The organism is Microbacterium sp. NPDC055910 (genome assembly GCF_042271185.1).
Lineage (GTDB): Bacteria > Actinomycetota > Actinomycetes > Actinomycetales > Microbacteriaceae > Microbacterium.
The window spans coordinates 1-57,671 of sequence record NZ_JBHJZS010000009.1 but is presented as its reverse complement, the minus strand read 5'-3'; the positions used below and the strand labels follow the sequence as shown (position 1 = coordinate 57,671).

46 protein-coding genes, 1 tRNA gene and 1 pseudogene (1 of these 48 running past the window's edge) are annotated in these 57,671 nt (G+C 69.6%); 20 read left to right on the top strand and 28 right to left on the bottom strand.

Annotated features, from left to right (window positions below; translation table 11 throughout):
* The 4 genes from ACFC3F_RS06340 to serS all read right to left on the bottom strand — a co-directional run.
* Positions 1-985 carry the 5' portion of an LCP family protein gene (locus tag ACFC3F_RS06340; protein ID WP_376127724.1) on the bottom strand. The gene continues 308 nt to the left of window position 1, outside the view, so the window shows 985 of its 1,293 coding nt (coding positions 1-985); its start codon is at positions 983-985; its stop codon lies beyond the left edge, outside the window.
* A gap of 48 nt (positions 986-1,033) precedes the next feature.
* Positions 1,034-1,118: transfer RNA gene (locus ACFC3F_RS06335), tRNA-Ser, on the bottom strand.
* A 256-nt stretch (positions 1,119-1,374) separates the two neighbouring features.
* Positions 1,375-2,292, bottom strand: a complete 918-nt coding sequence (locus ACFC3F_RS06330) for an HAD hydrolase family protein (RefSeq protein ID WP_376127723.1) — start codon at positions 2,290-2,292, stop codon at positions 1,375-1,377.
* A complete protein-coding gene (serS, locus tag ACFC3F_RS06325; protein ID WP_376127722.1) occupies positions 2,289-3,563 on the bottom strand; it encodes a serine--tRNA ligase in 1,275 nt (424 codons plus the stop codon). Before serS ends, ACFC3F_RS06330 begins: the two co-directional genes overlap by 4 nt.
* A 53-nt stretch (positions 3,564-3,616) precedes the next feature.
* Between serS and ACFC3F_RS06320 the strand changes: the two genes are divergently transcribed.
* Both ACFC3F_RS06320 and ACFC3F_RS06315 read left to right on the top strand, forming a co-directional pair.
* Entirely contained in the window at positions 3,617-4,786 is a 1,170-nt protein-coding gene (locus ACFC3F_RS06320; RefSeq protein ID WP_376127720.1) for a diacylglycerol/lipid kinase family protein, read from the top strand.
* Between the two features lie 3 nt (positions 4,787-4,789).
* On the top strand, positions 4,790-6,124 hold the full coding sequence (locus ACFC3F_RS06315; RefSeq protein ID WP_376127718.1) for a cryptochrome/photolyase family protein: 1,335 nt from the start codon (positions 4,790-4,792) through the stop codon (positions 6,122-6,124).
* Positions 6,125-6,127: 3 nt separating this feature from the next.
* Here the strand turns inward: ACFC3F_RS06315 and ACFC3F_RS06310 are convergent, their stop codons facing one another.
* Positions 6,128-6,628, bottom strand: a complete 501-nt coding sequence (locus tag ACFC3F_RS06310; protein ID WP_376127716.1) for a hypothetical protein — start codon at positions 6,626-6,628, stop codon at positions 6,128-6,130.
* Between the two features lie 198 nt (positions 6,629-6,826).
* On the opposite strand from ACFC3F_RS06310, the gene ACFC3F_RS06305 reads away from it, so the two are divergent.
* Positions 6,827-7,891: an LLM class flavin-dependent oxidoreductase gene (locus ACFC3F_RS06305; protein ID WP_376127715.1), complete on the top strand. Its 1,065-nt coding sequence runs from the start codon at positions 6,827-6,829 to the stop codon at positions 7,889-7,891.
* Positions 7,892-7,894: 3 nt separating this feature from the next.
* Here the strand turns inward: ACFC3F_RS06305 and pheA are convergent, their stop codons facing one another.
* The gene (gene pheA / locus ACFC3F_RS06300; RefSeq protein ID WP_376127713.1) at positions 7,895-8,845 is read right to left on the bottom strand and encodes a prephenate dehydratase; all 951 of its coding nucleotides are present in this window, start codon (positions 8,843-8,845) and stop codon (positions 7,895-7,897) included.
* Between the two features lie 145 nt (positions 8,846-8,990).
* Here pheA and pgm point away from each other — a divergent pair, with 145 nt between their 5' ends.
* Entirely contained in the window at positions 8,991-10,631 is a 1,641-nt protein-coding gene (pgm, locus tag ACFC3F_RS06295; protein ID WP_376127712.1) for a phosphoglucomutase (alpha-D-glucose-1,6-bisphosphate-dependent), read from the top strand.
* A 3-nt stretch (positions 10,632-10,634) separates the two neighbouring features.
* On the opposite strand, the gene ACFC3F_RS06290 is transcribed toward pgm, so the two are convergent.
* Positions 10,635-10,772, bottom strand: coding sequence for a hypothetical protein (locus tag ACFC3F_RS06290; RefSeq protein WP_376127710.1), 138 nt, complete (start codon positions 10,770-10,772; stop codon positions 10,635-10,637).
* Between ACFC3F_RS06290 and galT the strand changes: the two genes are divergently transcribed.
* The 3 genes from galT (at position 10,771) to ACFC3F_RS06275 (ending at position 14,492) form a co-directional block, all read left to right on the top strand.
* Positions 10,771-11,952 (top strand): galactose-1-phosphate uridylyltransferase, encoded by a 1,182-nt coding sequence (gene galT, locus ACFC3F_RS06285; protein WP_376127776.1) that lies wholly within the window; start codon positions 10,771-10,773, stop codon positions 11,950-11,952. The two genes, ACFC3F_RS06290 and galT, sit on opposite strands and share 2 nt — an antisense overlap.
* A complete protein-coding gene (gene galK, locus ACFC3F_RS06280; RefSeq protein WP_376127709.1) occupies positions 11,949-13,130 on the top strand; it encodes a galactokinase in 1,182 nt (393 codons plus the stop codon). Before galT ends, galK begins: the two co-directional genes overlap by 4 nt.
* 525 nt (positions 13,131-13,655) lie before the next feature.
* Positions 13,656-14,492 (top strand): alpha/beta fold hydrolase, encoded by an 837-nt coding sequence (locus ACFC3F_RS06275; protein ID WP_376127707.1) that lies wholly within the window; start codon positions 13,656-13,658, stop codon positions 14,490-14,492.
* A gap of 54 nt (positions 14,493-14,546) precedes the next feature.
* On the opposite strand, the gene ACFC3F_RS06270 is transcribed toward ACFC3F_RS06275, so the two are convergent.
* The 4 genes from ACFC3F_RS06270 to ACFC3F_RS06255 form a co-directional block, all read right to left on the bottom strand.
* The gene (locus ACFC3F_RS06270; protein WP_376127705.1) at positions 14,547-18,077 is read right to left on the bottom strand and encodes a S8 family serine peptidase; all 3,531 of its coding nucleotides are present in this window, start codon (positions 18,075-18,077) and stop codon (positions 14,547-14,549) included.
* Positions 18,078-18,222: 145 nt separating this feature from the next.
* Positions 18,223-19,212, bottom strand: a complete 990-nt coding sequence (locus ACFC3F_RS06265) for an LLM class F420-dependent oxidoreductase (RefSeq protein ID WP_376127704.1) — start codon at positions 19,210-19,212, stop codon at positions 18,223-18,225.
* Between the two features lie 84 nt (positions 19,213-19,296).
* A complete protein-coding gene (locus tag ACFC3F_RS06260; RefSeq protein WP_376127702.1) occupies positions 19,297-20,277 on the bottom strand; it encodes a DNA-methyltransferase in 981 nt (326 codons plus the stop codon).
* Between the two features lie 185 nt (positions 20,278-20,462).
* Entirely contained in the window at positions 20,463-21,512 is a 1,050-nt protein-coding gene (locus tag ACFC3F_RS06255) for a biotin/lipoate A/B protein ligase family protein (protein ID WP_376127701.1), read from the bottom strand.
* Between the two features lie 225 nt (positions 21,513-21,737).
* Between ACFC3F_RS06255 and ACFC3F_RS06250 the strand changes: the two genes are divergently transcribed.
* On the top strand, positions 21,738-23,246 hold the full coding sequence (locus ACFC3F_RS06250; protein WP_376127699.1) for a DEAD/DEAH box helicase: 1,509 nt from the start codon (positions 21,738-21,740) through the stop codon (positions 23,244-23,246).
* A gap of 215 nt (positions 23,247-23,461) precedes the next feature.
* Here ACFC3F_RS06250 and ACFC3F_RS06245 read toward each other — a convergent pair whose 3' ends face one another.
* Complete coding sequence (locus ACFC3F_RS06245) at positions 23,462-24,313, bottom strand: alpha/beta hydrolase (RefSeq protein ID WP_376127697.1); 852 nt, start codon at positions 24,311-24,313, stop codon at positions 23,462-23,464.
* A gap of 69 nt (positions 24,314-24,382) precedes the next feature.
* Between ACFC3F_RS06245 and ACFC3F_RS06240 the strand changes: the two genes are divergently transcribed.
* A complete protein-coding gene (locus tag ACFC3F_RS06240; RefSeq protein ID WP_376127696.1) occupies positions 24,383-24,811 on the top strand; it encodes a MarR family winged helix-turn-helix transcriptional regulator in 429 nt (142 codons plus the stop codon).
* Positions 24,808-26,172, top strand: a complete 1,365-nt coding sequence (locus ACFC3F_RS06235) for an MFS transporter (RefSeq protein ID WP_376127694.1) — start codon at positions 24,808-24,810, stop codon at positions 26,170-26,172. Before ACFC3F_RS06240 ends, ACFC3F_RS06235 begins: the two co-directional genes overlap by 4 nt.
* Before the next feature lie 155 nt (positions 26,173-26,327).
* On the opposite strand, the gene ACFC3F_RS06230 is transcribed toward ACFC3F_RS06235, so the two are convergent.
* Positions 26,328-27,341, bottom strand: coding sequence for a LacI family DNA-binding transcriptional regulator (locus tag ACFC3F_RS06230; RefSeq protein WP_376127692.1), 1,014 nt, complete (start codon positions 27,339-27,341; stop codon positions 26,328-26,330).
* A gap of 165 nt (positions 27,342-27,506) precedes the next feature.
* Here ACFC3F_RS06230 and ACFC3F_RS06225 point away from each other — a divergent pair, with 165 nt between their 5' ends.
* The 3 genes from ACFC3F_RS06225 (at position 27,507) to ACFC3F_RS06215 (ending at position 30,122) form a co-directional block, all read left to right on the top strand.
* Positions 27,507-27,884, top strand: coding sequence for an L-rhamnose mutarotase (locus ACFC3F_RS06225; protein ID WP_376127691.1), 378 nt, complete (start codon positions 27,507-27,509; stop codon positions 27,882-27,884).
* Positions 27,881-29,047 carry an L-rhamnose isomerase gene (rhaI, locus tag ACFC3F_RS06220; RefSeq protein WP_376127689.1) on the top strand — a complete coding sequence of 389 codons (1,167 nt, stop codon included), beginning with the start codon at positions 27,881-27,883 and terminating at the stop codon, positions 29,045-29,047. Before ACFC3F_RS06225 ends, rhaI begins: the two co-directional genes overlap by 4 nt.
* Positions 29,048-29,120: 73 nt before the next feature.
* Positions 29,121-30,122 (top strand): LacI family DNA-binding transcriptional regulator, encoded by a 1,002-nt coding sequence (locus ACFC3F_RS06215; RefSeq protein ID WP_376127687.1) that lies wholly within the window; start codon positions 29,121-29,123, stop codon positions 30,120-30,122.
* Positions 30,123-30,179: 57 nt separating this feature from the next.
* On the opposite strand, the gene ACFC3F_RS06210 is transcribed toward ACFC3F_RS06215, so the two are convergent.
* From ACFC3F_RS06210 to ACFC3F_RS06185, 6 genes are read right to left on the bottom strand one after another with little or no spacing between them, the layout of a single operon-like run.
* Complete coding sequence (locus ACFC3F_RS06210) at positions 30,180-31,166, bottom strand: sugar ABC transporter substrate-binding protein (protein ID WP_376127685.1); 987 nt, start codon at positions 31,164-31,166, stop codon at positions 30,180-30,182.
* Positions 31,163-32,227 carry an ABC transporter permease gene (locus ACFC3F_RS06205; protein WP_376127683.1) on the bottom strand — a complete coding sequence of 355 codons (1,065 nt, stop codon included), beginning with the start codon at positions 32,225-32,227 and terminating at the stop codon, positions 31,163-31,165. The genes ACFC3F_RS06210 and ACFC3F_RS06205 overlap by 4 nt, the downstream gene beginning before the upstream one ends.
* Positions 32,224-33,237 carry an ABC transporter permease gene (locus ACFC3F_RS06200; RefSeq protein WP_376127681.1) on the bottom strand — a complete coding sequence of 338 codons (1,014 nt, stop codon included), beginning with the start codon at positions 33,235-33,237 and terminating at the stop codon, positions 32,224-32,226. The genes ACFC3F_RS06205 and ACFC3F_RS06200 overlap by 4 nt, the downstream gene beginning before the upstream one ends.
* The gene (locus tag ACFC3F_RS06195; protein ID WP_376127679.1) at positions 33,234-34,727 is read right to left on the bottom strand and encodes a sugar ABC transporter ATP-binding protein; all 1,494 of its coding nucleotides are present in this window, start codon (positions 34,725-34,727) and stop codon (positions 33,234-33,236) included. Before ACFC3F_RS06195 ends, ACFC3F_RS06200 begins: the two co-directional genes overlap by 4 nt.
* Positions 34,724-35,773, bottom strand: coding sequence for an aldose 1-epimerase family protein (locus ACFC3F_RS06190; protein ID WP_376127678.1), 1,050 nt, complete (start codon positions 35,771-35,773; stop codon positions 34,724-34,726). Before ACFC3F_RS06190 ends, ACFC3F_RS06195 begins: the two co-directional genes overlap by 4 nt.
* Positions 35,774-37,030, bottom strand: a complete 1,257-nt coding sequence (locus tag ACFC3F_RS06185) for a hypothetical protein (RefSeq protein ID WP_376127676.1) — start codon at positions 37,028-37,030, stop codon at positions 35,774-35,776.
* A gap of 175 nt (positions 37,031-37,205) precedes the next feature.
* Between ACFC3F_RS06185 and ACFC3F_RS06180 the strand changes: the two genes are divergently transcribed.
* From ACFC3F_RS06180 to ACFC3F_RS06170, 3 genes are all read left to right on the top strand, one after another.
* Entirely contained in the window at positions 37,206-37,967 is a 762-nt protein-coding gene (locus ACFC3F_RS06180) for a DeoR/GlpR family DNA-binding transcription regulator (RefSeq protein WP_376127674.1), read from the top strand.
* A 74-nt stretch (positions 37,968-38,041) separates the two neighbouring features.
* Positions 38,042-40,078, top strand: coding sequence for a bifunctional aldolase/short-chain dehydrogenase (locus ACFC3F_RS06175; protein WP_376127672.1), 2,037 nt, complete (start codon positions 38,042-38,044; stop codon positions 40,076-40,078).
* A 91-nt stretch (positions 40,079-40,169) separates the two neighbouring features.
* Positions 40,170-41,582 (top strand): rhamnulokinase family protein, encoded by a 1,413-nt coding sequence (locus ACFC3F_RS06170; protein WP_376127670.1) that lies wholly within the window; start codon positions 40,170-40,172, stop codon positions 41,580-41,582.
* Here ACFC3F_RS06170 and ACFC3F_RS06165 read toward each other — a convergent pair whose 3' ends face one another.
* Positions 41,583-42,257, bottom strand: a complete 675-nt coding sequence (locus ACFC3F_RS06165; protein ID WP_376127668.1) for a hypothetical protein — start codon at positions 42,255-42,257, stop codon at positions 41,583-41,585.
* Between the two features lie 481 nt (positions 42,258-42,738).
* On the opposite strand from ACFC3F_RS06165, the gene ACFC3F_RS06160 reads away from it, so the two are divergent.
* Complete coding sequence (locus ACFC3F_RS06160; RefSeq protein WP_376127666.1) at positions 42,739-42,867, top strand: hypothetical protein; 129 nt, start codon at positions 42,739-42,741, stop codon at positions 42,865-42,867.
* A 29-nt stretch (positions 42,868-42,896) separates the two neighbouring features.
* Here the strand turns inward: ACFC3F_RS06160 and ACFC3F_RS06155 are convergent, their stop codons facing one another.
* The 7 genes and pseudogenes from ACFC3F_RS06155 to ACFC3F_RS06125 form a co-directional block, all read right to left on the bottom strand.
* A complete protein-coding gene (locus ACFC3F_RS06155; RefSeq protein ID WP_376127774.1) occupies positions 42,897-43,160 on the bottom strand; it encodes an HNH endonuclease signature motif containing protein in 264 nt (87 codons plus the stop codon).
* Positions 43,161-43,184: 24 nt separating this feature from the next.
* Positions 43,185-43,760 (bottom strand): annotated as a pseudogene (locus tag ACFC3F_RS06150) (DUF222 domain-containing protein); the annotation flags it as partial.
* Positions 43,761-43,919: 159 nt separating this feature from the next.
* Entirely contained in the window at positions 43,920-44,324 is a 405-nt protein-coding gene (locus tag ACFC3F_RS06145) for a hypothetical protein (protein ID WP_376127665.1), read from the bottom strand.
* Positions 44,325-44,786: 462 nt separating this feature from the next.
* Positions 44,787-45,836, bottom strand: coding sequence for a rhamnose ABC transporter substrate-binding protein (gene rhaS, locus ACFC3F_RS06140; protein WP_376127772.1), 1,050 nt, complete (start codon positions 45,834-45,836; stop codon positions 44,787-44,789).
* A gap of 45 nt (positions 45,837-45,881) precedes the next feature.
* On the bottom strand, positions 45,882-46,961 hold the full coding sequence (locus ACFC3F_RS06135) for an ABC transporter permease (protein ID WP_376127663.1): 1,080 nt from the start codon (positions 46,959-46,961) through the stop codon (positions 45,882-45,884).
* Positions 46,958-48,004: an ABC transporter permease gene (locus ACFC3F_RS06130; protein WP_376127661.1), complete on the bottom strand. Its 1,047-nt coding sequence runs from the start codon at positions 48,002-48,004 to the stop codon at positions 46,958-46,960. Before ACFC3F_RS06130 ends, ACFC3F_RS06135 begins: the two co-directional genes overlap by 4 nt.
* On the bottom strand, positions 48,001-49,521 hold the full coding sequence (locus ACFC3F_RS06125) for a sugar ABC transporter ATP-binding protein (RefSeq protein ID WP_376127659.1): 1,521 nt from the start codon (positions 49,519-49,521) through the stop codon (positions 48,001-48,003). The genes ACFC3F_RS06130 and ACFC3F_RS06125 overlap by 4 nt, the downstream gene beginning before the upstream one ends.
* A 147-nt stretch (positions 49,522-49,668) precedes the next feature.
* Between ACFC3F_RS06125 and ACFC3F_RS06120 the strand changes: the two genes are divergently transcribed.
* On the top strand, positions 49,669-50,676 hold the full coding sequence (locus tag ACFC3F_RS06120) for a LacI family DNA-binding transcriptional regulator (RefSeq protein WP_376127657.1): 1,008 nt from the start codon (positions 49,669-49,671) through the stop codon (positions 50,674-50,676).
* Positions 50,677-50,877: 201 nt separating this feature from the next.
* Here ACFC3F_RS06120 and ACFC3F_RS06115 read toward each other — a convergent pair whose 3' ends face one another.
* On the bottom strand, positions 50,878-54,918 hold the full coding sequence (locus ACFC3F_RS06115; protein WP_376127655.1) for a family 78 glycoside hydrolase catalytic domain: 4,041 nt from the start codon (positions 54,916-54,918) through the stop codon (positions 50,878-50,880).
* A gap of 228 nt (positions 54,919-55,146) precedes the next feature.
* Here ACFC3F_RS06115 and ACFC3F_RS06110 point away from each other — a divergent pair, with 228 nt between their 5' ends.
* Both ACFC3F_RS06110 and ACFC3F_RS06105 read left to right on the top strand, forming a co-directional pair.
* Entirely contained in the window at positions 55,147-57,288 is a 2,142-nt protein-coding gene (locus ACFC3F_RS06110) for a CocE/NonD family hydrolase (protein WP_376127654.1), read from the top strand.
* Between the two features lie 115 nt (positions 57,289-57,403).
* A complete protein-coding gene (locus tag ACFC3F_RS06105) occupies positions 57,404-57,553 on the top strand; it encodes a hypothetical protein (RefSeq protein ID WP_376127652.1) in 150 nt (49 codons plus the stop codon).
* The last annotated feature ends 118 nt before the right edge of the window (positions 57,554-57,671 follow it).

The following is a 57,671-nucleotide window of genomic DNA, read 5'->3' as shown; positions in this document are numbered from 1 at the left end:
TGACCGGGTACTGCACGAACACGATCTGGTCGAACGGCACATCCTTCACGGCGAGACCGATCTGGGCGAGCGTGACGGGGTTGGCGAGGCTCTTGCTGAGAGTGATGTTGTCGACGGCGGTCGTGGCGAGCCGGTACAGGGTGCCGAAGTCGGACAGCACCTCTTCGCTGACGAGCTTGCGCGCGAGTCGCGACATGTACTGCTGCTGGTTCGAGATGCGGGCGAGGTCGCTGCCGTTCTCGAGGCCGTGACGCGTGCGCAGGAACTGCAGGGCCTCCACGCCCTGCACGTTGCGCATGCCGGCAGGCCAGTCGATGCTCGTGTACCGGTCGCGGATGCCGCCGTTGCCGATGCACACGTCGACTCCGCCGATCGCGTCGGTGATGTTGATGACGTTCCCGAAGCTGACCTTCGCCGCCATGGGGATGCTCTGCTCGCTCAGCGCCGAGATCGTCTTGGCGACGCACGACAGCCCGCCGTACGACCATGCCGTATTGATCTGCTGCTTGCTCATCGCCGACGTCGTCGAGCCGTCCTCGCGCGTGCACGAGGGGATCGGGACCATGAGATCGCGCGGGAACGAAACGACCGTGACACGGCGCGGATTGTTCGAGATGTGCACGAGCATGTTGACGTCGTTGAGCTGACCTTCGGCATCCGGACCCGTGCAGCGGTCGCCGAAGAGGTACGCGTACTCGGGCTCGCATTCGTCAGTGCCGACGACCAGCAGATCGACGCCCGTCTCGATCGCACCGATGTCGGGCGGCACGGGAGCCTGTCCTTCGAGATCGACGGCGTCCTCGGTGGCGCTCGCCGCGAGATCGTAGGTCGCATAGGCGGCCACACCCGCCCCCGAGACGAGAACGACCCCGAGCATGACGCCGATCACCTTGAGCAGCAGCGAAACCGGATGCGGCGAAGTCAGCGCCCCGTGACGCGCGACGGTGCGACGGCCACGCTTGGCGGGCTTGGTCGTCTGGCTCACGGGGGTCCTTTCACGGCGTCTTCAGGTTCGCCCCCAGCACACATCAAGCGGAGGGTGTGGGATTCGAACCCACGGGACATTTCTGCCCACTGGTTTTCAAGACCAGGTCCATCGGCCGCTCGGACAACCCTCCCGGCGGATGCCACCGGCATCCGTCGAACAGGCGTCGAGTCTAGTCGACGGAACTGCTGACATATTGTTCCAGCGGCGGCTGTGGGACTTCTGAAAGGCGCGCGGGGCTTTGTCGCTCGAACCGTACCGTTTCCGCCGAACGGGACGTCGACGAGGTCGGGTTCGACGGGAATGGTCGGGTTCGACGAAAGGCGACGCGAGAAAGGTCGGGTTCGACGGGAAAGGTCGGGTTCGACGAAAGGCGACGCGAGCGAGGCTCAGAGCGCCCGGAGGATCGCGGCGACGCCGCCGGCCTCGACCGACGTCGTCGTCTCACCGGCGGCATCCCGCACCTCTTGCGGGCCCTGCTCCATCGCGACAGCGCGACCGCCGTGCTCGAGCGCCCAGGCGAACATGCCGACGTCGTTGCGTCCGTCGCCGATGACGAGCACGTTCTCGGGCTGGATGCCGAGCGTCGTGCGCACCCGTTCGAGCCCCGTGCTCTTGTCGACGCCGTGCGGCGCGATGTCGAGCCACGCAGACCAGCCCACCGAGTACGAGACCTGGGTGAGTCCGATGTCCGAGACGAGCTCCAGGAAGGCGTCGGAGGCGTGCTCGGGCGCGACGACGACGACGCGGCACACGCGCTGCGCCCCCAGCTCCTCGAAGGGCACACGGCGCGCGGCGACGAGGTTCCAGTCGTCGAGGTACTCGGTATAGAGGCGGTTTCCGTCGGGCAGCTCCACGAGGTACCGGGCGTCGGGCAGGTGCTCGCGCAGCAGCGTCAGCACATCGCGCGGGTCGAACGTCTCGAGGTGCCACCGCTCGTACTCGAGGTCGTCGGCGTCGATCCGGCGCAGCACGACGGCACCGTTCGAGCACACGACGTATTCGGGAGCGATACCCAGCACACGGAGGATGCCGCGGGTTCCCTCCCAGCTGCGTCCCGTCGCGATCATCACCTCATGCCCCGCACGCTGCGCGTGCTCGACGGCGTCGACGACACCCGGGCTGAGCGATTCGTCCTCGAGGATGACGGTGCCGTCGATGTCGAGCGCGATGAGCATGTGCTCGACGACGATGCCCGGCGCCTCGGTCTCGCGGGCGAGCTCGTCGACGATCTCGACGGCCTCGCCCCGACCGACGACGTCGATCTCACCCGTCGCGGGCAGGTGGGACAGGTCGTCGTCGGTCATGCCGGCGGCTCCATGATCTCGAGCCCGCCCAGGTAGGGCCGCAGCACCTCGGGCACGACGACCGAACCGTCGGCGCGCTGGTGCGTCTCGAGGAGGGCGACGATCCACCGCGTCGTGGCGAGGGTGCCGTTGAGGGTCGCGACGGGCTGCGTCTTGCCGCCCTGGTCGGCGGGCAGACGATGACGGATGTCAAGGCGCCGCGCCTGATAGGTCGTGCAGTTCGAGGTGCTGGTCAGCTCGCGGTACGCGCCCTGCGTGGGCACCCACGCCTCGACGTCGTACTTGCGTGCGGCGCTGGACCCGAGATCCCCGGCCGCGACGTCGATGACGCGGTAGCTCAGGCCCAGGTCCTGCAGCATCCGCTCCTGCATCGCGACGAGTCGCAGGTGCTCGGCCTCGGCGTCCTCGGGCACCGTGTAGACGAACATCTCGAGCTTGTTGAACTGGTGCACGCGGATGATGCCGCGCGTGTCCTTGCCGTACGAGCCGGCTTCGCGCCGGTAGCACGTCGACCAGCCGGCGTAGCGCTTCGCGCCCGTGGTCAGGTCGAGGATCTCGTCCATGTGGTATCCGGCCAGCGGCACTTCGCTCGTGCCGACGAGATAGAGGTCGTCCTCTTCGAGGTGGTACACCTCGGCGGCGTGCTGACCGAGGAATCCGGTGCCCCGCATGACCTCGGGCCGCACGAGGGTCGGCGGGATGAGCGGGATGAAACCGTCCTGCAGGGCACGGTCGAGTGCGAGCGACATGAGGGCGATCTCGAGCCGCGCGCCGATGCCCGTGAGGAAGTAGAAGCGGCTGCCCGACACCTTCGTGCCGCGCTCCATGTCGATCGCGCCGAGCTTCTCGCCGAGCGCGAGGTGGTCGAGGGGCTCGAAGTCGAACGTCGGCACGTCGCCGTGGGTGCGCAGCGTGACGAAGTCCGCCTCGCCGCCGGGCGGGACGCCGTCGATCACGATGTTCTCGATCTGCGCGAGCGCCGCGTCGGAGGCCTCCTCGGCGGCGGTGACGGCGTGCTGGGCCTCTTTGACACGTTCGCTGAGCTGCTTGGCCTCGGCGACGAGGGCAGCCTTCTCGTCCTTCGGCGCCCGCGCGACGGTCTTGCCGTGCGCGTTCTGCGCCGCGCGCAGCTCTTCGAAGGTCGTGATGGCGGAGCGACGCGCACGGTCGGCCTCGAGCGCCGCATCGACAGTGTCGGAGGAGTGCCCACGCGCCTCCTGCGAGCGCTTGACCAGCTCGGGATTTTCACGGAGAAGCACGGGATCGATCACCCGACAATCCTCGCATGCGGGCTCCCCCGCGGCATCCTGCGCATAATGGTCGAATGGCGACCCCTGATGGGAACGGTTCTCGAAACGCAGACGCGCCGGATCCGGTGCAGGCTGCGGCCCCCGACGACGTCATCCGCGAGCCCGAGGACATCGCCCCCGATCGCACCGACGGCGCGAGCGGGCAAGCGCGACGCGTCGACGCCGAGGGCGACACCGCCACCATGTCGGGCGGCGAGGAGCGGCCGAGCCCCAAGGCTGCGCTCGTCTACAACCCGATCAAGGTCGACGGCGACGAGCTGCGCGACACCGTGACCCGGATCTCGACGGATGCCGGATGGTCCGAGCCGCTGTTCTACGAGACCACCGTGTCCGATCTCGGCGACGACATCACGCGACAGGCCCTCGAGGCGGGCGCCGACGTCGTGCTCGTCGCGGGAGGCGACGGCACGGTGCGCGCCGTCTCGGAGGCGATGGCGGGGTCGGGCGTGCCGCTCGCGATCGTGCCCAGCGGCACGGGCAATCTGCTCGCCCGCAACCTGCGCCTGCCCCTCACCGAGCCCGCCGCGATGATCCGCGCCGCGTTCGACGGCGACCGGCACGCCATCGACGTCGGCTGGGCGCGGCTGCGCCGCGCCGACGGCGAGCGCGTCGAGCACGCCTTCGTGGTCATGGGCGGCATCGGCCTCGACGCGGCGATGATCGCGAACACGAGCCCGCAGCTGAAGAAGACGGTCGGGTGGGTCGCGTACGTCGACGGCGCCGCGCGGTCGCTCGCCGGCGCGAAGCCGTTCCGCGTCATGTACCAGCTCGCGGGCCGGCGCCTGCACGCCGCCCGTGTGCAGAGCATCCTCTTCGCGAACTGCGGGTCGCTCCCGGCGGGCCTCGAGCTCGTGCCCGACGCGTCGATCCTCGACGGGGCGCTGGACATCGTCATCGTGCAGCCGAAGGGCGCGTTCGGCTGGCTCTTCGTGTGGCGGCGGGTCGCGTGGGACAACAGCGTCCTGCGCCGCTTCCGGGCGGGGCGGCGCGTGCTGTCGTTCCGCACGAAGGACAACTCGGTCATCTATTCGCGCGGCACCGGGATCGAGATCGGCACGAGCGAGCCGCACCCCGTGCAACTCGACGGCGACGAGTTCGGCGAGGCCGTCGAGGTCGACACCCGCATCGATGCCGGGGCTCTGCTCCTCGCCGTGCCCGAGGGGCACGACCTCAGCGGGCTCTGAGCGATGACCGCTCCGTCGATCGTCTGGTTCCGCGACGACCTGCGCCTGGCGGACAACCCCGCGCTGCGCGCCGCGATCGACCGGGGCGGACCCATTGTCGCGCTCTACGTGCTCGACGAGGAGTCGCCCGGCATCCGCGCCCTCGGTGCGGCGGCACGCTGGTGGCTGCACCACTCGCTCGCCTCCCTCGATGCGCGCCTGCGCGAGCGCGGTTCGGCCCTCGTGCTGCGCCGGGGGCCCGCGAGCGCAGTCCTGCGCGAGATCGTCGCCGACACGGCACCGGCCGCGGTCTTCTGGAACCGCCGCTACAGCGAGCCCGAACGCGAGATCGACGCCGGGGTGAAGTCGTCGCTGCGCGAGGCGGGCATCGAGGTCGCCTCGTTCGCGGCCTCCCTGCTGCACGAACCGTGGGAGGTGCGCACGGGATCGGGGACCCACTACTCGGTCTTCTCTCCGTTCTGGCGCGCCTGCCTCGCCCGGCCCGCTCCGCGGGCCCCGCTGCCCGAGCCGCGCGAGATCCCGGGCCCTGCCCGTGCACCGGCGTCGGACGACCTCGACGATTGGGCGCTGCTGCCCACCGCCCCGGACTGGGCGGGCGGGCTGCGCGACACCTGGGAGCCGGGCGAACCGGCGGCCCGCCGGCGCCTGAGGGAGTTTCTGCGCGACGACCTGGCCTCGTACGAACGGGCGCGCGACGAACCCGCGGCGGGGGCGACGTCGCTGCTGTCGCCGCGCCTGCGCTGGGGCGAAGTGAGCCCGCACACCGTGTGGCACGAAGCCGTCGCGGCGGGCCGATCCGGCAGCTTCCTTTCCGAACTCGGCTGGCGCGAGTTCGCCTGGCACACCCTGTTCCACAAGCCCGATCTGGCAGAGCGCAACCTGCGGAGCGAGTTCGACGCGTTCCCGTGGCCGCCGCTGGACCGCGCGCACCTGCGCGCCTGGCAACGGGGCGAGACGGGCGTCCCGCTCGTCGACGCGGGCATGCGGGAGCTGTGGCACACGGGCTTCATGCACAACCGCGTGCGGATGGTGGCGGCATCCTTCCTCATCAAGAACCTGCTCATCGACTGGCGGCGCGGCGAGGAGTGGTTCTGGGACACCCTCGTCGACGCGGATGCCGCCAACAACCCCTTCAACTGGCAGTGGGTCGCCGGGTCAGGCGCCGATGCGGCACCCTATTTCCGGGTGTTCAACCCCGAACTGCAGGCGAAGAAGTTCGACGCCGAGGGCCACTACATCTCGCAGTGGGCCCGCGACGCACCGACGGAGCCCATGGTCGACCTCGGTGAGACGCGCAGGGCCGCCCTCGCGGCATACGAGGTCGTCAAGCGGGGCTGAGGATCAGCGGCCGAGCGAAGCGAAGACCCCGGCGACGACGCGGGCGACGAGCTCACTGAGCCACTCGAGCGACGGCGGCTCGTGCTCGGTCACGTCGAAGCCCGACGTGACGGTGCGCGCACTGCCGGCGGCGTCGGTGACCGTGGCGCTGATCGTGTACGAGCCCGCGGCGAGATCGGCGGGCAGCGCGTAGGAGCCGATCCACGTGTGCGCACCGATCGACGCGGTGGCCGACGTGGATCCGACGGCCCCGATGAAGGTGCCGTTGACGTCGTAGAGGTCGATCGTGAGCCGATCCAGCGGGGCGGCGTGCGCCGCCGACAGCGTGACGTCGCCGAGACTGCCCCGCACGAGCGAGGCGCCCGCGGCGGGCGACTCGATCGCGAGCGCCGGCGAGGCGGCGCCCACCGAGTCCGAGACGGCGATGGCGGTGGATGCGACGGCGGTCGCCGGAACGGCGACGATCAGGGCCTGCGCGACGATGACGGCAGCGATGCCGCCCACGACAGCGCGCCCACGGCGGTGCGTAAGCAAACGGACAACTCCCCAGTTGTGATCTTGCGATCAGTTCCCCAAACGGAAGCCCCACGCTTCCGCAAGAAACGTATCAAGAACAGGGCGAATCCGAAAGGATGCGCTGACGCAGCCCCGCCCCTCCGGCTGTCCGGAATGATCCCCGACGCCGCCGGGTTGTGCCAGAGGATGACTGCCACCGCCGCTCCCGCCCTGTCCGTCCTCGATCTCGTGCCCGTGCGCACGGGGCAGACCAGCCCCGAGGCCGTCGCGGCGTCACTGGATCTCGCGCAGCACGCCGACCGGCTCGGCTACCGGCGGTACTGGTTCGCCGAGCACCACAACATGCCGGCGGTCGCCTCGACGTCACCGCCCGTCCTGATCGCGACGGCGGCGGCGCGCACGACCACGATCCGCGTCGGCTCGGGCGGCGTCATGCTGCCCAACCACTCGCCGCTCGTCGTCGCCGAGCAGTTCGCGGCGCTCGAGGCGATCGCGCCCGGCCGCATCGACCTCGGGATCGGCCGCGCACCCGGCAGCGACCCGGTCATCAGCCAGTTGCTGCGCATGTCGGGCACGACGAGCGACGTCGAGCGGTTCCCCGAGCACATCCGCGACATCCTCGGTCTCGTCTCGGCCGACGGTGCGACGGTGCGGTTCGCTTCGGGCGGCACGTACGACGTGCACGCAACCCCCGCGGCGAGCACCGTTCCCGAGGTGTGGCTGCTCGGCTCGAGCGACTACTCGGCGCAGCTCGCCGCGAGCTTCGGGCTGCCGTACGTCTTCGCGAACCACTTCTCGGGCGACGGCCTCGAACGCGCCCTCGATCTGTACCGCTCGCGCTTCCAGCCCTCCGAGCTGCTCGCGGCCCCGCGGACCTTCCTCACGGCGAACGCGATCGCCGCACCGACGTCGGGCGAAGCCGAGGAGCGCGCCCTGCCGCAGCTGCGCATGATGGCGCGGCTGCGCACGAACCGGCCGCTCACGGCGCTCGAATCCGTCGAGCAGTCGATCGCGGGGGTTGCCGACTTCGACGCCCTCGCCCAGTCGATCATGGCGTCGTCGCGGGCGAGCTGGTTCATCGGCACGGGCGCCGAGGTCGCGGCATCCGTCACGGCGTTCGCCGCGAAGCACGAGGTCGACGAAGTGATGATCTCGCCCATCGCCGGCGCGTATGAGACCGAGCCGATGGATGCCGCACCCGGCCGCGTGCAGACGCTCGAGCTGCTCGCCACCGCGCTGACCGCGGCGTGAGCCTCAGGCCTCGGGTTCTCCGCTGACGAGGGCCCGCAGCCAGTCCCGCGCTTCGACGAAGACGTCGTCGGCGTACCGCTCGGGATAGCGCACGACCTGACGGTCGGCCCGCGGGTAGGACCCGAGGAAGATCACGCGGGGGCTGAACCGGCGCAGGCCCATCAGGGCGTCGGCCACGCGCTCGTCGTGGATGTGCCCGTCCGCGTCGATGACGAAGCGGTATCGTCCCATCGCGTCGCCAATGGGACGCGATGCGAGCAGCGACAGGTTGATGCCACGCGTCGCGAACTGCTCGAGCATCTCGAGCAGCGCACCGGGGTACTCCTCGGGAAGCTCGACGATGAGCGAGGTCTTGTCGGCGCCCGTCGGCGCCGGCGGCTGCACCGTGCGACTCACGAGAACGAAGCGCGTCACGGCGTTCGGGTTGTCGCCGATGTTCGAGGCCAGCAGGTCGAGGTCGTGGTGCTCGAGGATGCCGGGCGGCGCGATCGCCGCGTCGGCGTCGCTCGTCCCGTCGAGGATGCCGACGGCGCTCGCGACGTTGCTCGCAGCGGGCAGGTGCGCGTGGGCGGGGAGGTTCTTCGTGAGCCACTGCAGGCACTGCGCATAGGCGACGGGGTGCCCCGCGACGAGCGAGACGTCGTCGAGGCGCGTGCCGCGGGGCGCGACCAGCACGAACTCGACCGGCACGAGGTACTCCCCCACGATCCGCAGTCCTGGCACGGTCGCCAGGGCATCCTGCGCCGTCGAGACCCCGCCGTCGATCGAGTTCTCGATCGCGATCATGGCGGCATCCGAACGTCCCGCGACGACATCGTCGAGCGCTTCGCCGACGTTGCGCACGGGACGCCAGCGCTGTCCGCGCGCTTCGGGCACCTGGGCGAGGGCGGCTTCGGTGAAGGTGCCCGCGGGCCCGAGGTAGCTGTAGGTGCGGGGTCCGGGCTCGGCAGTCACCCGCTCAGCCTACGCCGCGCCCGTCGCCGGTCATCCGCCGGTTGCGGAGGGCGAGCCCCACGGATTCTCGCTCTGGGCTCTTCGAATGCGCGGCGTTGTGCACACGGCCCGTGCGCCAGCGTCCGCGCCGGGGCAGACTGGGACGATGAGCCGAGCTGGACAGCCCGCCGAAGCATCCGACCTGATCGACGTCGACGAGGCGATCGCGGCGTACTACGACCGCAAGCCCGACCCGGACGAACCCGCGCAGCGCGTGGTCTTCGGCACGAGCGGCCACCGCGGCTCGTCGCTGTCGTCGAGCTTCAACGAGGACCACATCCTCGCCACGACCCAGGCGATCGTGGACTACCGTCGCGACCAGGGCATCCAGGGTCCGCTCTTCCTGGGGCGGGACACGCACGCCCTCTCCCGCCCCGCCGAACGCACCGCGATCGAGGTGCTCGTGGCCAACGGGGTCGACGTGCGCGTGGACAGCCGCGATTCGTGGGTGCCCACCCCGGCCCTCTCGCACGCGATCCTGACCCACAACCGCGGCATGGGCACCGAGGACCCGGGTCGCTCCGACGGCATCGTCGTGACCCCGTCGCACAACCCGCCGCGCGACGGCGGCTTCAAATACAACCCGCCCCATGGCGGCCCGGCCGACACGGACGCGACCGGGTGGATCGCGGCGCGCGCCAACGAGCTGATCGCCGCGGGGCTGGCCGGGGTCACCCGCACCCGCTACGCCGATATCGAGGCGGAGCGGATCGGCGTGTATGACTTCCGTGACGCCTATGTGCGCGACCTCGTCACGATCATCGACCTCGAGGCGATCCGCCGGGCGGGTGTGCGGATCGGCGCCGATCCGCTCGGTGGCGCTTCGGTCGACTACTGGGCGCTCATCGCCGAGGTGCACGGTCTCGACCTCACGGTCGTCAACCCCGACGTCGACCCGACGTGGCGGTTCATGACGCTGGACTGGGACGAGAAGATCCGCATGGATCCGTCCTCACCCTCGGCCATGGCCTCGCTGGTCGCACGGCGCGACGAGTACGACATCCTGACGGGCAACGACGCCGACGCCGATCGCCACGGCATCGTCACGCCCGACGGGGGGCTCATGAACCCCAACCACTTCCTCGCTGTCGCGATCGACTACCTCTATGCGCATCGGCCCGGCTGGCCGGCCGATGCCGCGGTCGGCAAGACGCTCGTGTCGTCGATGATCATCGACCGGGTCACCGCTGCGCTCGGCCGGCGGCTCTACGAGGTTCCGGTCGGATTCAAGTGGTTCGTGCCGGGACTCCTCGACGGATCGATCGCGTTCGGCGGCGAAGAGTCCGCCGGCGCGTCCTTCCTGCGCATGGACGGCTCGGTCTGGACGACCGACAAGGACGGCATACTGCTGTGTCTGCTCGCCGCCGAGATCCTCGCCGTCACGGGCAAGACCCCGTCAGAGCGCTATGCCGAGCTCGAGGCCGAATACGGTGCATCCGCCTACCAGCGGGTCGACGCGCCCGCGACGGCGGAGCAGAAGGCGGAGCTGGCGAAGCTCTCACCCGCAGCAGTCTCGGCGACCGAGCTCGCGGGCGAGCCGATCACCGGCAAGCTGTCGCACGCGCCGGGCAACGGCGCCGCGATCGGCGGACTCAAGGTGCAGACCGCCGACGCGTGGTTCGCCGCACGCCCGTCGGGCACCGAGGACGTCTACAAGCTGTACGCTGAATCGCTGCGCGGACCCGAGCACCTCGCCCAGGTGCAGGCCGAGGCGCGCGCCGTCGTCGCGGAGGCGCTCGGCGCCTGATCCTCAGGGCGCGCTGTCGCGCACGATGAGTGTCGTCGGGGTGACGTCCGCCGAGACGGGCGCACCGTCGATCGCCGCGATGAGAGCGAGCACGGCGCGCTCGCTCCCACGGCGTCGCGAGTAGCGTGTTGACGTGAACATTCCGGAGATCGAGCCCCCCGCACCCGGTGAAGTGCTCGGCGCCGGTGTCGTCAAGCGGTCCACGGTCCTCGCTGACGGCCGCGAGCTCATCTACTTCGACGACCCGGACACGACCCTCGGTCCCGATCGGGGCATCGACGCGCGCGCGAGCACCCCGCGCCCGCCGACGGCGTCGATGCGCCGCGACGTGCTGACCGGGGACTGGATCTCGATCGCCGCGGCACGGCAGAACCGCGCGTTCCTGCCGCCGGCCGAACTCGACCCGCTGGCCCCGCAGACTCCGGCCAACCCCTCCGAGATCCCCTCGCGCTACGACGTCGCCGTGTTCGAGAACAAGTCGCCGTCGTTCGGCCCCGCCCTGACCGAAGCGCACGGCGAGCTGCCGGCGGCGGCCGATCCTCCCCACGGCACCCCCGACCTGACGGCGCCGGGCCTGGGCCGCACCCGAACGTCGGTCGGTCGCTGCGAGGTCGTGTGCTTCAGCCCCGAGCACGAGGGGTCGTTCGGCACCCAGACCCGCACCCGCGCCCGCACCGTGATCGAGGCGTGGGCGGATCGCACCGCGGCCCTGTCAGCCCTTCCCGGCGTCGAGCAGGTGTTCCCGTTCGAGAACCGCGGCGAGGCGATCGGGGTCACCCTCCCCCACCCGCACGGGCAGATCTACGCCTACCCGTACGTCACCCCGCGCACCACGACGCTCCTGGCCTCGATCCGGCGCGAGGGCGAGGACCTGTTCGAGCGGGTCCTCGAGTTCGAGCGCGCCTCCGAGCGCGTCGTGCTGGCGGGCGAGCACTGGACGGCCTTCGTCCCGTTCGCCGCGCGCTGGCCGCTCGAGGTGCACCTGCTGCCCCATCGCCACGTCGCCGACTTCGCCGAGACGAACGAGGCCGAGCGCGACGAGCTCGCCCCCCTGTATCTGCGCCTCCTGCGCGGCGTCGACGCCCTCTATGCCACCCCGACGCCGTACATCGCCGCCTGGCATCAGGCACCGGTGCGCGAGGGCCGTGACACGGTGCGCCTCCACCTGCAGCTGACGAGCCCGCGCCGCGCGGCCGACAAGCTCAAGTACCTCGCCGGCTCCGAGGCCGCCATGGGCGCGTGGATCGGCGATATCCCCCCAGAGACCGCCGCCGAGCGTCTGCGCGAAGCCGTCGCGACGATCCCCGAGGTGCGGGCATGAGCGCCGCGCGCGACCTGTTCAGGGCCGTCTACGGAAGCGAGCCCGAGGGCACGTGGTCGGCGCCGGGGAGGGTCAACCTGATCGGCGAGCACACCGACTACAACGACGGGTTCGTGCTGCCGTTCGCGATCCAGCAGCGCACGACCGTCGCCGTCGGCACGCGGCAAGACGGCCGCATCCGCATCGTCTCGCAGTTCCCCGGCGGCTCATCGGACGACAGCGCGCCCGTCGAGGTCTCCCTGACCGACCTCGACACCTTCTTCCCCGCCCGCCGCGATGAGGTCCGCGAGTGGGCCCGCTACCCGCTCGGCGTCGCGTGGGCGCTCCTGCGCGCCACGGGCGCGGACTCCCCGACCGGAGTCGACCTCGCCTTCACGACCGAGGTCCCCGTCGGCGCGGGACTGTCCTCGTCGGCGGCGATCGAGGGTGCGACCGCCGCCGCCCTTAACGACATCTGGCACCTGCGCCTCGACGACGATGCCCTCGCGCAAGCGGGCCGGACCGCCGAGAACGAAGCCGTGGGCGCGCCCACCGGAATCATGGACCAGATGGCCTCGATCAAGGGCCGAGCGGATGCCGCCATCTTCCTGGACTGCCGCACACTCGAGGCGACCGTGGTCGACCTCGGCTTCGCCGCTGCCGGCCTGCAGCTCGTCGTCATCGACACGGGCGTCCGGCACGCGCACGCGAGCGGCGGCTACGGCGAGCGCCGCGCAGCCTGCGAGCGCGGCGCCGAGATCGTGGGCGTCCCGGCACTGCGTGATCTGCGGGCCGGCGACCTCGCCCGCGCGCGCGACCTCCTGGACGACGTCACGTTCCGCCGCGTCCGCCACGTCGTGACCGAGAACCAGCGGGTGCAGGACACCGTGCGCACGCTGCGCGAGCACGGTCCCGCCGCGATCGGAGACCTGCTCGTCGCCTCGCACGCCTCGATGCGCGACGACTTCGAGATCTCGGTGCCCGAACTCGACACCGCGGTCGACGCGACGCTCGCCGCGGGAGCCCTCGGCGCGCGGATGACCGGCGGCGGGTTCGGCGGCGCGGCCATCGCCCTTGTGCCGCACGACCGCGTCGACGCCGTCGCGGATGCCGCGCGGTCGGCCTTCGCGGCATCCGGGTTCGCCGCCCCCACGGTGTTCCCGGTGACACCGTCCGCCGGAGCGGACCGCGACGCGTAGCCCGCGCGGCTCGTCACCCCGCTCACTTGCCCCAATCTGCTGAGCCCGCCCACGACGAAGATCAGAGTCGGGCAAACGAACCCCGAGCTCGATCGACCAGCTCGACCGGCCGACCGACCCACCGACCGACCGCCGCCCGACCGCCGCCCGACCGCTCACTTGCCCCGATCTGCTGAGCCCGCCCACGACGAACAACAGAGTCAGGCAAACGAACCCCGAGCTCGATCGACCAGCTCGACCGACCGACCGACCGGCCGCCGCCGAACCGCCGCCCAACCGCCGCCCGACCGCTCACTTGCCCCAATCTGCTGAGCCCACCCACGACGCACAACAGAGTCAGGCAAACGAACCCCCAGCTTGCCTGCCCGCCCATCCAGCTCGACCACCCGCCCGCTCGACCACCCGCCCGCTCGCCCGACCGACCGCCACACGGATCTCCCGGGGCCGGCACCGCTTGGCACGAGGCGCGGTACCGCTCTAGCGTCGGAGGTGCGCCGGGATCCCGCCCGGCCGGAAGGAGCGACCGTGGCGTACATCACCGTCGGCACCGAGAACTCGGCCGACATCGACCTCTTCTACACCGACCAGGGCACGGGGCAGCCGGTCGTGCTGATCCATGGCTTTCCGCTCGACGGCGAGTCGTGGGGCAAGCAGCAGACGGCGCTGCTCGAGGCCGGCTACCGCGTCATCGCCTACGACCGCCGCGGCTTCGGCTGCTCGACGAAGGCCGGTTCGGGCTACGACTACGACACCTTCGCGGCCGACCTGCACGCGCTGATCGAAGACCTGGATCTCACCGACGCCGTGCTCGTGGGCTTCTCGATGGGCACGGGCGAGATCGCCCGCTACCTCTCCCGGTACGGCGCGGAGCGCGTCGCGAAGGTCGCCTTCCTCGGCTCGCTCGAGCCCTATCTACTCAGGACCGACGACAACCCCGACGGTGCGGGCCCCCAGGAGTTCTTCGACGGCATCGCGCAGTCGGTGCGCGAGGACCGCTACGCCTTCGCGCGCGGGTTCTTCGACGACTTCTACAACCTCGACGAGAACCTCGGCTCGCGCATCTCTCAGGAGGCCGTCGACGCGAGCGTGCAGACGGCCAACGCGGCCGGCAACACAGCGATCGCGGCGGCGCCCCTGACGTGGCCGACCGACTTCCGCGACGACATCCCGGCGGTCACGGTGCCCGCGCTCATCCTGCACGGCACGGCCGATCGCATCCTCCCCGCCGATGTGACGGCGCGGCGCTTCCGCGACCTGCTGCCCACCGCGACCTACGTCGAACTCGAGGGCGCGCCGCACGGACTGCTGTGGACCCACGGCGCCGAGGTCAACGAGGCGCTGCTGGACTTCCTTTCCGCCTGACTCGACGGCCAGAAGAGAGGGGGATGCCGCGGCTTGCAGCATCCCCCTTTTCTTCTACTTCACCCTGATCTTGGTCTGCTCGGCAGGCGTGGCCCGCAGCACGTCGGACTGCAGCGTCGCGAAGGTCGACCACGTGCCCCACAGGAGACCCTTGATGGTGTAGTCGAACGTCACCGTGCCACCCGCCGACGGCGGCGCGGTCGTGACCCGCACCTCATCGCCTGCGGCGGGGAGCGTCGCGAGGGTCGCACCGCTCGTGCCGTCGCGGTTCTCAGCGCCGACGGCGACCGCCGACCCGGCGTCGCCGACGGCGGCACTGCCGTACGTGAACGAGATCCCTTCGGTCGCGCCGAGCTCGATCCAGGCCTGGAACGAGTTCCTCGCGTTGCCGGTGTAGGTCGGCACGTTCTGCCAGTCCAGCACGAGCCACGACGTGACACCGTCGGTCAAGGATCCGACCCGCACGCCGTCGCCGGGGGCAGCCGCGGCGGGGTTGAGATCGGTCCACAGCGGCGCGAGCACGTTGTTGGGCGCGATGGGATCGGGGATGCCGTTGGGCTCGAAGCTGTGGTCGGCCGCCGTTCCGCCGCCCACGACGGCGTAGCCGTTCGAGTCAACCCCGATCCGCGTGTAGGTCTCACCCCCGTACTGGAAGGCGGGCACGTTGTAGTTGACCATCTCCTCGTCGCCGATCGCCGTGAGACCGATGCCGAATGCGCTCAGCGGGACGTAGCCCGCCGGCGACGAATCGGGCACGACCTCGACGGAAGCGATCGTCGGCGGGATAGCCGGCGCCAGGGTGCCGCTCCACTTCGCGCCGAGGAGCGTCTTCTTCGCCGGCGCGGTGACCGATCGCACCTGCAGGAGCGGGTTCGCCGCGACGTCGATCTTCGCGGCCACTTCGACCGGCAGGTAGTTCGACGCCGTCACGGTGCACGTCGACGTCGAGCCGCGGGCGATCGTCGTCGGGTCGCACGTCTGCGAGAACGTGATCTCGGCCTCACCGACGTTGGCAGCCACCGGCAGCACGACCGGGTTCCCCGAGCGGGGCGTGATCGTGATCTGCCCCTCGTGCCACCCCTCGTTCGCCTTGAGGGCGTCGAGGACGATCGTGAGATCGCGCGACTTCTTCGGCGCGAGCGAGAAGCTCGACGGAATGACCGTGATCCGCACGCCCGCGTCACTCGTGGCTTTCACGGTGAACTGCTGCGTCTTGCCGCTGACGTTCGTCACGGTGCGCTTCGTCGCGACGGCGCCGGGCAGCGGGTCGACGTAGACGCTCGGGATGTTGAGGTCCACGCGGTGCAGCGGATCGGTCGCGCTCGCGGCGAAGTCGGCGGCCGACTCGCTGATCGTGAGCACGGGCGCGATCGCACGGTCGGCGCGGATCGATCCGGCCCCGCGGTCGAACACCCCGGCGGGCGAGCCGTCGACGTTCACGACCGCCTGCAGCGACGAGGTCATGAGCGCCGATTTGATCTGCCCCGGCGTCCACGACGGGTAGGCCGCCTTCACGAGCGCCGAGACCCCCGCCGCGTGGGGCGCCGACATCGACGTGCCCGCGATGGCCTGGTAGAGCTCACCCGGAGGGCCACTGGAGATCTCGGACGGCGTCGGCGTGTGCCCCGCGATGACCTGCACGCCGGGTGCCGTGACATCGGGCTTCAGGAAGTCGCCGACGGGACCGCGCGAGCTGAACGACGCCATGACGTCACCCGGCGCAACCGTGGCGGTGCCCGCCGCCCACGTCGCCGTCGTTCCCGGGTTCGCGTCGAGGAACGCGACGAGGTCGTCGTTCGGGCCCTCGAGCTGGATGGTCGGAAGGAAGTGGTTGTCGGTCTGCAGATCCTGCGGCTGGGGGTTGGCGAGGATCATGCCCGCCGCCCCGCCCTGCAGCGCGTAGTAGCCCTTCTCGACGCGTCCGCCGCTGTTCGCGCCGCCGCGGATGCAGAGCACGACCTGCCCCGCGACCGAGCCGGGCGCGAACGGCTCGTCGCAGTACTCCGTGCCGGGGTAGCCGGCGACGTCCTTCGTCTGCACGACCGGAGCGTCGGTGACGCCCGCCGTGATCGTCGTGCCGGGTTTGACGAACGTCGCGTCACCGGCACCGGCGAGCACGAGGGTCGACGTGAATGCGCGATCCGACGTCGAGGCGGCGACGGTCGTCGTCCACGGGCTCGCGTGGTCGAGCGTCGACGCGCCCGGTCCGGAGTTGCCCGCCGAGGAGTTGACCGTGACTCCCGCCGCGAACGCGTCGAGGAACGCGAGCTCGACGGCGTCATACGGATTCTGGCTGCCGCTGATCGAGTAGTTGATCACGTCGACGCCGTCGAGCACGGCCTGACCGATCGAGGCGAGCAGGTCGCCGTCGTATCCGCCGAGCTCCGCGAGCGCCCGATAGGCGATGACGGATGCACCGGGGGCGACGCCGCTGATCGCACCGCGATCGACGCCGAAGATCTCGGCGGACTCGACGTGACTGCCGGCGGCCGTCGTCGCCGTGTGGGTGCCGTGGCCGTTGGCATCGCGGGCCGAGCACACGTCGACGGTGCAGTACTCGCCCTCGAGGACGGGACCCTGCAGCGCGACGTAGGTGTCGAGGAAGGCGTGTGCTCCGATCAGCTTGTCGTTGCACTCGAACGCGTCGCCGACGCTGCCGTCGCCGAACTCGCAGGCCCACGGTCCACCATCGGGCCGGTCGATGCCGTTGTCGCGCAGCATCGGGTGCTCGGGCCAGATGCCGGTGTCGATGACGCCGACGATGACGCCCTCACCGGCCTTGTCGCGTCCGCCGAGCTTGGGCCACACGGCATCCGCGCCGATGAAGGTCGTCGCGTCGGCGTCGGGTGCGGGGGTCATCGGCGGCAGGGTGACAGCGGCGCGCGGTGCGACGGGGGCGGCCGGGGTGGTCGTGGCGGGCGCCTTCTCGGGCGTCGCCGCGGCCTTCTCGGGCGTCGCCGGGGCCGACGGGTCGGGCGTCGGGGCTGACGGGTCGGGCGTCAGAGCCGGGTCGACGGCCGGGGTCGCGGCATCCGATTGGCGCAGCGCGTTCTCTTGCACGGCGGCGACCGATCCCAGAGCGAGGACGTCCTTCGCGCGGTTCGCGGGGATCGTCATGGCGAACCCGCCGTAGACCGTCGCGTACGTCGCGATCATGCGGGCGCTCGGCACGAGCGCGAGCGCTTCGGCCTGTGCCGCCGCGATCTGTGCGTCGACGTACTCGGTGTACCGCGCGACGGCGGCGCCGCCGTCGGCGAGGGAGCGTCCCGTCGTCTCGGGACTCGTCGCGGCGTAGCCCTCCACGCCGCCCACGTAGGAGGCGACGGGGTCGACGTCGACCTTGACGAGCACCGGCACGACCGCGGCATCGGCGCGCGCCAGCAGGTCGTCATCGCTCTGCGCGAGGTTGCCCGACGCGGATTTCGCGCCGGCCTGCGGGGGTCCGTCCGGTGCGATCGGCGATGCGGTGAAGTCCGACGGCGGCGGCGCTGCCGAGGCGGGTACGGCGATCGCGCTGACCAGCAGCCCCGCCACGGACACACCGACGATGACGGCGCGAGCGTGACGGAAACGGGAATTGCTCATGGCACTCCTCAGAGGTGATCTGCGGAACGCACCGAGCTTGGGGAACAACATCGCATCCCGCTGTGCAACGGAGAATAAGCCCATTCCGTCGCGGGCACCAGAGGCCGGGGCCAGTCCACGCCCCCGCCGCCCCGAACCGACCGTGTCAGCTGAGCGCGGGGATGACCTCGCGCTCGAACATCTCCATGCCGGAGAGGTCGTAGGCCGCCTCGGGGAAATAGTGGATCGCGTAGCCCAGGCCGTGGGCGGCGCGCTCGGCCAGGCGCTCGGCGATCTTCTCGGGCGTGCCGAACGCGGGCGACGAGAGATAGTCGCGCTCGATCGTGTCGGTGCGCTCGTCGCCGAGGTGCGGGCGCAGCCGGTCGATGACCGCGGCCAGCCGATCGCGGGCTTCGGCCTCGGTCGCACCGACGATCGTGTTGAAGTTGGCGCTGCGGGTGATCTCGCCCGGGTCGCGGCCGATGCGCTCGCAGTGGCCGCGCAGCACGGCGCTCTTGTGCTCGAAGACGTCGAGGTCGTTCGCCGAGAAGTTCGTGTAATCGGCGTAGGTCGCCGCGATCTTGAGCGTCACCTTCTCGCCGCCGCCCGCGATCCACATCGGGATGCCGCCATCCTGCACGGGGAGCGGCTGCACGATCGCGCCGTCGACCTGGTAGTGCGTGCCGTCGAGCGTGGCGCTGCCGGTGGTCCAGGCCTGGCGCATGATGTCGACGCCTTCGCGCAGCATCCCCAGCCGATCGCCGATGGCGGGGAACCCGTAGCCGTAGGCGCGCCACTCATGCTCGTACCAGCCGCCGCCGATGCCCATCTCGACGCGTCCTCTCGAGACGTGGTCGACCGTGGCGGCGACCTTCGCGAGGTAGGCCGGGTTGCGGTGGCCCATGCACGTGCACATCTGCCCCAGGCGGACGCGGCTGGTCGACGCCGCGAACGCGGCCATGAGCGTCCACGCCTCGTGCGTGGCCTCTTCGCTCGGCACGGGCGTCGTGTGGAAGTGGTCGTACACCCACAGCGACTCCCACGGGCCTTCGTCGGCGCGACGCGCGAGCGAGTCCATCACGGTCCACTGCTCGGTGGGCGCGATGCCCACGAGATCGAAGCGCCAGCCCTGGGGAATGAAGGTTCCGAATCGCATGGGCCCGAGCCTATCGAGGCGAGGGCGTCGACAACTCCGGACCGATCGCCGATTCGGGTCGCGCTCCAGCCCGGATCCGCGCGCTCATCCGGAGTTGTCGACGACCTCGGCGTGCGCCATGCGCTTGCGCATGACGGCGATCGCGGCGGGGTTGTCGTCGACGAGCACGGCGTGCCGACCGAGGGCGGCAGCCACGGCCCCCGTCGTGCCGGAGCCGGCGAAGAAGTCGAGCACGCGATCGCCGGGCCGGCTCGAGGCCTGCACGATGCGGCGGAGGATCCCCTCGGGCTTCTGCGTGGGGTAGCCCGTCTTCTCGCGTCCGCTCGTCGGCACGATCGTGTGCCACCACACGTCGGTCGGCAGCTTGCCGCGCGCGACCTTCTCGGGAGTGACCAGGCCCGGCGCCATGTACGGCTCGCGGTCGACCGTCTCGGAGTCGAACCAGTACGCATCGGGGTTCTTGACGTAGACGAGGATCGTGTCGTGCTTTGTCGGCCAGCGGCGGCGCGTCTTGGCTCCGTAGTCGTAGGCCCAGACGAGCTCGTTGAGGAACCGGTCCCGCCCGAAGAGCGCGTCGAGCAGCACCTTGGCGTAGTGCGCCTCGCGGTAGTCCAGGTGCAGGTAGAGCGTGCCGTCGTCGGCGAGGAGCCGCCAGGCCTCTTCGAGCCGCGGCTCGAGGAACCCCCAGTAGTCGTCGAACCGGTCGTCGTAGGCACGCAGGTCTCCGCGCAGCCGCTCGTACTCCCGCCCGTGGAACCCCCGCCGTACGACCCCCCGCTGCTCGCCGCCCGCGTGCCCGTCCCCTTGACCGCGAGACTGCATTGGGCTGCCGAGACCGTGGGTATCACCCGCAGTCTCGCCGTGCGGTTGCAGTCTCGCGGGGATGGGCTCTGCGATCGCTGCGGGGAGAGGGGCGGATGCCGCGGGCCGAGGCACGCGCGCCGTCTCGAGTGCGCGCTCGCGTGGGCGGCCCGTGTTGAAGGGCGGATCGAGATAGATGAGGGTGAACGAGCCGTCGTTGAACCCGCGGATCACCTCGAGGTTGTCGCCGTGGTGGACGGTCACCGACCCTTCGGCAAGCTCAGGGACCGGGGCGGGGTCAGAGCACGACCCTTCGGCAAGCTCAGGGACCGGGGCCGGGGCAGGGACCGAGGCGGGGTCGGAGCGCGACCCTTCGGGAAGCTCAGGGACCGAGGCAAGCTCAGGGACCGGGACCGAGGCCGGGGGCGGACCGGGGTCGGGATCCGAGGTCACGGCACGCGGTGCAGCCACGCGTCGGTCGCGAACTTCGACTCGACGAGGGCTTCTGCCGCGGCGTACTCGTCGTCCGAGATCGACCCCGGCACGGCGCCGTAGAGGTTCGCGAACGTGTCGGTGAACCGCTCGATGATCGCCTCGCGCGACAGGCCCGTCTGCCGGCGGAGCGGGTCGACCCGCTTGGCCGCCGACGTCGTGCCCTTGTCGCTCAGCTTCTCGCGGCCGATCCGCAGCACCTCGGTCATGACCTCGCCGTCCATGTCGTAGCTGAGCGTCGCGTGGTGCAGCACTCCCCCGTTGGCGAGCCGCTTCTGCGCCGCGCCGCCGATCTTGCCCTGCGGCGAGGCGATGTCGTTGAGCGGCTGATAGGTCGCCTCGACCCCGACCGAGCGCAGCGCCTGCAGGACCCAGTCGTCGAGGAACGCGTACGAGTCCGCGAACGTCATCCCCGCGACGAGGGATGCCGGCACGTACAGCGAATACGTCACGATCGAGTTCGCCCCCATGAGCATCGCGCCGCCCCCCGAGATCCGGCGGACGACATCGAAGCCGTGGCGCGCAGCACCCTCGGGGTCGACCTCGTTGCGCAGCGACTGGAACGACCCGATCACGACGGCCGACTCGTCCCACTCCCAGATCCGCAGCGTCGGGCGACGACGCCCGTCGCCCACGCGCGTCGTGAGCACTTCGTCCAGCGCGAGGTTCATCCGCGGCGACACGGGGCGCTCGTGCACGATCTCCCAGTCGAAGTCGCGCCATCCCGGAGCCGTCACGAGCGCGCGGCGCACAGCCGTACCGACGGACTCGGGCGTGAAGCCCAGCAGTTGCGCCCCCTCGGGGAGCGCCGCCCGCACCGCCGCGGCGATCGCCGTCACGTCGGACTCGACGGGCATCCCGTTGACGGCCGCGTCGATATCGGCCAGGGCATCGTCGGGCTCGAGGAAGAAGTCGCCCGCGAGGTGGAAGTCGACGATCCGCCCGTCGCGCTCCTCGAGGTCGACGACGACGAGCTTGCCGCCCGGAACCTTGTACTCACCGTGCATGGCCCTCAGCCTACGGGCGCCGACGCGCCGCGCGGGTGGCTCGCAGGTTCGGGTCCGGCCGGACTGCTATCGTTGTGGCGCGGCCTGTGTGCCGCTGCGTCGTCGTCACGCTCCCCGGCATCCGAAGCCGTGGCTCATTACGAACGGCGAACCGATGCGCGATCCCGCGCCGTCGCCACCTCCGCACTGCTGCGTTTCCGCACGCGTGCACCACCGAAAGCACTCATGTCTTCTTTCCTCTCTCTCGGCGTGCCCGAGAACCTCTCCTCCGTCCTCGCCGCCGACGGCAAGACCGAAGCGTTCGCGATTCAGCGCGACACGCTCCCGGACTCGCTCGCCGGTCGCGACGTGCTCGGCCGCGGCCGCACCGGCAGCGGCAAGACCATCGCGTTCGCGCTGCCCCTCGTCGCGCGCCTGTCCGGCGCCGGTGCCGCCAAGCGCCGCCCCGGTCGCCCCCGCGGCCTCGTCCTCGCCCCGACTCGCGAGCTCGCGACGCAGATCGCCGCGACCATCAAGCCGTTGGCGGATGCCGCGGGCCTGACCGTCACGACCGTTTTCGGCGGTGTCAGCCAGAGGCCCCAGGAGCAGGCCCTCGGGCGCGGCGTCGACATCGTCGTCGCGTGCCCCGGCCGGCTCGAAGACCTCATGAAGCAGGGCGTCGCCAAGCTCGACGCCATCGAGATCGCCGTGCTCGACGAGGCCGACCACATGGCCGACCTCGGGTTCCTGCCGGGCGTCACCCGCATCCTCGCGGCCACGCCGTCGGGCGGACAGCGCATGCTCTTCAGCGCCACGCTGGACCGCGGCGTCGACAGCCTGGTGAAGCGCTTCCTCTCGAACGAGGTCCTGCACGAGGTCGACGAGTCCAGCGTCCCGCAGGGCGTCATGACCCACCGCGTGTTCGTGACGAGCTCCGACGACAAGCTCGCACTGGTCCGTCACCTCGCGTCCGGCCGTGGCCGCCGCATCCTGTTCACCCGCACGAAGCACCAGGCCAAGAAGCTCGCGAAGCAGCTCACGGCAGCGGGCATCCCGTCGGTCGACCTGCACGGCAACCTCGGCCAGAACGCGCGCGAGCGCAACCTCGCGGCGTTCGGCGCCCCCGTCGACAAGGGCGGCGTGCGCGTGCTCGTCGCGACCGATGTCGCCGCGCGCGGCGTGCACGTCGACGAGGTCGAGCTCGTCGTGCACGTCGACCCGCCCGTCGAGCACAAGGCGTACCTGCACCGTTCGGGCCGCACGGCTCGCGCCGGCGCCGAGGGCGTCGTCGTGACCGTCGCCACCGATTCGCAGCGCGGCGAGGTCAAGGACCTGCTGCGCAAGGCCAAGGTCACCGCGCCGCTCGAGCCCGTCCACGCCGCGCACGCTGCGGTCGCCGAGCTCGTCGGCGAGCCTGCCCCGCACGTCACGCCGGCTCCCGTCCAGCAGCAGCAGCGCCCCGCGGCGAAGAAGAAGCCCGCGGCATCCGGCGAGGGCCAGGGCCGTCCGGCGCGTGGCCGTTCCGGCGGACGCGGCAAGAGCACGACGGATGCCGCACGCCAGCCCGCTGCGGATCAGGCACGCTCGGGCGCGGGTCGCTCCGGCCAGGGTCGCGCCCGTTCGTCCGAGCAGCCCCGCAGCGGGGCTCCGGCCGCGCGCACGGGAACTTCGTCGAGCCAGCGCTTCACGACGGGTGCGACCGTCGCGGACATCCGCCGCAGCGCGCGCACGCCGAACCGCCGCGCCCGCGGCTGAGCACCAGCATCCCGGCTCGCCCGCGGCTGAGCACCAGCATCCCGGCTCGCCCGCGGCTGAGCACCAGTATCCCGGCTCGCCCGCGGCTGAGCACCCGCATCCCGGCTCGCCCGGTTCGGGGCGTCTTTCCACCGCGACACGCCGGCGGCCCCGGCGCGTCGCCACGGTTCTGCGCCCCGAACCCGGCTGTCACGACGGCCGGCGCGGGTGCGGGGTCAGCCCCGCACGGGCAGGCGCGCGTCGAGCCACGCGATCAGGTCGGCGCGCACGTCGGCCTGGACCGCTTCGTTGAAGATCTCGTGACGTGCGTCCGGGTACACGAGGGTCGTGACGTCGGTCAGCCCCGACCTCGTGCGGTACGCCTCGGCGAGCCGGTGCACGCTGCGGGGTCCGCCGACCGTGTCGTCGCGGCCCACCATGAGCAGCACCGGCACATCGTGTCCGAGCTCGCGCCGCGGCAGTCCGTACAGGCGCGACGCATCGAGCACGCCGAACAGCTTGAGCAGCGGAGTCGTCGTCGTGAGCGGGTCGTCGCGGAACGCCCTGCCCACGGAAAGATCTGACGACAGCCACTCGGTGCCCCAGGCATCCTTCGTCTTCCACGGCGCGTTCAGGTCGCCCGCGTTGAGCGCACCCGGCCACCGCAGCGCCGACCCCGACAGCACGACGGCGTCGTACGCGTCCGGGTGCGCGTTCACCAGCATCTGGGCGAGGAACGATCCCCACGAGTGGCCGAGCAGCACGAACGGCAGGCCGGGATTCTCGTCGCGGATGAGCTGCGTGAACTGCCACACGGCGGCGAGCGCAGCGGGCATGCCGCCCGGACCGAGCCGACCGAGCTTCGACGCGTCGCCGGCCCACTGCGTCATGCCCGTGCGGCCGTGACCGCGATGGTCGTCGGCGTACACCGTGTATCCGGCGTCCGTGAGCGCATCGATGAGCGCCGCGTAGCGGCCGGCGTGCTCGCCCACGCCGTGCAGCAACTGGACGACGGCCCGAGGCTCGCGCTTCGCGGGATGGACGTCGTAGACGATCGCGATGCCGTGTGCATCGATGAACTCGGGCATGCGATCGAGTCTAGGCATGCGGCATCCGCGAATTTACTTAACAACGATAATGACCTAAGCTAATGATCTATGCCTGATCCGGATGCCCCCATCGACGCCTCCGACCTGCGCAACGCCGTCTTCCGGCTCGCGCGACGCATGCGCACGCAGCGTGCCGTCGACACGATGAGCGACGGACAGTACGCCGTACTCGCCGCGCTGTGGGTGCACGGCGCGCACACTCTCGGAGAGCTCGCCGACCGCGAGCACGTGTCCTCGCCCGCCATGAACCGCACCGTCAACTGCCTGCAGGAGGCGGGCTACCTCGACCGCGCGCCCGACGAGAGCGACGGCCGCAAGGTCGTCATCGCCCTGACCGACGAAGGCCGGTCCGTCGTCGAAGAGACATCGCGACGCCGCGACGCCTGGGTCGACGCGGCGCTGGCCGATCTGACCGACGACGAGCGCGAGACCATGGCCCGTGCGGCCGGGATCATGCAGCGGATGGTGACGCGATGAGCCGCGGCACGTCGGCGATGTTCCGCTCCTTCTCGGTCTTCAACTACCGCGTGTGGTTCATCGGCGCCCTCGTGTCCAACACCGGCGCGTGGATGCAGTCGACGGCGCTCAGCTGGGTTGTCCTGACCGAGCTGACCCCGAACGACGCCAGCGCGATGGGCATCACGATGGCGCTCCAGTTCGCCCCGCCCCTGCTCCTGGTGGGCGTCACCGGCTGGGTCGCCGACCGGTTCGACCGGCGGCACCTGCTCATGCTGACGCAGAGCCTGCTCCTTCTGCTGGGTCTCGTGATCGGGATGCTGCTGCTCATGGGCGTCATGACGCTCTGGCTCATGTACGCGTTCGCCCTCGTGCTCGGTGTCGTCGCGGCATTCGACAATCCCGCGCGCCAGGCGTTCGTGTCCGACCTCGTCACGCGCGAAAATGCCTCGAACGCCGTGGCGCTGAACGCCGCGTCCTTCAACGGCGCCCGCATGATCGGACCCGCCGTCGCGGGCATCGTGATCGTCGCGGTGGGTACGGGCTGGGTGTTCGTCGTGAACGCCGTGACGTTCATCGCCATGATCGTCGCACTGCTGCTCATCCGGCCCGCTGAGCTCATTCCGCGCGTGCGGGCGCCGGGAGCCTCCCGTCTCGCCGACGGGTTCCGCTACGTCGCGCGTCGCCCCGACCTCGTCGTCGCGTTCGCGATGGTCTTCCTCATCGGCGCCTTCGGCATGAACTTCCCCATCTTCGCCTCGACCATGGCGCTCGAGTTCGGGCAGGAGGCCGACGGCTACGGCCTGTTGAGCTCGATCCTGGCGATCGGCTCCCTCGCCGGGGCCCTGCTCGCGGCGCGGCGCGACCGGGCACGGATCCGCGTCGTCATCGCGGGCACGCTGCTGTTCGCGACGGCCGCGGCCGTGTCGGCCTTCATGCCGACCTACTGGACATATGCCGTCACGCTCATGTTCACCGGCTTCGCCGTCGTGACGATGCTGACGACGGCGAACGGCTACGTGCAGACCACGACCGACCCCGCACTGCGCGGACGCGTGCTCGCCCTGTACATGGCGATCCTGATGGGCGGGATGCCGGTGGGCGCACCCATCGTCGGATGGGTCGCGGCCGAGTTCGGCCCGCGCGTCGCGATCGGCCTCGGCGCCCTCGCCGGCTTCGCCGCGTTCTCGATCGGGGCGATCTGGCTGCTCGCCTCGGGGCGGCTCAAGCGTCGCGAGGACAGCCGCTTCCGCCTGACGATCGACGAGACGCGACCGCTGATGGTCGTGCAGCCTGCGCCCGAGGAGTTCAGCGACGAGGTCGCCCAGACGACGCCGATCCGGGTCCCGGCAGCGGAACACAGCACCCCCCGACGCCCCTGACCCGATACCCGCGAGACTGCAACGGGCGCTCGAGACTGCGGGGTCAGCCCGCTGTCTCGGCGCCCCGATGAAGTGTCGCGGTCAGAGCGGGCGCGGTCAGGGCAGGCGCGGTCAGAGCGGGAGGTTCCGGGGCGGGCCGGGCCGCGGCATCCGGGTCAGCCGGTCGACGCGCGTCCGGTGGACTCGCGCACGATGAGCTCGGGCTGGAACACGATCTGCGCCCGGGCATCGCGGTCGTCGACCTCTTCGAGGAGCAGCTCCACGGCGCGGAACCCGATGAGCTCACTCGGCTGGCGGATCGAGGACAGCGGCACGACGGCGGCGGCCGCGAAATCGATGTCGTCGTAGCCGATGATCGCGATGTCGTCGGGCACCGAGGCGCCGCCCAGCATGACGAGCGCCTGCAGCACCCCCATCGCGAGCAGGTCGTTGGCGGCGAAGACGGCGTCCGGGCGATCCGCCGGGGCGCGGTCATGCACGCGCTCCCCCGCGGCACGCCCCGCGAGGACGCTCAGGGCGGGAGTCTCGATGATCTCGAGCGTCGCGCCGCCGTGTGCATCGACGGCACGCTGCGCACCCTCGAGGCGGTCGGCCACCTGGCGCACAGACGAGGGACCCCCGACGAACGCGATCCGCCGGCGTCCCGTCTCGAGCAGATGCTCGACGGCCAGTCGGCCCCCCGCCACGTCGTCGACCGACACGGAGGAGACATCCTGCTCATCGCTCGGCCGGTCGACGAGCACCGTCGCGATTCCGCGCTTGCGCAGCCGCTCGAGGCGGTCCGAGATGTCGTCGACGGGAGTGATGAGCACGCCGTGCACGCGCTGCTCCTCGAACAGATCGAGGTAGCCGGCCTCGCGCGCGGCATCGTCGTCGCTGTTGCCCAGCAGGACGGTGAGGTCGCTGCGAACGGCCCGCGCTTCGGCGCCGCGCGCGACGTCGGTGAAGAAGGGGTTGCGCACATCGAGCACGATCAGGCCGATGCTGCGGCTGCGTCCCGCGCGAAGCTGTCGTGCGGCGTCGTTGCGCACGAACCCGAGCTCCGCGATCGCGGCGTGCACGCGCTCGACGGTCGCGGGCGCCACCCGGTCGGGGCGGTTCAACACGTTCGAGACCGTGCCGACCGAGACGGATGCCGCGGCGGCGACATCCTTGATACTCACCGTCATGTGGGGCTCCTGCTCGACGCTGCGCTGCCGGGAGTTTATGGCACGCCAGGGACCATCCTCGCGCAGTGCACGACGCACGCGCACTCCGGGTTGCGCGCGTCGACTCCGAGGTCTAATCTTGAAACGATTCATGTCCTGTCATCCATCTCGGAAGGAGCCGGCTCGATGTCGAATGACCCCACCCCGCACCGTGTGTGCTTCGAACTGCGGATCCGGCCGGAGCTGATCGACGAGTACACGGCCCGCCACAGTCCGGTCTCCCCCGAGATGCTCGCCGAGATCGCCGCCGCCGGCCGCCGCAACTACTCCCTCTTCCTGGGCGAGCGCGGGCGACTCATCGGCTACTACGAGACCGATGACGACGCTGCCGCCCAGGCGTATCTCGCCGCATCGCCGATCGCCGCGGAATGGGAGGCCGAGATGGCCCGCTTCTTCGTCGACCTCGACGGTCGCCCCGACCAGGCGGCGACGACGCTCACCGAGATCTTCCACCTTCACGACCAGTTGGCTGCGGCCTCCGACAACGAAAGCTCCGCATCATGACGACGCTGTCCTCCGAGATCCTTTCGAACCTCGAACGGCAAGGCGTCGAGCTCCCCTCGTGGGCGTTCGGCAACTCCGGCACGCGCTTCAAGGTGTTCACGACCCCGGGAACCCCGCGCGACCCGTTCGAGAAGATCGCGGATGCTGCGCAGGTCAACCGCGTGACCGCTCTCGCCCCGGCGGTGGCGCTGCACATCCCGTGGGACAGGGTCGACGACTATGCCGCGCTGCGCCGCCATGCCGAAGATCTGGGCGTGGAACTCGGCACCGTCAACTCCAACACCTTCCAGGACGACGACTACAAGTTCGGCGCCCTGACCCACGAAGACGCCGCGGTCCGCCGCAAGGCGATCGATCACCATCTCGAATGCATCGACGTCATGGATGCCACGGGCTCGCGCGATCTGAAGATCTGGCTCGCAGAGGGCTCGAACTATCCCGGCCAGGCCGACCTGCGCGGGCGCCAGGACCGCCTGCAGGAGTCCCTCCAGGAGATCTACGCGCGCCTTTCCGGCGAGCAGCGTCTCGTGCTGGAGTACAAGTTCTTCGAGCCGGCGTTCTACCACACCGACGTTCCGGACTGGGGAACGTCGTACGCGCAGGTGGCGGCGCTCGGCGAGCGCGCGATGGTCTGCCTCGACACGGGCCACCACGCCCCGGGCACGAACATCGAGTTCATCGTGATGCAGCTCCTGCGCCTCGGAAAGCTCGGCTCGTTCGACTTCAACTCGCGGTTCTATGCCGACGACGACCTCATCGTCGGTGCCGCCGACCCGTTCCAGCTGTTCCGCATCCTCTTCGAGGTGATCCGCGGCGGCGCGCTCAACAACCCCGATGTGACCTTCATGCTCGACCAGTGCCACAACATCGAGCAGAAGATCCCCGGACAGATCCGCTCGGTGCTGAACGTGCAGGAGATGACCGCCCGGGCGCTCCTCGTCGACGGCGACGCCCTCCGCGACGCTCAGGTTTCGGGCGATGTGCTGGCCGCCAACGCGGTCTTCATGGATGCGTTCTACACCGACGTCCGGCCGGCACTCGCCGAGTGGCGCGAGACGCGCGGTCTTCCCGCCGACCCGATGGCCGCCTATGCGGCATCCGGCTATCAGGAACGGATCGAGGCCGAGCGCGTCGGCGGCGTGCAGGCCAGCTGGGGCGCCTGACCCCTACGGACCGGGCGGACGAGCGATACGATCGTTCAATGAACCTGTCCCACCGCGCCGCTCGGGCCCGCTGATGGCTACGATCCGCGATGTCGCGCGGCTTGCCGGAGTTTCCGCGGGGACGGTCAGCAACGTCCTGAATCGACCGTCGTACGTGCGCGCAGAGACGCGCGAGAAGGTCATCCGGGCGATCGACGAGCTCGACTTCGTGCCGGACCAGAGCTCGCGGCAGTTCCGCGCCGGCCGCACGCGCACGATCGGCATCGCCGTGGCCAACCTCGACAACCCGTTCTTCGTCGACGTCGCGCTCGGCGCCGAGCAGCTCAGCCGCGAACTCGGACTCGGCGTCGTGCTGTGCAACAGCGCCTACGACGCCGTGCGGGAGTCGCAGAATCTCGACCTGCTCGTGCAGCAGCGCGTGCAGGGCATCATCATCTCCCCCGTCGACGAGAACAGCTCCCGCCTGGAGATGCTGCGCGATCGCGGCGTGCCCATGGTCTTCGTCGACCGGGTCGGCGACGATCGCGACTGTTGGTCGGTCGTCGTCGACGACGGACACGGCGGACGCGCGGGGGCCCAGCATCTCATCGACCGTGGACACCGGCGCATCGCCTATCTCGGGCATCCGCATCGGTCGCCGAAGGTGCGGATGCGCTACGAGGGCGCGCGCGAGGTCATCGACCGGACGGCCGGCGACATCACGCTCGAACTCATCTCGACCGAGTCCTGGACGGTCGAGGAAGGACGCGCGGCCGGCGAGGCGCTGCTGGCACGGCAACCCGACAAGCGTCCCACGGCGGTCCTCTGCGCCAACGACGTGGTGGCCCTGGGCCTGCTCCAGCGGGTGACGCACGGCGGGCTGCGGGTGCCCGAGGATCTCGCGATCGTCGGCTACGACAACGTCGTGTGGTCCGAAGTGGGCGCCGTTCCCCTGACGACCGTCGCGCAGCCGCGCGCGCAGCTGGGTCGCACGGCCGTCGAGATGATCATGCACCTCATCGACAGCCCGCAGCGAAGCCCCCGAACCAACCACGTCGTTCTCGAGCCCGAGCTGGTCGTGCGCGAATCGACGTGAGGACGGCGAAGGGGCGGATGCCGCTCACGCGCGCATCCGCCCCTTCGTCTACCCGATTTAGAACGCGGGCTCGATGTCGTCCACGTTGTCGATCGTGACGACCGTCAGCGGGATCGGCAGACGTGCGTCGACCGTCTCGCCGTCGGCGACCTTGAGGATCGTCTCGAGGGCCAGCGCACCGTCTTCCACCGGCGACTGCAGGATCGTCGCGTAGAAGTGACCGGCCTTGATGGACGCGAACGCGTCCGCCTGGCCGTTGATGCCGACGATCACGGGGATCTCGGCAAGGTCACGGCCCGACTCGGTCCACGCGTCGATGAAGCCGCGGGCCATCGTGTCGTCGCTCGCGTAGACGCCGTCCATGTCGTCGCCGAAGCGCGTGATGAGGTCGCGGCTGGCCACGAGCGCCTTCTGCTGGTCGAAGTCGGCGTTCACCGACTGCAGGATCTCGATGCCCGATCCGAGCTCGTCGAGACGCTCGGTGAAGCCGTCGCTGCGACCGATGCTCGTGCCGTTGCCGGCCTGACCGGCGATGATGACGACGTTTCCTTCGCCGCCGAGCGCGTCGTTCATCGCGTCGGCCGACAGCACGCCCTCTTCGTAGACGTCGGGGCCGGTGAAGCTCGCGACGAGCTTGAGCGCCTCGTCATCCATCGGGGAGTTGATCAGCACGACCGGGATCTGTGCCGACTGCGCCTGGATGAGGCCCGGGATGTAGGCCTGCGGGTCGAGCGGCCACAGCACGATGCCGTCGGGGTTGCGCCCGATGCACGTCGAGAGCTGCTCGGTGCCGGTCTGGACGTCGAAGTCCTGGCTGAGCATCGTGACCTTGGCGCCTGCCTCATCGGCGGCGGCGAGGAACGCCTCGTTGGCGGGCGTGGCGTAGGCGTGCGACTCGGCTGCCGTGATGTAGCAGATCTCCTTGCCGGAGCCTGCGGCCTCGCCATCGGTCGAGCCGGAGTCGGTGTCTGCCGCGCCGGCGCATCCGGCGAGCAGCATCGCCGCTGACAGCACGGCTCCGCCGAACAGGAACTTCTTCTTCATGCGATCGTCCTTTCGATCTCTTGTGTGGTGTCTTTCTGTGCGCCCGGCCCCCGTCGTCGGAGGCGTCGCGCGAGTGCCGACAGGGAGAGGTCGACACCCTGCTTCGCGAAGGTGAAGCGGTCGAGCAGGATCAGAAGCAGCAGGATGCAGCCGGTCACGATGTCCTGCACGTAGGCGGGTACGCTCTGGTACTCCATCGCCGTCGTCAGAGCCGCGAGGGTCAGCAGACCGCCCAGGGTTCCCAGCGCCGAGCCGACGCCGCCCTCGAGCCGCGTGCCACCGATCACGACGGCCGCGATCGCGGTCAGCACGATCGTGTCGCCGAAGACGGGTGAGCCGGTGTTCGAGGCGATGCTGAACGTGACGCCCGCGACGCCGGCCATCGTGCCGCTGAAGACGAACGCGCCGAACAGGTAGGCATTGGAGCGCACGCCGCTCGCCGTCGCGCTGGCGGCGTTGCTGCCGACGGCGAACAGGTTGCGTCCGCCGACGCTGCGCGTCAGCCAGAAGTGCAGCAGGAGGATGAGCGCGAGGAACAGCAGCACACGCACGGACACCGTCCCCGCGACCGGCTGGGTGAGCGGAATGCCGAAGAACGGGTCCGTGCCGCTGACGGGCCGGGAATCGGTGATGAGGTGGCACACGGCGCGGAAGAACACCATCGTCGCGAGGGTCGCCACGAGCGAGTTGATCTTGAGCACGACCACGAGGACGCCGTTGATGGCTCCTGCCGCCATGGCGACCGCGATGCCCACGAGAGCCGCCGGGATCTGGCCGAGTGCAGGCTGCAATCCGATGGCCGCGATACCCGACAGTGCGAGGATCGCACCGCCCGAGAGGTCGAGTTGGCCGGCGATCAGCACGACGGTCAGACCGATCGCGAGCAGCCCCATCGTGGCGACGCGATCGACGCCGAGGCTGAGCGTGCGCCCTTCGAAGAACCCCGGCACGAACGAAGCCGACAGCACGAGGGTCGCGACGAGGATGACGATGACGCGGTAGCGCACGAGGCTCAGGAACACGACACTGTCGGTGATCCGATTCGACGAGGTGCGGATCATGATCGGCCTCCCTTCCGACGGAGGTACACATCGAGCGAGACGGCGGCCACGATGAGCGCGCCCTTGGCGATGCCCTGCACTGCGGTGGGCACGCCCTGCAGCACGAGGATGTTGTTGAGCAGCGCGACGAAGAGCAGTCCGCCGATCGCGCGCGGGATGCTGCCGGATCCGCCCAGGAGGCTGACACCGCCCACGACGACGGCCGTGATCGCGTCGAACTCGTAGCCGATCCCGATGCCGGGGCGTGCGGTCTGCAGCGTCACTCCGAGCAGCACGCCGGCCATGCCCGCGAGCCCCGCCGTCAGCACGAAGGCAGCGCCCCGAGTGAAGAAGAGCGGCACGGCACTCGCCCGCGTGGCATCCGGGTTTCCACCGGCCGCGTACACCCAGCGCCCCAGCACGGTGCGCGAGAGCACGAGGTGCCCGATGATCGCGACCACGAGGAACACCAGCACGATGACGGGGATCCCGAAGATGCGCCCGTTGAGGAAGGCCTGCGCTTCGGGGTCGCTGCCGTAGACGATGACGCCGCCGACGCTCCACTGCGCGATGCCGAGCACGATCGTGCCGACGGCGAGCGTCGTGATGACCGGGTTGATGCCGGCGTAGCCGATCAGGAGGCCGTTGACGACTCCGGCGGCGAGGGCGGCGAGGATCGCGACGAGAGCTGCCGGGATCGTGCCCATGATCGGCTGCAGGCCGAGCACGAGGATCGCTCCGACGGCGACGGTGGCCGGCACCGAGAGGTCGGCGAGGCCTCGCGTGATGAAGACGAAGGTCATCCCGACGACGATGACGCCGAGGATCGAGATGTTGATGAGGACGTTGGTCAGGTTGCCGATGCTCAGGAACCGGTCCGACAGCACCGACCCCACGATGAGCAGCAGCACGATGCCGACGGGCATGCCGATCCAGGGACCGATGCGCGAGAGCGCGCTGCCCTTCGTCAGGCGGTCGCCCGATCGGGTCGTTTCGGTCTGCGCCCGCGTGGGCGCGTTCGATGAGGTCATTGCGTTACCTCTCCGGTCGCGGCGTGCATGACAGATCGCTCGTCGGCGTCGGCGCGGTCGAACTCCGCCGATACGCGGCCTTCGTGCAGGACGTAGATGCGATCGCTGACGGCGAGCACCTCGGGAAGCTCCGACGAGATGAGCAGGATGGCCACGCCCTGGGCGGCGAGCTCGCCGATGATCGTGTGGATGTCGGCCTTGGCACCGACGTCGACTCCGCGCGTCGGTTCGTCCAGCAGCAGCACGTCGGGCTGCGTCGCGAGCCACTTCGCGATGACGACCTTCTGCTGGTTGCCGCCGCTGAGGGTGCTCACGGCGCGCTCGATGACCGGCGGGGAGACCCCCAGGGCGTCGACCTCTTTCCGCGCGAGGGCGCGCTCGCGCCGCGACGAGATCCAGCTGGCCGAGCTCACCTTGGCAAGCACGGGCAGCGCGATGTTGTCCTTGATGGATGCCTCGGGGATGATGCCGTCGCGCTTGCGATCCTCGGGCACGTAGGCGATGCCGGCGTTGACCGCTTTGCGCGGACTGCGGACGCGCGCGTCGGAGCCGTTGACACGGACCGTGCCGGCGTCGGCGGTGTCCAGGCCGAAGACGGCGCGGGCGACCTCGGTCCGACCGGCGCCGACGAGGCCCGCGAGACCGACGATCTCGCCCGCGCGGACCGTGAGCGAGACGTCTTCGAAGGCGCCCGAGCGGCTGAGTCCCTCGAGCTCGAGCACGACGTCTCCGATCGGCACGTCGCGCTTGGGGAAGACATCGGTCAGGTCGCGCCCGACCATGAGGGTGATCATCTCGGTGGCGGTCAGCCCCGACGCGGGCCGCGTCTCGATCTGACGGCCGTCGCGCAGCACCGTGACCTGGTCTGCCAAGTCCAGCACTTCGCGCAGGCGGTGGCTGATGTAGATGATGGCGATGCCATCGGCACGCATCGTGCGGATGACACGGAAGAGCGCCTGCGCCTCGTGCTCGCTCAGCGACGACGTCGGTTCGTCGAGCACCATGATCTGAGGGCGAGCGGCGTACGCCTTGGCGATCTCGACCAGCTGCTGCTGACTCACCGTCAACGACCCGAGACGAGCCCGCGGGTCGATCCGCGCATCGAGCGCGTCGAGCACGGCACGGGCGGACTCGAGCAGCGCGCGACGACGCACGATGCCGAATCTCGACGGCGTGGCCCCCAGGGCGATGTTCTCGGCCACGGACAGGTCGGGCACCAGATTGAGTTCTTGGTAGACCATGCCGATGCCGCGTCGCCGGGCATCCAGCTGACCGGAGATCCGCACGCGTTCGCCCGACAGGGCGACCGAGCCGGCGTCGGGCTGGTAGACCCCGGCGAGGATCTTCATCAGGGTGGATTTTCCTGCGCCGTTCTCACCGACGATCGCGTGGACTTCGCCGGGTTCGACGACGAGATCGACATCGGACAGCGCCTTGACGCCGGGGAACGACTTCGAGATCCCCCGCATCTCCAGTGCGGGCACACTCATGCCGACTCCTTCCTCTTCGCGCCGCGCGCGCGGCTGGGTCCGGCGTCGATCTCGATGGCGTACGACACCGACTCGCCCGGCTGCAGCTCGGGCAGGACGCCTTCGCTGCGGGCCGTGGCGCGGCCCCTGCTCCAATCGACGTTCACGGGTTCGAGCCCGAGCACGTAGTGACCTTCGCCGAGCATCTTCCACTGGTGAAGGCCCGGCAGCGTCTTCGTGTCGAACCTGATCGCCAGACGCACGTCGCGTTCCGGGTTGTCCACCGAGACCTCGGCGAAACCCTGATCGCGGAAGTCGTGGCGGAACACCTGCTCGGCATAGCCCCGCGTGGGCGCTGAGAGCTCGTGCCAGCTCGCGACTCCGGCTTCTGCGGTCGCGTCTCGCGGGGTGACGGCTGCGGACGGGATCCGCAGCACGGCATCCTCCGAAAGCAGCGGCCAGCCAAGATTGCAATGGTAGAGCACCATGTGACCGGCCGGACGCGAGTCCTCGTTCGTCACGGTGTCGTCGATCCGGATGACGGAGCCCCCCAGGTGCGCTTGGATGCGGCGGCGGAGGACGAGGTTCTCCCCGAACACCGAGGCCTGCCGCACCTCTCCCTCGATGACGATCCCGTCGTCGCCGACCTGCGCACGCGTGAGGGTCGCCGGTGTCGAGCTGATCCGGCCGTGCATGGGGTAGTCCACGCCGTCCTCGCTCGTCGGCGGCCCGAACGAGTCCAGGCCGCACGTCGTCAGCAGGCCGCCGCCGAACGCGCGGAGCCAGTCCATGCCCACGTCGTGGGTGTGGGCGGGCGCGCCGATGCCGACCGGCGACATCCAACTCAGCGGAGTCCCTCGGAAGGTGACCTGGCCGAGGTCCATCGCCCGGTCAGGATGCACCTCGAAGGACAGTCCGCCGCCGGTGTCGACGCGGATGCGGCGAGCGCCGCGCGCCGGACCCTGCGTCTCGGTGAACTCGTCGATCCGAGCGATCTGAGCGAGTGAGCCGATCCGCCGTCGCGCCTCGCCGAGGTCGACGCCGAACAGCTCTGCCGTGCCGGTCATCTACAGTCCCAGTTCCCCGCGCTCGGCGCTCAGCTGGGCGCTGCCGGGACCGAAGTGCTTGAGGATGACGAGATCCTCGGTCGAAGATTCGTTGACGACTGTGACACCGGCCGAGGCCGCGGATGCCGTCACGAAGAACTCGTCGGATGAGAACTGGCCGTACCGGATCGAGCTGATCGCGGCGAGGGGCTGGCCGTTGATCGTGCCGCGGCCGCCGACGGCCACGAGGCCGTACGCGTCGGTCTCACCGACCGTCACGGCGCCACCGGGGCGGACCGTCAGCTCCTTCGCGCTGAACGCGGGCGAGCGATACGTGATCCACTTCTCGACGTAGTCGGGCGTCGCGGCGCGGACGCTCGCGACGGTCTCGACGGGCGGAGTGAAACGGTGGCTCCAGAACTCCGGGTCGACGTTGCGCTCCCAGTCGACGAGCTCGACGATGAAGTCCAGGTCGCCGACGCGATCGTCGGGTACGTCCTTCCAGAGCAGTTCGTCGCCGACCTCGCGGTTGTTGGACCAGGACTCGGTCATGGCGAAGACGTCGCACGCCGCCTGCGGCTCGTACGTGCACATGCTGGCGGGAGCGTGCAGGATGCCGGCGGGCACGTCCCATCCCGTGCCGGGGGTGATGCGGTACGCCTTCGACAGGTCGGTGATGCGGTTGTCGCCGCCGCGCAGGAAGCCGGCGAGCTTCTCGCGCAGCTGATCCTTCGTGACCTCGGGGTGCAGGCCGAAGAAGGTGTACGGGAACTGACCGCCGTGGTTGTTCATCTGCGTCGGGAAGTAATAGGCCTCGGGCTTGCCGGGCTTGCCCACGAGGGCCGCGTGCTCGTCGCGGTGGTGGATGTGGAAGGGCAGCGGGAACTCGTTGTCGAAGAACTTGGAGTACATCGGCCACAGGCCGTGCGAATCCCACAGCCCGCCAATCGCGTCGCCACGGAAGTGCGCGATGAACTCGTCGAACGGGATGACGTTGCCGTCGGGGTCGCGCACGAGGCTGAGACCCTCGAACGGGTCGGTGCGCGGACCGTTCTCAGCGCGGATGGCGCTCGCGAGCCAACGCTCGTCGATTCCGCCGCGGTCCTTGCCGAGCGGGAAGTAGTCGTCGGGGTGGAGGCGGATGCGGCGACCCGGCGTGCAGAACGAGCGGGGCACCCAAGCGGGGGCCAGTGACAGAACGCCGCCCGAGGCATCCATCGCGCGCTCGATGGCGGTTTCTGTGCTCGTGACGTTCTCGTAGGGCCCGGCGTTCGCCATTTCTCACTCCTTCGTGACGTCATATCTCGACGTCGATGTCCATCCGGCTCACTTGGGTTCAATGAACCTTTTGTGATTCAGTGAATCTAACAAAGGGTCCTCGAGAGCGCAACAAGATCGCGAATCGGCCTTGCGCGAGTTGTGCAGGGGCGGCCGATGCAGCAATGTCGTCGTCATGTCGACCACGAGTTCCCTGGACAGCGAGCGCCGGCGACAGGCCCTCGCGCGCCTCGTCGAAGAGCACGGGTCGGTCAGTCTCGCCGATGCGGCATCCGCGTTCGAGGTCTCGCAGATGACGGTCCGTCGCGACCTGCTCGAGCTCGAGGCGGCAGGCCTCGTGCGCCGCGTGCGCGGCGGCGCGATTCCCACTCCGGGACCGCAGCGCTTCGGCGTGCGAAGCAATCTGCAGCGTGACGCCAAGACGGTCATCGCGCGGAAGGCGGCTGGGCTCGTTCCGCGCGGCGGCGCGATCGCGATGGATGCGTCGACGACGGTCGGCGCGCTGATCGCGAGCCTCTCGGGCGACGACGGCGTGACGGTCGTGACCAACTCGTGGGAGAACTTCTCCGCCGCGCGCCGCGCCGGTTTCATGAACAGCCTGCTCACCGGCGGGGAGGCCGAGGCCTCGACGGACAGCTTCGTCGGCCCGCTCGCGTGTCGCGCGGCGGCGTCGATGAGCTACTCGACGCTCTTCACGAGTGCGAGCGGGGTGCAGTCCGACCTCGGATCGATGGACGTCTCACTCTCCGAGGCGCAAGTGAAGCAGGAGTTCGCCCGCAGCGCCGAGCGCATCGTGCTCCTGCTGGATTCCTCCAAGCTCGGCGAGCGCGACGTCGCCCGCAGCTTCGAGTGGGAGCAGATCGACCTGCTCGTGACCGAGCTCGATCCGACCGATGCGCGCCTGCGCGCCTACCGCGACGTCGTCGACGTGCGCTGACACCGTTGCACATGTGATCATTTCTTGAGATACTTCACACGAACGAACATCGTCCACGTACAGAGAGTTCCGTGATGACCGATTCCACCCCCGCTCAGCTGATCGCCCGCAGCAACCGTCTCGGCGCCGATCCCCAGAACACCAACTACGCGGGCGGCAACACGTCGGCCAAGGGCACCGCGACCGATCCCGTCACGGGTGAGCCGGTCGAGCTGCTGTGGGTGAAGGGATCCGGCGGCGACCTCGGCACGCTGAAGGAGCAGGGCCTCGCGGTGCTGCGGCTCGACCGTTTCCGGTCGCTCGTAGACGTGTATCCCGGCGTCGACCGCGAGGACGAGATGGTCGCGGCGTTCGACTACTGCCTGCACGGCAAGGGCGGTGCCGCCCCCTCGATCGACACGGCGATGCACGGCCTCGTCGATGCGGCGCACGTCGACCACCTGCATCCCGACTCGGGCATCGCGATCGCGACCGCCGCCGACGGCGAGGAGCTCACGGCGACCATCTTCGGCGACAAGGTCGTGTGGGTGCCGTGGCGCCGCCCCGGTTTCCAGCTGGGCCTGGACATCGCCGAGATCAAGGCGAAGAACCCGCAGGCGATCGGCACGATCCTCGGCGGCCACGGCATCACGGCGTGGGGCGACACGTCGGACGAAGCCGAGCAGAACTCGCTCTGGATCATCGAGACCGCGCAGCGCTACATCGACGAGCACGGCAAGGACGCCCCCTTCGGCGCACCCCGGGCCGGCTTCGCGGCCCTCTCCGAGGCCGAGCGCCACGCGAAGGCCGCCGCGCTGGCACCCACGATCCGTGGTCTCGCCTCAACCGACAAGCCGATGGTCGGCCACTTCACCGACTCCGACGTCGTGCTCGACTTCCTCGAGTCGGCGCGTGCCCCCGAGCTCGCCGAGCTGGGCACGAGCTGCCCCGACCACTTCCTGCGCACCAAGGTCAAGCCCATGCTGCTCGACCTTCCCGCGGACGCGTCGGTCGAGGATTCCATCGCGCGCCTCAAGGAGCTGCACGAGCAGTACCGCAAGGACTACCAGGCCTACTACGACGCCCATGCGTCGGCAGACTCCCCCGCGATCCGTGGTGCGGACCCGCTCATCGTGCTCGTGCCGGGTGTCGGCATGTTCTCGTACGGCGCGAACAAGCAGACGGCGCGCGTCGCGGGCGAGTTCTACGTCAACGCGATCAACGTCATGCGCGGCGCCGAGTCGCTGTCGACGTACGCTCCCATCTCGGATGCCGAGAAGTTCCGCATCGAGTACTGGGCTCTCGAAGAGGCCAAGCTGCAGCGCCTGCCCAAGCCCAAGACGCACCAGGGCCGTATCGCGTTCGTCACGGGTGCGGCATCCGGAATCGGCAAGGCGATCGCCACCCGCCTCGCCGCCGAGGGCGCGTGCGTCGTCGTCGCCGACCTCGACCTCGAGAAGGCGCAGGCCGTGGCCGCCGAGCTCGGCAACACCGATGTCGCGATCGGCGTCGCGGCGAACGTCGCCGACGCCGACGGCGTGCAGGCGGCGATCGACGCGACCGTGCTGGCGTTCGGCGGCATCGACCTCGTCGTCAACAATGCCGGCCTGTCGCTGTCGAAGCCGCTGCTGGAGACCACCGAGAAGGACTGGGACCTGCAGCACGACGTCATGGCGAAGGGCTCGTTCCTCGTCTCGAAGGCCGCCGCGAAGGCGCTCATCGACCAGGGCATGGGCGGCGACGTCATCTACATCTCGTCGAAGAACTCCGTCTTCGCCGGCCCCAACAACATCGCCTACTCCGCGACGAAGGCCGATCAGGCCCACCAGGTGCGCCTGCTCGCGGTCGAGCTCGGTGAGCACGGTGTGCGCGTCAACGGGATCAACCCCGACGGCGTCGTGCGCGGCTCGGGCATCTTCGCCAGCGGCTGGGGCGCCAACCGCGCCGCGACCTACGGCGTCGACGAGCAGGACCTCGGCCAGTTCTACGCCAACCGCACGATCCTCAAGCGCGAGGTCGTGCCCGACAACGTCGCCGACGCCGTGTACGTCCTGACCGGTCCCGAGCTCTCACGCACGACGGGCCTGCACATCCCGGTCGACTCCGGCGTCGCTGCGGCGTTCCTGCGATGAGCAGCGGAGTCCCGGTGCACGAGGTCGTCGACGGGTCGGCGAACGATCACGGACGACGCTTCGACGAGCTCAGCGACCGTTGGGAGACCTCGTGAGCGCCGGCGCTGTCGCGGCGGTCGATCTCGGGGCGACGAGCGGCCGGGTCGTGGTCGGTCGTGTCGGCAGCGACACGCTCGAGCTCACCCAGGTCGCACGGTTCCCGAACGACCCGGTGCAGACGTCCGACGGGCTGCACTGGAACATCCTCGGTCTGTACGGCAGCGCCCTGGGCGGACTGAGCGAGGCGTTCCGTCGGGATTCCGGCATCCGCAGCATCGGCGTGGACTCCTGGGCCGTCGACTACGCGCTCCTGCGCGACGGACGTCTGCTGGGCGAGCCGTTCCACTACCGCGACGGGCGTACCGGACGCGGTGTGGCGACGGTTCACGAGCGGATGCCGCACGCCGATCTCTTCGCCCGCAACGGCCTGCAGTTCCTGCCGTTCAACACGCTCTATCAGTTCGCGGCCGAGTCACGGGACGTGCTCGAGTTCGCCGACACGGCGCTGCTCGTGCCCGATCTCATCGGGTACTGGCTCACCGGCGTCGCCCGCGCCGAACTGACGAACGCCTCGACGACGGGGCTGTTGCACGACCAGCGGTGGGACGACCGGCTGCGTGCGGCAGCCGGCGTGCCGCGCGGCATCCTGCCCCCGCTCATCGCGCCCGGCGAGCACCTCGGCGCGCTCACGACCGCCGTCGCGGCGGCGGTGGGGGCACCCGAAGGCGTGCCCGTGACCGCCGTCGGCTCGCATGACACGGCCTCGGCCGTCGTCGCGGTGCCGATGCAGGCGGATGCCGCGGCCTACATCTCGTGCGGCACGTGGGGCCTCGTCGGCGTCGAGGTGGAACGGCCCGTGCTGTCGACAGAGGCGCTCGCGGCGAACTTCACGAACGAGGGTGGCGTCGACGGACGCGTGCGTCTGCTGCACAACGTCATGGGCCTGTGGGTTCTGAGCGAGACGGTGCGCACGTGGGAGCGCTCGGGCGAGCGCATCGATCTTCCGTCGCTGCTCGACGCGGCCGAAGAGGTCTCGGGCAACGTGCCCGTCTTCGACGTCAACGATCCGCGCTTCATGCCGCCCGGTGACATGCCTGCGCGGATCGACGCATGGTTCGACGAGCACGGCCTCACTCCTCCGCGCTCGCGCGCGGAGTACGCGCGGTCGATCGTCGAGTCGCTCGCGCAGGCGTTCGCCGACGCGTCGCGTGAGGCGGGTCGCATCGGCGGCGTCGACGTGCGCACGATCCACATCGTCGGGGGCGGCGCGCTCAACGAACTGCTGTGCCAGCGCACGGCCGATCGGGCGGGTCTGCCGGTGCTCGCGGGGCCCGTCGAGGCGACAGCGCTCGGCAACGTCCTCGTGCAGGCGCGTGCCGTCGGGCTCGTCTCGGGCTCGCTCGAGGCGCTGCGCGACCTCGTGGCGCGCACGCACGCGCCGCGTCGGTACGAGCCGACGCGCTGACTACTGCCCGGGATACGCCGGGTAGGGCGCTGTCCGCGTGATCGAGTTGCCGCCGGCGACGGCGGTCGCCGTCATGGTGGCCTCCCCAGCCGGGACCGCGGCGAGGCGCGAGTTCACGCTGACCGAGACGGAGGCGCCGGGCGCGACGCCGCGGAAGGTCTTGCCCCCGTATGCCGTCGTGACGACGACGTCGGCGGGCACGGCGAGCGGGTTCGTCGCCGTCACCGACAGGTGCACGCGGCCGGCGAGCGTGCGCGGCACGACCTCGATGGGGTAGCCGCCGTACGGCACGGTCGTCGTCTCGGTGGTGGTTCCACTCGTCGCGGTGATCGTGGCGACCCCGGACGGAATGGTCGCCAGGCGCGTGTTGACCGACGTCGCCACGGTCCGGCCGGGTGCCACAGCAGTGAAGGTCTGGCCGCCGTAGACGGTCGAGATGGCGATGTCGACGGGCGCCGATGAGTTATTCGTGGCCGAGATCGACAGGAACACGCTGCCCGCGAGGATCCGCGGTGTCAGCTCGACGCTCACGAGGTCCTGCGCGGCGATCTGGGCCACGACCACGTGAGATGGAGCCGCCGTCGCCGCGGCCGTGCCGGTGAGCAGCAGCGCGCAGCTCGCGGCGCCGATCGCCCCCACCATCATCGTCCGGCGCCATCGTGAAATCATCGACATCGTCTCTCCTTTGAGCGTTCGACAAGCGCTGCTTCGGTGCATCCCCAGAAGCACCCTCGGTCTCCTGCAGCTGGAGCCGAGTCAGGCAAAGCTATTGGCCGTCGCCGCCCGCTGTCAACGCCCAACGCCGACGGAAAGACAGAAACGGGTGCCGAGATCGCGGGTTCACGCGCGTGGCAGGCGGGATCGAACGCTGAAGTCGGCCGCTTGCGCTCGCCGAAGCGCTGTGACGAATTTGTCTGAGGCGCCCCTGGAAGAGCGGGGTCGAGCAGCGTGACCCGCGCGCACCGGACCGGAATGTGGCGAGGACTGGGGCAGGGACGGGACGGGACGGGATGCGGACGAGCTCGCGCACGAGAGGCCGGGGAAGACCCAAGACGAGGACGTCGGCGAAGACGCGAACGAAAACGAGGACGGTCACGCGGAGGCCGAGGAAGGCCAAAGAAGGACGCCGACGAAGACGCGAACGAAAGCTGAGGACGTGCACGAGGATGCCGACAACGGCGAACACGAGCACGAGGACACCGCCACCGCCACCGCCACCGTCACCGTCACCGTCACCGTCACCGAGGGTTATCGAGGGTTATCGAGCGCGCCGCGCCGGTCCTGATCGGCGCAGTTCCGCCCAGCGGGCACGGTTCAGCTGTTCGTCGATAGCCTGTCGAGGAGTCTTGTGGGTGAGGATGTGACGGGTCGCCATTTCAGGTGGGGGTCCCACCAGGCGGGTCCGCGGATTTCGGGGACGCCGCGTCTCATCCGGATGTGCCATCCGCTGGTGTCGAGGGTGCGGTGGTGCCACCAGCACAGGGGCACCCCGTTGCTGGTGTGTGTGGGCCCGCCCTGGGCGTGCTCGACGACATGGTGCAGTTCGCACCATTCGAAGGGGACGTGGCATCCGGGGATGACGCAGCCCCCGTCGCGGAGCCCGATCGCGCGGCGTTGGCGGCGGTTGAACACGCGTTCCTGGGTGTGGATCGACACGATCCGGTCGTTGACGCCGAGCACGACCCGCTGCACCGCCCCGGAACACGCGATGTGCCGGGCGACGGACAGGGATACCGGGTCGTTCAGGCCGCTGAGGAACGCGGCACCCCGCCCGGTGGCGAGGTCCTTTTCCCGCACGGACACCACGAGCGTGGGGGCGGCACCACCCAGGGTGGGAAGGGCGGCGGATTCGGCGGCGGCGGTCAGCATGATCGCCAACGCGTCGTGCTGCTTCTGCGTGCGGGTGCGGTCATCGGCGGTGCCCGGCAACGGTTCGTCACGATCATCCTCGTCGTGGCCGTCGAACCGTGGCCCGGTGACCGGCACCCCGTTCACTTTCGGGTTCAGCAGGGCATCGAACCCGCGCTGCAACTGCGCGGCCACCTCGGGGAGCAGGTTCCCCCGCACCGGGACGAGCCCGTCACGGCTGACCCCGAGGGTCAGCCCGCGTTTGCGCATCGCCCGCGCCTGGCCGGGTTCGGTACCGTCTTGATCCAGGAACACCGCCCACACCGTGGCATACGTGCGAAGATCTTCCGCACACGCCGGCGGGCCGCATCCGCCCCCTCACCGCGAGCGGCCGCAGCCAACTCCGCATCCGCGGCCAGGAGCGCCTGCCGCCCCGCGATACATCCCCGCAACGGGCCGGCCACCGCGACGACCCCGTCGACACCGACCTCACCCGCTACGAGCACCTCCCGCATGCCCGGCAGCTCCGCCGGGAGCAGCTCCCCCCGTACTCGGTGCGGTGCGCTGCTCGATCGCCCGCGCTGCGGAGACGATATCGGCCGCGGTGCGCTGAGACACCCGTGTCGCCCGCTGCACCAGCTCACCCTCGGACCGGCACCCCAACCGGGTGGTCAACCGGTCCGCATGCGGGACCGCATCGGAGCGTTCCCGCACCTGCCCGACCGTCTCGACCAGCACCGCCTCCACACCCCGCAACAACCGCCCCGCCGCCGCGAGCACCGCCAGCACCTCGTCATCACTCGCGACCCGCAACACGCCCTCATCGAACACGGTCTGCACCACCCCGGCCAGGGCGTCACCCAACCGGGCGAGAGTGACAGGAAGGGTGCTCATACCCCCCATTCTGGCCAGGGCCACCGACATCCAAACCCCCAGATGACACCCCGATTACAATCCGTGCACAACCCGCCCGGAGACCCCCCTGTGGAGGAAGCGATCCCCGTGCCCGTGCCCGCAGCATCCGCCCACCCCCGCCGCATCCGCCGCATCCGCCGCCCCCGCCGCATCCGCCGCCCCCGCCGCATCCGCCGCCCCCGCCGCATCCGCCGCCCCCGCGGCATCCGCCCACGACCGCGAGACCGCAACAGGCCGCCGAGACTGCGGGGCCCACCCGCTGTCTCGACCCGCCGATGCAGTCTCGCGGTCAATGGCGGGGGAGATCGACGCGACGGTCCCGGCGCCCCGGCTCAGCGGCACCCCGACGCCCCGGCGCCGCGAATGCCACTCCGCCCCTCACGCACGGCAAGGGCACCCGGCGAGCAGTCATGCTGCCGCCGGGTGCCCTGGGGGGACGACTTAGAAGTCGAAGTCGCCGATGTTGTCCGCGTCGAAGACGAAGGGGTCTCCGAGCAGCACGCTGTTGTCCGGGCCGACCTCGAACGAGCCCAGCTTGCCGGCCTCGAACGTGTCGCCCTCGGCGCCGGTGATCTCACCCGTGATGAGCGCCGCCGTCGCGAACGCGGCGAGGTAGCCGAGGTCGGCCGGGTTCCACAGCGCGAACGCCGTGACCGTGCCGTCCTCGACGTACTCGCGCATCTGGTTCGGCGTACCCAGACCGGTCAGCGCGACCTGGCCCTTGTACTCCGACGTCGACAGGTAGCGAGCGGCAGCAGCGATACCGACCGTGGTCGGCGAGACGATGCCCTTCAGCTCCGGGTACGTCTGCAGCAGCGCCGCAGTCTTGTCGAACGAGGTCTGGTCGTCGTCGTCACCGTAGGCGATCTCGACGATCTCGATGTCGGGGTAGCTCGCGGCGAGCTCCTCCTCCATCAGCTCGATCCACGCGTTCTGGTTCGTCGCGTTGGCCGACGCCGACAGAACAGCGATCTCACCCGAGCCGCCGATCTGATCCGCGATCAGCTCGGCCTGCACCTTGGCGATGCCCTCGCTCGAGGCCTGGTTGATGAACAGGTCACGGCAGTCGGGGTTGGTGTCCGAGTCGAACGTGACGACCTTCACACCGGCCGAACGCGCCTCGTCGAGGGCGTCGCAGATGGCCTCGGGGTCGTTCGCCGACACGATGAGTCCCCCAGCGCCCTGCTGAGCGGCCGTCTGGATGTACTGCACCTGCGACGTCGGCGACGCCTCGGTCGGGCCGACCTCTTCGAACGTGCCGCCGAACTCGGCCGTCGCCTCTTCCGCACCACCGGTCGAGGTGTCGAAGTACGGGTTGCCGAGGTTCTTCGGCAGCATCGTGATCGTCAGGTTCGCGTCACCGTCGCCGTTGTCGCCCCCGTCGGTCGGGGTGCCGCCGCCGTCACCGGAGCAGCCCGTCGCGACCAGGGCCACGCCGAGAGCCAGCGCGGCTACAACACCAGCACGCCGCTTGCGCTTCAATCCGAACATCATTGTTTCCTTCCTTGGTGCGAGAAGCTCTCGCGGGATTTGTGATTACTGCGTCGAGGTGCCGGCGGTCGCTCGATCAGCGACGCGTCGACCCCTTCTCTTTCCGATGGCTGCGGCACGTCTCTTGTGCACCCAGGCGAGAAGGCTCGCGGACACCACCGAGAGGATGAGCAGGACTCCGGTGATGACGTTGATGATGTCGCTCGTGACACCGGCGAGGCGCAGGGCGCTGCCGAGGGTGCCGATGAGCAGCACACCGGCGATGACGCCGTGCAGTGCACCGCGACCGCCGAAGATCGATACGCCGCCCAAAAGCACGGCAGCGATGATCTGCAACTCCATTCCCATCGCGTTGTCACCGCGGGCGTTGGAGTACAGAAGAGTGAAGTAGACGCCGGCGAATCCCGAGACCGCGCCCGACATCACGAAGAGGATGAACTTCGTGCGCCCCACGTCGATGCCCGAGAAGTGCGCCGCTTCCTTGTTGAGACCGATCGCGTACAGCGAGCGCCCGAAGGGCGTGAAGTGCAGGAGCACCGCGAACAGGATGGCCAGCACCACGAAGGGGATGATGATCATCGGAATCGGCGTGCCCGGGATGTTCGCCTTCGCGAGGTCCGTCCACTCGTCCGGGAAGTCGGTGATCGCGGTCGTGCCGAGCAGACCCACCGCGATACCGCGGAACAGCGCGAGCGTGCCGATCGTCACCGCGAGCGACGGAAGCCCGACCACGGTCACGAGAAACCCGTTGAAGGCCCCCGCCAGCGTGCCGACCAGGATCGCGAGGATCGCTGCGATGGGGAACGGCAACCCGGCCTGCGTGAGGATGCCTGTCATCACACTCGACAGACCGACGATGGATGCCACCGACAGATCGATCTCCTCGGTGATGATGATCAACGTCATCGGCAACGCGATCAGCAGAATCGGCGCGACATCACGCAGCAGATAGGTCACCGTCAGCGGGCTGTCGAAGTTGCGCACGGTCGTCATGGCGACCACGATCACGATGACCAGGAGCGCGATGATCGCGGCCTCGCGCGTGAACAGGATGCGCCGCCACGCCGGACGGGCATGCGCTTGATAGAGCCGGATCGGGGTGGTCTCCGTGGCCATGGTGCTCATCGGCCCTCCTCCCGTTGTGCGATGAGTCGTCGGTGCTGTCGGACCGCGAGGACGCGGTCGAGCACGATCGACCCGATGATGAGGATGCCGACCACAGCGCGCTGCCAGAAGTCGTCGATTCCGAGAATCGGCAGGGCGCGGTTGATGGTCAGCAGCAGGAAGGCACCGATCGCGGCGCCCCACACGGTTCCGACGCCGCCCGCGATCGCCACTCCGCCGATCACGGCGGCACCGATCGCCTGCAGTTCCCAGCCGGTCCCGGCCGCAGAGGACACGGTGCCGTAGCGCGCGGCATACAGCACACCGGCAAGCCCGGACAGGGCACCCGACACGACGAACGCCGTGATGATGCGGCGGTTGACCTTCAAGCCGTAGAGGTGGGCTGCTGCGGGGTCGGATCCGATCGCATAGAACTCGCGGCCACCGCGGATGTTGCGCAGGTACCAGGCCGCTGCGATCAGCACGATGACGGCGATGATCGTGAGGATCGGCACACCGAGGAGCTGATCGGTTCCGAGTCCGCGGAAGTCCCGCGGCAGATCCGATGCGTTGATGCGGTCACTTCCGGTCCATGCGACGTTGATGCCGCGATAGATGTACATCGTGCCGAGCGTGATCACCAGCGCCGGCACTTTGGCCCACGCCACCAGGAGGCCGTTGATCGCGCCGAGGAGTCCGCCGAGAAGGACGCCCGCGATGAACACGACGATCACCGGGATGCCTTCGAAGTCGATGAACAGTCGACCCGTGAGGTACGCGGTCAGCCCCACGACCGAGCCGACCGAGAGATCGACGCTGCGGGTGATGATGACGAAGGCCTGACCCACCGCGACCAGCAGCAGCAGCGAGGGCGTCAGCAGCAGATCGCGGAATCCGTCGTTCGAGAACAGGAAGTTCGGGTTCGCGGCGGTGGCGGCGATCACGATGACCACCAGGGCGATGCCGATTCCCGTTTCACGCGCCGTCGCGATGTGACGCACGAGCCTCGCGGCACCGCTGGTGCCGGGCTTCACCGGCGGAGGAGTTGTCAGCGTCGCGCTCATGCTGCCGCCCCCGCATCCGCGGTCGCCGCGAACATCACGGCCTCCGGTGTCGCCTCGTCGCGCGAGAACTCGCCGGTCAGGCGGCCCTCTCGCATCACCAGAACACGGTCAGCCATCCCCAGAACCTCCGGCAGCTCAGACGAGATCATCAGGATCGCCAACCCCTGCTGTGCGAGCTCGCTCAGCAGGCGGTGAACCTCGGACTTCGTTCCGACGTCGATTCCTCGCGTCGGCTCGTCCACGATCAGCACCACCGGATCCGTGGCGAGCCACTTTCCCAGCACGACTTTCTGCTGGTTGCCGCCGGACAGCGTGCCCGTCTCGGCGTCGAGCGCCGCCGTCTTCACCTCGAGGCGGCTGGCCCATGTCTTGGCCGCCTGGTTCTCCAGGCCGTTCCAGATCAGGCCCCACTTCGCGAGCTTGCCGCGGATGGCGAGCGTGATGTTGCGGGCGACTCCGTCATCGAGCACGAGCCCCTGTCGTCGGCGGTCCTCGGGCACCAACGCGATTCCGCGCGCCGTCGCGGTGCGGGGATTGCCCTTCGGGAGCGCCGCGCCCTGCAGCTTCACGGAGCCCGACTCATAGGAATCGACGCCGAAGACCGCGCGCGCGACTTCGCTGCGCCCTGCCCCCACCAAACCGGCCAGGCCCACGATCTCGCCCGCACGCAGCTGGAAAGAGATGTCGCCGAAGACGCCCTTGCGCGTCAGTCCCTCGACCTCGAGGACGACATCGCCGATCTCGGCGGGCAATTTGGGGAACAGGTCGGTGACATCGCGGCCGACCATCTGCCGAACCAGGTCGTCGACGGTCGTATCGGCGATCGCGGTCGTGTCGACGTACGAACCGTCGCGCATCACGGTGACCGTGTCGCACAGAGCGAAGACTTCGTCGAACCGGTGCGAGATGAACAGCAGCGCACGGCCCTCATCGCGAAGACTCCGCGCCACCGCGAACAGCCGCTCGACCTCGACACCGGACAGCGCCGCCGTCGGCTCGTCCATGATGAGCACCTTGGCGTCCAGTGAGATCGCCTTGGCGATCTCGATGATCTGCTGGTCGGCGATCGAGAGTCCGTCCGTCACACGGTCGGGGTCCAGGCCGACGCCCAGACGCTGGAAGATCTGCGCCGCCTCCGCGCGCATCGCTTTGCGGTCGATCCGGCCCACGGCGTTCGTCGGCTGGCGTCCCATGAAGATGTTCTCGGTCACCGACAAGTCGGGGAAGAGCGTCGGCTCCTGGTAGATCACCGCGATTCCGGCCTCTTTCGACTGCGCCGTCGAGGTGAAGTCGACCGACTTCCCGTCGAGGAGGAACTCGCCCGAATCACGTCGGTAGAGGCCCGCGATGATCTTCACGAGCGTCGACTTGCCGGCGCCGTTCTCACCGATCAGCGCATGGATCGATCCGCGATGCAGCGTCAAGCTCCCCGAACGCAGCGCCAGGACGGCGCCGAAGGACTTCACCACGCGCTCGAGGACGAGCGCGGGCTCGAGCGACAAGTTGCTCTCAGCCACGAGTTGTAGCCTCCCCCTTGAGGTCGGGACGAAAGTGAATCGATTCAGCCGGGATTTCTCCCTACTCTATTTATGTGAATCGCGTCGGTCAAGTCGACCGCCGTCCGTGATGGGATCGTGATCAGCATCTCAAGTCGAAGGAAGAGCGTGCGCGCGAGCATCCGTGACGTCGCTGAACTGGCCGGAGTCTCCGTCGGCACCGTGTCCAACGTCTTGAACCGCCCGGATGAGGTTTCCGCCACATCCGCTCGGCGCGTGACCGAGGCCATCGAGCAGCTCGGATACATACGTAACGATGCCGCGCGAAAGCTCCGGGCGGGGATCAGCACGACCGTGGGCTTCGTCGTGCTCGACGGGCAGAACCCGTTCTTCCACGATGTCGTTCGAGGCGCCGAGGATGAAGCGTCGCGACACAGCATCGCGATTCTGTACGGCAACACCGATTACGATCCCGCGCGCGAGAATCTCTATCTCGACCTGTTCGAGGAACAGCAGGTGCGCGGCCTTCTGATCGCGCCGCACGGTGATGTCCTCGCCCGGCTGGAACGCTTGCGTGCCCGCGGGATCGCCGCTGTCCTGGTCGATCGCTTCAGCGGCGACGGGCGCTTCTCCTCCGTCTCCGTCGACAGCGTGGCCGGCGGAACGATGGCCGCCGCTCATCTCATCGAGGGCGGAGGCACACGCCTCGCGTTCGTGGGCGGACCGCTGGACATGCGCCAGATGACCGATCGGCTCGCGGGAGCGCGCATCGCCGTCGAAAGCGCCCCGGCCCCCGTCGAGCTCGAGGTGATCCCGACGCAGTCGCCGACCGTCGAAGCGGGCGTGCGCGTCGGCCGCCAGATCGTCGAGCGTCCTCGCGGCGAGCGACCCGACGCGATCTTCGCCTCCAACGATCTCATCGCGCTCGGATTGCTGCAGTCGCTCGTCTCGCGCGGGCGGATGCTGGTTCCCGACGAGATCACCCTGATCGGCTTCGACGACATCTCGTTCGCCGCGGCCGCGGCGGTGCCGCTTTCGTCCGTTCGCCAACCCAGCCGGATGATCGGGCGCACCGCGTTGCGCATCCTTCTCGAAGAGGCCGCAGACCCATCGAGCATTCCCCGGCAGACGGTTATTCAGCCGGAGCTCATCGTGCGGGCGTCCAGCCGAACGTAGGCGCTGCCACATCCGGAAGGGACGCAATAGCCACCCGCCAACGCTGAAGAGCGGGGGATGCCGGTCAGAACCGTGCATCCCCGCTCTTCTGCTGCCGGCTCGCCGCCGACCGAGAATACCCGTGCGGAGTGGACTTGGTCTCGGTCATGGTGGCGGATTCTCGCCAGATCCTGATCTGCGAACAGCCTCACACGTCTCGCATCACTCCCTCACAGGGAACGCCGCGTAGCGGACGGTCTTCGCCTCGGAGACCGTCTCGCCACCGACGATGCGCGTCGCGACGATCGTCACCTGCCCGGCGGGGACTGACGCGAGCCTCGAGTTGAGCGAGGCGGCGACCGTTTTGCCGGGCTGCACGTTCGTGAATGTCTTGTTCCCGTACGGCGTCGTGATGACGACGTCTGCCTGCACCGTGGCGTTGTTCGTCGCCGAGACGGAGAGATACGTCTTGCCGCCCAGCACCCTCGGCGTCACGTCGGCGCCGAGATCGAAACCGTCCGGGCACGCCGCATCGACCGCGCTCGGGTCACTGTCCCGCGACGCGCTGACGTAGTGGCATCCCGCGGGCACCTCGACCACGAGATACGCACCCTCGCGCGTAGCCTGCGTCTCGATCCGGTCCACGAAGAGCGTGCCGTCTCCCGCACCCTCGACGGGAACGGACACGACCGCGGTCGAACCCGACGGCACCCGGAGTCCGAGATCCGTCCGGCCGTCCTCCTGCGCGTATGCCGCGCGGATCAGCCCGCGCACGGTGGGCACGCTGACATCCGCGGAGGGCAGGCCTCCCGGCTGCAGCTTGACCGAGAACTTCTCGTACCCCGGGTCGATCGACCTGATGCCGAACACACCGCGCGGGATCATGAACGCCGGCGACGACGCCCACGGGTGCGAGAACGTGGTGTTCGACTTGAGCGCGGGGTCCCACGCCTCCATGGTGGCGCCCGCGCCCAGCGCGATCATGTTCATCCAGCTGCGCTGCCCCGTCGACGTCATGAGCCCGTAGGCCGCGTCGCCCTGGTCGCCGTCGTAGAGCGCCTGCAGGAGGAAGGGCGCGCAGTACACGCTGCACTGCATGCCGCGACCCGCCAGGTACTCGCCGACGGTCTCTCGCTGATCATCGGCTGTGACACCGAACGCCTGCGCGAAGACGCTGGCGTGGACGGCGTGATGACCGGTGCGCACCTTCGCGGCATCCATCCCGTCATCGAAAGCACCCGCATCCCGATCGTAGAGATAGGTGTTCATCGCCTCGCGCATCCGGTCGGCAACCGCTGTGAAGCGCGCTGCGTCGTCGGCATGTCCGGTTGCATCGGCGATGTCGGCCATGTCTCGGTAGCTGCGATAGGCGAGGGCGTTGACGACGGTGTTGTACTGACGGAACTGGTAGCCGTCGCGCTCCCCCGCGGGCCAGTCGACGATGTCGCAGTCCGTCCGGCTGTTGCACCCGTCCGAGCCCGACGTCTTGCGGATGAGCCCCGTCTCCTCCTCGAGATACTGAGCGGGAAGCTTCGACACGAGCGCGTCGTAGTGCTCCGCGGCGAACGACTCGTCCCCCGTGGACTGCCACAGTTCGTGCGCGGCGAGGATGAGGTACATCGGCCATTCGGTCGGCCACGTGCGCCTGCTCAGCAGGTACTCGACGGAGTACTGCGCGAGGGTCGGGTCGGCATCGAGGTAGATGTGCGACTGCAGCTGGATGAACACGTCCGCCTCGTACGGTGCGCGCTCCCTCGTCCACGAGTCCCCGTAGATGTCGAAGTTCTGCGAATCGATGGTGTGTCGAGACAGCTCCCACACCGCGTCGATGGCTTCACCGTCGCCGCGGAACCGGGCATCGTCGCTCATGGGATACACGAGCGCGGCCGCCTGCAGGTTCTCCGCGGTGACCACCTCGGGAGAACCGATGATCTCGACGTAGCGGAACACCCGGAAGCCCCAGTTCTGCAGCGCTTCCCCGCGCCCCGACAGCGTGTAGTAGTCGCGGTAGTTGTTGCCGGTGCGCATCTGCCAGCGCACGGTGTTCGCGGTGGTCGTCCGATCGGTCAGCTCTTCGCCGTACCGGATCTCGACGCGCGTTCCCGCGGCGCCGTCGAGCTGAAGCCGGACTCCGCCGAGCCAGGACCGGCCGAAGTCGATGAAGTAATGACCCGGACCCTTCTCCACGATGCGCTCGGGAGCGTGGAACTCCTCGGCGAGGTTCTCGGTCGTCGACGGCGCGAGGTTCGGCAGCGTCGATCGTGCGGCTGCGCGGGACCACGAGGAGTCGTCGAACCCGGGCTCGGCGAATCCGAACGGGTACACGCGCGCGTCGAGGTTCTCGACCGGTGCCCGGAAGTACGACGTCCCGATCGATCCGCCGCTGGGATACACGTCGGATCCTCCTCGGCTCGTCCAGTCACGCCCCGTGTCGAAGACCTGTCGCGTGCCGTCCTGGTACTCGACGACGAGCTTCGCGATGAATCCCTGGCTCTGCGCCGAGTGCGCGAGCGCTCCGATGGCGTTGCGCTCCCCGGGGCGCACGAGCGACGTGACGTCGTACCCTCCGAAGCGGTTCTCATCTGCCGCCGGCTGCTGCGGCCCCGCGCCGACGAACTCTCCGTTGACCCAGACGCGGTAGACGTACTGGCGCCCCGGAGCCGTCGAGGCACCGCTGGTGAACAGGCTCGCCCACGCGACCGGCTTGTCTTCGAGTGCCGCCTCACCGCGCAGGAACGCCCATTCCTCGGTGACGCCTGCCTGTCCGGCACGAACGCAGTCCGCGGACCGCGGAACCGTCAGCTCGCCCGCGACGGCGCTGCCGCAGGGGAAGGCCGCGTCGCCGGTCGGGAAGTCGTTCTCGTACACGACCTGTCCGCGCGGACTCGTGACCCGCAGGTTGGAGAAGACGCCGACTTCCGAACCGCCGTTGCGGAATCCGATCCCGCCGACCCGGATGCCGGGGACGACACGGGAATCGACCTGTGTGCCGTTGACCGATGTCGTGAACGTGTCGCCCCGCGCCGAGATCGTGATGCGGTTGGTCGTGCCGATGCCGATCGCGGGTGACACCGTGGTGTGCGGCAGTGCGACGAATGTGCCGTTGAGCCTCGTGTGCGGCACGATGCGGGAGTTGTCTCCGCGGATCTGCCACATGAGGTTGTTCCGGGCGTCCGCGGCCCGCAGCAGGATTCCCGTCGCGGCGTTGGAGACCTTGACGTCCACTTCGAGGTCGTAGTCCGACCACGGTCCGAAGTACATGCATCCGGCGCGTTGAGCCGTCGGGATGGACAGCGCCGATCCGGTCAGGGCGCCGCAGCTGAAGTCGTTGTACCCGGTTCCCTCGAAGTCGTTCTCGTAGAGCACCGCCCCATCGGGGTCGGTCATCCGCACATCGTCGACGATGAAGGACTCGGAGCCGCCGGTGTAGAAGCCGAACCCGCCGCTGGACAGGGTCGCGTCGACCGTGGTGTCGATCAGGACGTCATCGAGGTAGGTGCGGATCACGTCGCCCTCCGCCTCGATGCGGATGTCATAGAACCTCGCGTTCGCCCCGTTCTCGATCTGCACGCCGAGCGGAACCGTCTTGAGCACGGCAGGTGACGGGTCGGCGTTGAGCTTGCGGTGCACGGCGAGCTCGTCGACGCCGTCACCTCGGAACTGCCACAGGTAGTAGTTGTTCGCGTCCGTCGCTCGGAACGCGACGGTGACGTGGCGCTGCACGAACTGCGCACGCAGAGTCAGAGAGAAGTCCGACCCCCACTTCGCGGGACCGCCCACCCACACGGTGTCCGCCGAAGACCAATCGGCCCCCGGGCCGGTGCCGAACATCGCCGTCGTCGCCCACGACGTCGCGACGCCCGCCGCATCCCACGTCATGACGCTCCAGAAGTACCGCTCCCCCTCGGCGAGGGCCGGTCCCTCATACGGGATGCCGCCGATGCGGCCCGACTCGACCCTTCCGGAATCCCACACGTCGGCGGCATCGCCCAGAAGCTGCTCGGACGACGCCACCACGATGCGGTACGCGGTCTGGGACTGCGAGGGCGCGAGGGTCCAGCGGAAGGTCGGCGCCGTGGCGGCGTCGAGGTTCATCGGTGCCGGCAGGAAGTTCGTGGAGAGATCGGATGCCGCGGGTCGGGCTTCGACCGCCGACGCGGACTGCGCCGGCACCCCCGCGAGGGTGATCGCCAGCGTCCCGACAAGGAGCGCGATGAGCGGCGCGCGAAGGAAGTCGCGCAGGCGGGTGCGGGCAGTGTTCACATGTCCTCCTTGACAGGTGTGTCGCTCGAGCTCCTCGTCGGGCGTCGAGACGGCGACATCGTGCGCTCGAATCCGTGAAACGATTCACGCGCCATGCAGACACTACCACTGCGGGCAGCATTGCGAAACGCCCGGTTCACGCCGCATTTCTCGCCGAAGGTAACGACCGGGTAACGAGCCATCCGCCAACCCTTCCCCCGGCATCCGGGCACCCCTAGCCTCAGCGGAATGACAGAACATTTGCGCATCAGGCGCTTGACCCTCACGCTGGCCTGCACAACGGGCCTCGTCCTGGCCAGTCTCCCCGCCGTCGCTCAGGCGAATGAGGCCCCGGCGGCAGCCACCGACACGATCGTCGACTCTCCGCTGACGGGGGGCATCACGACAGCCCAGAACAGCCGAGTCCCGGCGGGCGCCGCCTGGACCGAGCACTACTTCTCCTCTTCGGACGGAAGCGATGTCGAGTTGCACGCCGATGTGCTCCGACCCGTCCACCTGCCGCTCGACCAGCCCACCCCCATCATCCTGTCGGTCGGCCCGTACTTCGGGCACATCGGCCAGTCCGGCAACGACCGTCACCCCCACACCGGCCCGTCGAACCGTTTCACCGACCTCATCGAGGGCGGATCCCTCATGGAGCGCGGCTACACCGTCGTCTACGTCGACCTGCGCGGATACGGCGGCTCGACCGGCTGCATCGACTTCGCCGGGCCCGGCGAACAGGCCGACGTCGTCGCGGCCGTGGACTGGGTCGCGAACCAGGAATGGTCGACCGGAAAGGTCGGCCTGTACGGCAAGTCCTACGATGCCGTCACCGGCCTCATCGGCGCGAACCTGGAGCCCGAGGGGCTCGAGGCCGTCGTCGCTCAGGAGCCGCTGTGGAACATGTACAACTACCTGTACAGCAACGAGGTCCCTCGCTCCAACGTCACCGGCACCCCGCGCGCCTACAACTCGATCGCGTCGCTGCAGGGCATGGCCGACGACACCGACCGGTACAAGGCCAACGCGGCATACGAGATCGCGCACCCCGAGTGCCTGGCGAACAACCTGGCGGACGCGCGGGAGTCGAAGCTGGAATCGGAGTACTGGAGCGCCCGCAACCTCGCCGAGCAGGCGAAGGGCTCCACGGTTCCGCTGTTCGTCACGCAGGGCATGACCGAGGCGAACACCAAGCCCGAGGACTTCAACGAGTACCTCACCAACCACGAGGGCGTTCAGCGCGGCTGGCTCGGCCCGTGGGATCACGTGCGCGGCGGTGACCGCAACTCGGCCGGTGTCCTCGAGATGGGGCGCGAAGGCTGGTACGACGAGGTCATGCGCTTCTACGACGAGCACCTCCGGGGCATCGAGCCCGAGATCGTGGACCCCGCCTTCATGATCCAGGACAACTTCGGCACATGGCGCACGCAGGACACCTGGCCCATCGTCGACCGCACCACCGTGATCGACCTCGAGCCCGGCTCGTACGTCGACGACGACGGCCGCACCCCCGCCGCACCGGGCGCTGCGACGTTCGACATGGAGAACGCCCCGAGCCTGCTCCCCAAGGGCGACCTCGTCAAGGCCGAGAGCAGCACCTTCCAGGCCCGCAACCGCAGCGCCGTGCCGCCGCGTACCACCGAGGACGCAGACGGCTACTACTCCTGGTCGCGGCCGCTGAACGACGACACGCGCATCTCCGGCACCCCGACGATCTCGTTCGATGCCACGGGCAGCGGCAACGTGCTCGCGCGGCTGTGGGATGTCGCCCCCGACGGCACCGCGGTGATGTTCACGGAGCAGATGTCGCGGGTGTCCGACGGAACCGTCACCTTCGACTTCAAGGATGCCGACTGGACCCTGCTCGAGGGACACCAGCTCGCCGTCGGCATCGGGACCAACTACACCCGCAGCTGGCCGCGCAGCGGCTCGGGCGAGACCATCACGGTCAGCGACCCCACGCTGTCGCTGCCGCTGATGAGCGTGGAGAACGACCAGGAGACGCACGGTGCCCCCGCACCGTTCCTGACGCGCTACCTCTCGAGCTACACCAGCCGGCTGACCGGCATCGAGGGCACCTTCTCGGTGAACGCGGGTCTGGACGTCACGGCCGAGACGACGCCGCGAGCACTCGCGGGCAAGGTCTACCTGTCGGTGTCGGCGACGAACCGCGATTCGGTTCCCGTGGACCTCACGGTCTCGACCGCCTACGGCAGCAAGACGTTCACGAACGTCGCGCCGGGCACGTCGGTCGCCGTGTCGATCAACACGCGTCTGGCATCGGTGCCGGCCGGTGAGGCGACGGTCACGGTGACCGGAACCGTCGACGGCGTCTCGTTCACCGGGACCGAGACGGCTCCGTTCGGAGGGTTCCCCGTCGGCGGCTAGTCCGCCGCAGAGTGACCAGGGGCGGGGATGCCGCGTGGCTTCCCCGCCCCTGCTCGCGCGAGCAGCGCACGTCAAGCCCCTGCCCGCGACGCGTGCGCCGTCGTAGCCTCACTCCATGGACGAAGAGCGACGCGCCGAACACCAGCCCATCGAGCAGGACGCCCCGATCGGCGGCGACGAGACGACCGAAGACGAGCTCGAAGCCGACAACCCCGTCGAAGAGGACACGCTCAAGACCCTCGACCCCGACGACGCCCCCGCGTGAGGTTCACACGCCGCGCGCGACCCGCAGAAACGAGAAAGGGCCACCCAGCATTGGGTGGCCCTTTCTCGAAAGAAGTCCGGCGGTGTCCTACTCTCCCACAGGGTCCCCCCTGCAGTAC

Coding starts and splice junctions, on each gene's coding strand:
- ACFC3F_RS06110 (WP_376127654.1), top strand. CDS start 55,147: ATGACAGAACATTTGCGCATCAGGCGCTTGACCCTCACGCTGGCCTGC.
- ACFC3F_RS06210 (WP_376127685.1), bottom strand. CDS start 31,166: ATGAAGAAGAAGTTCCTGTTCGGCGGAGCCGTGCTGTCAGCGGCGATG.
- ACFC3F_RS06290 (WP_376127710.1), bottom strand. CDS start 10,772: ATGTTCACGTCAACACGCTACTCGCGACGCCGTGGGAGCGAGCGCGCC.
- ACFC3F_RS06250 (WP_376127699.1), top strand. CDS start 21,738: ATGTCTTCTTTCCTCTCTCTCGGCGTGCCCGAGAACCTCTCCTCCGTC.
- ACFC3F_RS06270 (WP_376127705.1), bottom strand. CDS start 18,077: ATGAGCAATTCCCGTTTCCGTCACGCTCGCGCCGTCATCGTCGGTGTG.
- ACFC3F_RS06320 (WP_376127720.1), top strand. CDS start 3,617: ATGGCGACCCCTGATGGGAACGGTTCTCGAAACGCAGACGCGCCGGAT.
- ACFC3F_RS06215 (WP_376127687.1), top strand. CDS start 29,121: ATGGCTACGATCCGCGATGTCGCGCGGCTTGCCGGAGTTTCCGCGGGG.
- ACFC3F_RS06200 (WP_376127681.1), bottom strand. CDS start 33,237: ATGACCTCATCGAACGCGCCCACGCGGGCGCAGACCGAAACGACCCGA.
- ACFC3F_RS06195 (WP_376127679.1), bottom strand. CDS start 34,727: ATGAGTGTGCCCGCACTGGAGATGCGGGGGATCTCGAAGTCGTTCCCC.
- ACFC3F_RS06265 (WP_376127704.1), bottom strand. CDS start 19,212: ATGCGATTCGGAACCTTCATTCCCCAGGGCTGGCGCTTCGATCTCGTG.
- pgm (WP_376127712.1), top strand. CDS start 8,991: ATGAGCCGAGCTGGACAGCCCGCCGAAGCATCCGACCTGATCGACGTC.
- ACFC3F_RS06105 (WP_376127652.1), top strand. CDS start 57,404: ATGGACGAAGAGCGACGCGCCGAACACCAGCCCATCGAGCAGGACGCC.
- ACFC3F_RS06135 (WP_376127663.1), bottom strand. CDS start 46,961: ATGAGCACCATGGCCACGGAGACCACCCCGATCCGGCTCTATCAAGCG.
- ACFC3F_RS06230 (WP_376127692.1), bottom strand. CDS start 27,341: ATGACGGTGAGTATCAAGGATGTCGCCGCCGCGGCATCCGTCTCGGTC.
- ACFC3F_RS06240 (WP_376127696.1), top strand. CDS start 24,383: ATGCCTGATCCGGATGCCCCCATCGACGCCTCCGACCTGCGCAACGCC.
- ACFC3F_RS06330 (WP_376127723.1), bottom strand. CDS start 2,292: ATGACCGACGACGACCTGTCCCACCTGCCCGCGACGGGTGAGATCGAC.
- ACFC3F_RS06190 (WP_376127678.1), bottom strand. CDS start 35,773: ATGACCGGCACGGCAGAGCTGTTCGGCGTCGACCTCGGCGAGGCGCGA.
- ACFC3F_RS06255 (WP_376127701.1), bottom strand. CDS start 21,512: ATGCACGGTGAGTACAAGGTTCCGGGCGGCAAGCTCGTCGTCGTCGAC.
- ACFC3F_RS06245 (WP_376127697.1), bottom strand. CDS start 24,313: ATGCCCGAGTTCATCGATGCACACGGCATCGCGATCGTCTACGACGTC.
- ACFC3F_RS06180 (WP_376127674.1), top strand. CDS start 37,206: ATGTCGACCACGAGTTCCCTGGACAGCGAGCGCCGGCGACAGGCCCTC.
- ACFC3F_RS06305 (WP_376127715.1), top strand. CDS start 6,827: ATGACTGCCACCGCCGCTCCCGCCCTGTCCGTCCTCGATCTCGTGCCC.
- ACFC3F_RS06225 (WP_376127691.1), top strand. CDS start 27,507: ATGTCGAATGACCCCACCCCGCACCGTGTGTGCTTCGAACTGCGGATC.
- ACFC3F_RS06165 (WP_376127668.1), bottom strand. CDS start 42,257: ATGTCGATGATTTCACGATGGCGCCGGACGATGATGGTGGGGGCGATC.
- ACFC3F_RS06185 (WP_376127676.1), bottom strand. CDS start 37,030: ATGGCGAACGCCGGGCCCTACGAGAACGTCACGAGCACAGAAACCGCC.
- ACFC3F_RS06235 (WP_376127694.1), top strand. CDS start 24,808: ATGAGCCGCGGCACGTCGGCGATGTTCCGCTCCTTCTCGGTCTTCAAC.
- rhaS (WP_376127772.1), bottom strand. CDS start 45,836: ATGTTCGGATTGAAGCGCAAGCGGCGTGCTGGTGTTGTAGCCGCGCTG.
- ACFC3F_RS06145 (WP_376127665.1), bottom strand. CDS start 44,324: ATGAGCACCCTTCCTGTCACTCTCGCCCGGTTGGGTGACGCCCTGGCC.
- ACFC3F_RS06130 (WP_376127661.1), bottom strand. CDS start 48,004: ATGAGCGCGACGCTGACAACTCCTCCGCCGGTGAAGCCCGGCACCAGC.
- rhaI (WP_376127689.1), top strand. CDS start 27,881: ATGACGACGCTGTCCTCCGAGATCCTTTCGAACCTCGAACGGCAAGGC.
- galK (WP_376127709.1), top strand. CDS start 11,949: ATGAGCGCCGCGCGCGACCTGTTCAGGGCCGTCTACGGAAGCGAGCCC.
- ACFC3F_RS06315 (WP_376127718.1), top strand. CDS start 4,790: ATGACCGCTCCGTCGATCGTCTGGTTCCGCGACGACCTGCGCCTGGCG.
- ACFC3F_RS06205 (WP_376127683.1), bottom strand. CDS start 32,227: ATGATCCGCACCTCGTCGAATCGGATCACCGACAGTGTCGTGTTCCTG.
- ACFC3F_RS06175 (WP_376127672.1), top strand. CDS start 38,042: ATGACCGATTCCACCCCCGCTCAGCTGATCGCCCGCAGCAACCGTCTC.